At 61.0% G+C, this 57173-nt stretch carries 49 protein-coding genes, 1 tRNA gene, 1 other RNA gene and 3 pseudogenes (1 of these 54 running past the window's edge); 22 read left to right on the plus strand and 32 right to left on the minus strand.

Annotated features, from left to right (window positions below):
* A pseudogene (locus Q8K08_RS18190) lies at positions 1–116 on the plus strand (IS3 family transposase); the annotation flags it as partial.
* Between the two features lie 236 nt (positions 117–352).
* Here the strand turns inward: Q8K08_RS18190 and Q8K08_RS18195 are convergent.
* The gene (locus Q8K08_RS18195) at positions 353–1405 is read right to left on the minus strand and encodes an IS110 family transposase (protein ID WP_305251102.1); all 1053 of its coding nucleotides are present in this window, start codon (positions 1403–1405) and stop codon (positions 353–355) included.
* A 68-nt stretch (positions 1406–1473) separates the two neighbouring features.
* On the opposite strand from Q8K08_RS18195, the pseudogene Q8K08_RS18200 reads away from it, so the two are divergent.
* A pseudogene (locus Q8K08_RS18200) lies at positions 1474–2446 on the plus strand (IS3 family transposase); the annotation flags it as partial.
* A gap of 132 nt (positions 2447–2578) precedes the next feature.
* On the opposite strand, the gene Q8K08_RS18205 reads toward Q8K08_RS18200, so the two are convergent.
* The 3 genes from Q8K08_RS18205 to Q8K08_RS18215 all read right to left on the minus strand — a co-directional run bounded on the left by Q8K08_RS18205 (position 2579) and on the right by Q8K08_RS18215 (position 4349).
* Entirely contained in the window at positions 2579–3790 is a 1212-nt protein-coding gene (locus tag Q8K08_RS18205; protein WP_305251104.1) for a site-specific integrase, read from the minus strand.
* A gap of 149 nt (positions 3791–3939) precedes the next feature.
* Positions 3940–4029, minus strand: a tRNA-Ser gene (locus tag Q8K08_RS18210).
* Between the two features lie 11 nt (positions 4030–4040).
* On the minus strand, positions 4041–4349 hold the full coding sequence (locus Q8K08_RS18215; RefSeq protein WP_304798236.1) for a hypothetical protein: 309 nt from the start codon (positions 4347–4349) through the stop codon (positions 4041–4043).
* 304 nt (positions 4350–4653) lie between these two features.
* On the opposite strand from Q8K08_RS18215, the pseudogene Q8K08_RS22010 reads away from it, so the two are divergent.
* Positions 4654–4704, plus strand: a pseudogene (locus Q8K08_RS22010) (hypothetical protein); the annotation flags it as partial.
* Between the two features lie 54 nt (positions 4705–4758).
* Positions 4759–5355 (plus strand): hypothetical protein, encoded by a 597-nt coding sequence (locus Q8K08_RS18220; protein WP_305251106.1) that lies wholly within the window; start codon positions 4759–4761, stop codon positions 5353–5355.
* A gap of 9 nt (positions 5356–5364) precedes the next feature.
* Here the strand turns inward: Q8K08_RS18220 and Q8K08_RS18225 are convergent, their stop codons facing one another.
* The 13 genes from Q8K08_RS18225 to Q8K08_RS18285 all read right to left on the minus strand — a co-directional run bounded on the left by Q8K08_RS18225 (position 5365) and on the right by Q8K08_RS18285 (position 22401).
* The gene (locus tag Q8K08_RS18225; RefSeq protein ID WP_304798231.1) at positions 5365–6084 is read right to left on the minus strand and encodes an alanyl-tRNA editing protein; all 720 of its coding nucleotides are present in this window, start codon (positions 6082–6084) and stop codon (positions 5365–5367) included.
* Between the two features lie 3 nt (positions 6085–6087).
* The gene (locus Q8K08_RS18230) at positions 6088–8664 is read right to left on the minus strand and encodes a DUF3772 domain-containing protein (protein WP_304798229.1); all 2577 of its coding nucleotides are present in this window, start codon (positions 8662–8664) and stop codon (positions 6088–6090) included.
* Complete coding sequence (locus Q8K08_RS18235; protein ID WP_305251108.1) at positions 8661–9695, minus strand: cysteine synthase A; 1035 nt, start codon at positions 9693–9695, stop codon at positions 8661–8663. The genes Q8K08_RS18230 and Q8K08_RS18235 overlap by 4 nt, the downstream gene beginning before the upstream one ends.
* Before the next feature lie 191 nt (positions 9696–9886).
* Complete coding sequence (locus Q8K08_RS18240; protein WP_305251110.1) at positions 9887–11281, minus strand: aspartate aminotransferase family protein; 1395 nt, start codon at positions 11279–11281, stop codon at positions 9887–9889.
* Positions 11282–11466: 185 nt separating this feature from the next.
* Entirely contained in the window at positions 11467–12126 is a 660-nt protein-coding gene (locus tag Q8K08_RS18245; protein ID WP_304802213.1) for a GntR family transcriptional regulator, read from the minus strand.
* 58 nt (positions 12127–12184) lie between these two features.
* Positions 12185–13753 (minus strand): glycoside hydrolase family 43 protein, encoded by a 1569-nt coding sequence (locus Q8K08_RS18250; RefSeq protein WP_305251112.1) that lies wholly within the window; start codon positions 13751–13753, stop codon positions 12185–12187.
* A 175-nt stretch (positions 13754–13928) separates the two neighbouring features.
* The gene (locus Q8K08_RS18255; protein ID WP_305251114.1) at positions 13929–15062 is read right to left on the minus strand and encodes a Gfo/Idh/MocA family protein; all 1134 of its coding nucleotides are present in this window, start codon (positions 15060–15062) and stop codon (positions 13929–13931) included.
* Between the two features lie 2 nt (positions 15063–15064).
* Positions 15065–15814, minus strand: a complete 750-nt coding sequence (locus Q8K08_RS18260) for a sugar phosphate isomerase/epimerase (RefSeq protein ID WP_305251116.1) — start codon at positions 15812–15814, stop codon at positions 15065–15067.
* A gap of 13 nt (positions 15815–15827) precedes the next feature.
* Positions 15828–18200 (minus strand): glycoside hydrolase family 2 protein, encoded by a 2373-nt coding sequence (locus Q8K08_RS18265; RefSeq protein WP_305251118.1) that lies wholly within the window; start codon positions 18198–18200, stop codon positions 15828–15830.
* 5 nt (positions 18201–18205) lie between these two features.
* Complete coding sequence (locus tag Q8K08_RS18270) at positions 18206–19285, minus strand: ABC transporter ATP-binding protein (RefSeq protein WP_305251120.1); 1080 nt, start codon at positions 19283–19285, stop codon at positions 18206–18208.
* Between the two features lie 6 nt (positions 19286–19291).
* A complete protein-coding gene (locus tag Q8K08_RS18275) occupies positions 19292–20206 on the minus strand; it encodes a carbohydrate ABC transporter permease (RefSeq protein WP_304802062.1) in 915 nt (304 codons plus the stop codon).
* Complete coding sequence (locus tag Q8K08_RS18280; RefSeq protein WP_304802060.1) at positions 20199–21092, minus strand: carbohydrate ABC transporter permease; 894 nt, start codon at positions 21090–21092, stop codon at positions 20199–20201. Before Q8K08_RS18280 ends, Q8K08_RS18275 begins: the two co-directional genes overlap by 8 nt.
* 79 nt (positions 21093–21171) lie before the next feature.
* Complete coding sequence (locus Q8K08_RS18285) at positions 21172–22401, minus strand: ABC transporter substrate-binding protein (protein ID WP_304802058.1); 1230 nt, start codon at positions 22399–22401, stop codon at positions 21172–21174.
* Between the two features lie 309 nt (positions 22402–22710).
* On the opposite strand from Q8K08_RS18285, the gene Q8K08_RS18290 reads away from it, so the two are divergent.
* The 3 genes from Q8K08_RS18290 to Q8K08_RS18300 all read left to right on the plus strand — a co-directional run bounded on the left by Q8K08_RS18290 (position 22711) and on the right by Q8K08_RS18300 (position 26084).
* Complete coding sequence (locus Q8K08_RS18290) at positions 22711–23784, plus strand: LacI family transcriptional regulator (protein ID WP_305251123.1); 1074 nt, start codon at positions 22711–22713, stop codon at positions 23782–23784.
* Complete coding sequence (locus tag Q8K08_RS18295) at positions 23781–24836, plus strand: sugar phosphate isomerase/epimerase (RefSeq protein WP_305251125.1); 1056 nt, start codon at positions 23781–23783, stop codon at positions 24834–24836. Before Q8K08_RS18290 ends, Q8K08_RS18295 begins: the two co-directional genes overlap by 4 nt.
* A gap of 78 nt (positions 24837–24914) precedes the next feature.
* The gene (locus tag Q8K08_RS18300) at positions 24915–26084 is read left to right on the plus strand and encodes a Gfo/Idh/MocA family protein (RefSeq protein WP_305251126.1); all 1170 of its coding nucleotides are present in this window, start codon (positions 24915–24917) and stop codon (positions 26082–26084) included.
* A 62-nt stretch (positions 26085–26146) separates the two neighbouring features.
* Here Q8K08_RS18300 and Q8K08_RS18305 read toward each other — a convergent pair whose 3' ends face one another.
* From Q8K08_RS18305 to Q8K08_RS18330, 6 genes are all read right to left on the minus strand, one after another.
* Positions 26147–27253 carry an NUDIX domain-containing protein gene (locus Q8K08_RS18305; protein ID WP_305251128.1) on the minus strand — a complete coding sequence of 369 codons (1107 nt, stop codon included), beginning with the start codon at positions 27251–27253 and terminating at the stop codon, positions 26147–26149.
* A gap of 22 nt (positions 27254–27275) precedes the next feature.
* A complete protein-coding gene (locus tag Q8K08_RS18310; RefSeq protein ID WP_305251130.1) occupies positions 27276–27722 on the minus strand; it encodes a TrgA family protein in 447 nt (148 codons plus the stop codon).
* Between the two features lie 30 nt (positions 27723–27752).
* Positions 27753–28967: a cyclopropane-fatty-acyl-phospholipid synthase family protein gene (locus Q8K08_RS18315; protein WP_304802044.1), complete on the minus strand. Its 1215-nt coding sequence runs from the start codon at positions 28965–28967 to the stop codon at positions 27753–27755.
* Positions 28968–29025: 58 nt separating this feature from the next.
* Positions 29026–30438: a deoxyribodipyrimidine photo-lyase gene (locus tag Q8K08_RS18320; protein ID WP_305251132.1), complete on the minus strand. Its 1413-nt coding sequence runs from the start codon at positions 30436–30438 to the stop codon at positions 29026–29028.
* A gap of 130 nt (positions 30439–30568) precedes the next feature.
* Positions 30569–31795 (minus strand): aminotransferase class V-fold PLP-dependent enzyme, encoded by a 1227-nt coding sequence (locus tag Q8K08_RS18325; protein ID WP_305251134.1) that lies wholly within the window; start codon positions 31793–31795, stop codon positions 30569–30571.
* A 243-nt stretch (positions 31796–32038) separates the two neighbouring features.
* Positions 32039–33013 (minus strand): oxidoreductase, encoded by a 975-nt coding sequence (locus Q8K08_RS18330; protein WP_370654084.1) that lies wholly within the window; start codon positions 33011–33013, stop codon positions 32039–32041.
* A 262-nt stretch (positions 33014–33275) separates the two neighbouring features.
* Here Q8K08_RS18330 and Q8K08_RS18335 point away from each other — a divergent pair, with 262 nt between their 5' ends.
* The 4 genes from Q8K08_RS18335 (at position 33276) to Q8K08_RS18350 (ending at position 35936) form a co-directional block, all read left to right on the plus strand.
* Positions 33276–34328 (plus strand): extracellular solute-binding protein, encoded by a 1053-nt coding sequence (locus Q8K08_RS18335; protein ID WP_370654085.1) that lies wholly within the window; start codon positions 33276–33278, stop codon positions 34326–34328.
* Between the two features lie 109 nt (positions 34329–34437).
* On the plus strand, positions 34438–34887 hold the full coding sequence (locus Q8K08_RS18340) for a GNAT family N-acetyltransferase (protein WP_305251138.1): 450 nt from the start codon (positions 34438–34440) through the stop codon (positions 34885–34887).
* Positions 34878–35232: a transfer-messenger RNA gene (gene ssrA, locus Q8K08_RS18345) on the plus strand. The genes Q8K08_RS18340 and ssrA overlap by 10 nt, the downstream gene beginning before the upstream one ends.
* 50 nt (positions 35233–35282) lie before the next feature.
* Entirely contained in the window at positions 35283–35936 is a 654-nt protein-coding gene (locus tag Q8K08_RS18350) for a DUF1194 domain-containing protein (RefSeq protein WP_305251140.1), read from the plus strand.
* Positions 35937–35988: 52 nt separating this feature from the next.
* Here Q8K08_RS18350 and Q8K08_RS18355 read toward each other — a convergent pair whose 3' ends face one another.
* Complete coding sequence (locus tag Q8K08_RS18355) at positions 35989–36300, minus strand: ETC complex I subunit (protein ID WP_304796347.1); 312 nt, start codon at positions 36298–36300, stop codon at positions 35989–35991.
* A gap of 350 nt (positions 36301–36650) precedes the next feature.
* Here Q8K08_RS18355 and uvrB point away from each other — a divergent pair, with 350 nt between their 5' ends.
* Entirely contained in the window at positions 36651–38831 is a 2181-nt protein-coding gene (gene uvrB / locus Q8K08_RS18360) for an excinuclease ABC subunit UvrB (RefSeq protein ID WP_305251143.1), read from the plus strand.
* Here uvrB and Q8K08_RS18365 read toward each other — a convergent pair.
* On the minus strand, positions 38828–39412 hold the full coding sequence (locus Q8K08_RS18365) for a hypothetical protein (protein ID WP_305251145.1): 585 nt from the start codon (positions 39410–39412) through the stop codon (positions 38828–38830). The two genes, uvrB and Q8K08_RS18365, sit on opposite strands and share 4 nt — an antisense overlap.
* A gap of 122 nt (positions 39413–39534) precedes the next feature.
* Between Q8K08_RS18365 and Q8K08_RS18370 the strand changes: the two genes are divergently transcribed.
* Positions 39535–39756 (plus strand): hypothetical protein, encoded by a 222-nt coding sequence (locus tag Q8K08_RS18370; RefSeq protein WP_304799464.1) that lies wholly within the window; start codon positions 39535–39537, stop codon positions 39754–39756.
* Here Q8K08_RS18370 and parA read toward each other — a convergent pair.
* The gene (parA, locus tag Q8K08_RS18375) at positions 39747–40373 is read right to left on the minus strand and encodes a ParA family partition ATPase (RefSeq protein WP_304799462.1); all 627 of its coding nucleotides are present in this window, start codon (positions 40371–40373) and stop codon (positions 39747–39749) included. The genes Q8K08_RS18370 and parA overlap by 10 nt on opposite strands.
* A gap of 432 nt (positions 40374–40805) precedes the next feature.
* On the opposite strand from parA, the gene Q8K08_RS18380 reads away from it, so the two are divergent.
* From Q8K08_RS18380 to Q8K08_RS18390, 3 genes are all read left to right on the plus strand, one after another.
* Positions 40806–41843 (plus strand): hypothetical protein, encoded by a 1038-nt coding sequence (locus tag Q8K08_RS18380; protein WP_305251148.1) that lies wholly within the window; start codon positions 40806–40808, stop codon positions 41841–41843.
* Positions 41844–41856: 13 nt separating this feature from the next.
* Complete coding sequence (locus tag Q8K08_RS18385) at positions 41857–43221, plus strand: surface lipoprotein assembly modifier (RefSeq protein ID WP_305251150.1); 1365 nt, start codon at positions 41857–41859, stop codon at positions 43219–43221.
* Between the two features lie 63 nt (positions 43222–43284).
* Entirely contained in the window at positions 43285–43713 is a 429-nt protein-coding gene (locus Q8K08_RS18390; RefSeq protein ID WP_305251152.1) for a VOC family protein, read from the plus strand.
* Between the two features lie 140 nt (positions 43714–43853).
* On the opposite strand, the gene Q8K08_RS18395 is transcribed toward Q8K08_RS18390, so the two are convergent.
* The 5 genes from Q8K08_RS18395 to Q8K08_RS18415 form a co-directional block, all read right to left on the minus strand.
* Entirely contained in the window at positions 43854–44381 is a 528-nt protein-coding gene (locus Q8K08_RS18395) for a sarcosine oxidase subunit gamma (protein WP_305251154.1), read from the minus strand.
* On the minus strand, positions 44374–47292 hold the full coding sequence (locus tag Q8K08_RS18400; RefSeq protein ID WP_305251156.1) for a sarcosine oxidase subunit alpha family protein: 2919 nt from the start codon (positions 47290–47292) through the stop codon (positions 44374–44376). The genes Q8K08_RS18395 and Q8K08_RS18400 overlap by 8 nt, the downstream gene beginning before the upstream one ends.
* Positions 47289–47564, minus strand: coding sequence for a sarcosine oxidase subunit delta (locus tag Q8K08_RS18405; protein ID WP_305251158.1), 276 nt, complete (start codon positions 47562–47564; stop codon positions 47289–47291). The genes Q8K08_RS18400 and Q8K08_RS18405 overlap by 4 nt, the downstream gene beginning before the upstream one ends.
* A 190-nt stretch (positions 47565–47754) precedes the next feature.
* The gene (locus Q8K08_RS18410) at positions 47755–49005 is read right to left on the minus strand and encodes a sarcosine oxidase subunit beta family protein (RefSeq protein WP_304804821.1); all 1251 of its coding nucleotides are present in this window, start codon (positions 49003–49005) and stop codon (positions 47755–47757) included.
* A gap of 113 nt (positions 49006–49118) precedes the next feature.
* Positions 49119–50546 (minus strand): Glu/Leu/Phe/Val dehydrogenase, encoded by a 1428-nt coding sequence (locus tag Q8K08_RS18415; protein ID WP_305251160.1) that lies wholly within the window; start codon positions 50544–50546, stop codon positions 49119–49121.
* Between the two features lie 407 nt (positions 50547–50953).
* Here Q8K08_RS18415 and Q8K08_RS18420 point away from each other — a divergent pair, with 407 nt between their 5' ends.
* From Q8K08_RS18420 to Q8K08_RS18430, 3 genes are read left to right on the plus strand one after another with little or no spacing between them, the layout of a single operon-like run.
* Positions 50954–52528, plus strand: coding sequence for a pilus assembly protein TadG-related protein (locus tag Q8K08_RS18420; protein ID WP_305251162.1), 1575 nt, complete (start codon positions 50954–50956; stop codon positions 52526–52528).
* Positions 52525–53061, plus strand: coding sequence for a TadE/TadG family type IV pilus assembly protein (locus tag Q8K08_RS18425; protein ID WP_304804815.1), 537 nt, complete (start codon positions 52525–52527; stop codon positions 53059–53061). Before Q8K08_RS18420 ends, Q8K08_RS18425 begins: the two co-directional genes overlap by 4 nt.
* Before the next feature lie 19 nt (positions 53062–53080).
* Positions 53081–53671: a TadE/TadG family type IV pilus assembly protein gene (locus tag Q8K08_RS18430; RefSeq protein WP_304804813.1), complete on the plus strand. Its 591-nt coding sequence runs from the start codon at positions 53081–53083 to the stop codon at positions 53669–53671.
* Between the two features lie 22 nt (positions 53672–53693).
* Here the strand turns inward: Q8K08_RS18430 and Q8K08_RS18435 are convergent, their stop codons facing one another.
* Positions 53694–54185 carry a hypothetical protein gene (locus Q8K08_RS18435; protein ID WP_305251165.1) on the minus strand — a complete coding sequence of 164 codons (492 nt, stop codon included), beginning with the start codon at positions 54183–54185 and terminating at the stop codon, positions 53694–53696.
* Between the two features lie 172 nt (positions 54186–54357).
* On the opposite strand from Q8K08_RS18435, the gene Q8K08_RS18440 reads away from it, so the two are divergent.
* The 3 genes from Q8K08_RS18440 to glpX form a co-directional block, all read left to right on the plus strand.
* Positions 54358–54618 carry a hypothetical protein gene (locus Q8K08_RS18440; RefSeq protein ID WP_304804809.1) on the plus strand — a complete coding sequence of 87 codons (261 nt, stop codon included), beginning with the start codon at positions 54358–54360 and terminating at the stop codon, positions 54616–54618.
* 72 nt (positions 54619–54690) lie between these two features.
* The gene (locus Q8K08_RS18445; protein ID WP_304804807.1) at positions 54691–55986 is read left to right on the plus strand and encodes a homoserine dehydrogenase; all 1296 of its coding nucleotides are present in this window, start codon (positions 54691–54693) and stop codon (positions 55984–55986) included.
* A gap of 223 nt (positions 55987–56209) precedes the next feature.
* Positions 56210–57173 carry the 5' portion of a class II fructose-bisphosphatase gene (gene glpX / locus Q8K08_RS18450; protein WP_305251168.1) on the plus strand. 17 nt of this gene lie beyond the right edge of the window, so only the first 964 of its 981 coding nucleotides appear in the window; it begins with the start codon at positions 56210–56212; its stop codon lies beyond the right edge, outside the window.

Consider the following 57173-nt stretch of genomic DNA (forward strand, 5'->3'; position numbering starts at 1 on the left):
ACGGCGTCAGCGAGGCGAAACAACTTAAAGGCCTTTAGGACGAGAACGCCCGTCTGAAACGGCTTCTTGCTGATGCCATGCTCGATAATGCCGCGCTGAAAGACCTCTTAGGAAAAATGTATGGTCCGCCCCGCTATTGCAAGGTTTTCGTGGATGACGCACCGGCTTGCGTAAATGTATCCGGCCTCTGATCAGTCAGCCGCTTTTGGCGACAAGGCCTTGATGAGATCCGCCCCTCGGGTTCCAGATTAGTGGCGCGGGATCGTGTCCCGTTTTTTTGCGCGTGGCTTACCCGTGGTCGATCAACCGTTTGGTCATCACGTCCCCTGCAATCGGTTTTGCGGTGAAGGGGTCAGCTTGTCGCTGTGCCTTTCGACTGCAAATAGACAGTGCCGGGCCTGGTCAGGATGGCCCAGACGATCCGGGTCAGCTTGTTGGCCAAGGCGACCACGGCCTTGTTGCGGTGCGTTCGCGCCTCAAGCGCCGAGAGCCAGCCGCCGAGGGCATGGTTAGCCCGGTTTAGATGCAAAAGGCATGATCTCGCGCCGTGAATGATGAGCCGCCGCACATAACGATTGCCGCGTTTGCTGATGCCCAGAAGGGTCTGCTTGCCCCCGGTCGAATGCTCTGCAGGCACCAGCCCCAACCACGCGGCCAGATCACGAGCCTTGCGGAACTGTTGTCCGTCGCCCGCTGCGGCAACAAGCGCGGTAGCGCCGAGCGCCCCGATGCCCGGAATTGTGACGAGGCGGCTGACGGTATCGTTCTCGCGGGCATAGGCTTCGACCTTGCCATTCACGACCTTGATACGGCCCTCAATGTAGCCGAGGTCATCCAGCAACTCACCGAGCAGCACCCGCATGCTGGATGTCAGATCGTTCTCCTTGTTGACCAGATGCTTCTGGATATCGGCGTGGAAGCCGCCTGCACCGACCCGCATCGCCAACCCGTATTCAAGGCAGAACGCGCGCGCCTGGTTCATCAGCGCTGTTCTTTGCCCGACAAGCTGGTCGCGAATACGGTGCAGCGCCTGCAGATCGACCTGTTCGGGCGTCCGCACCTCCACAAATCGCATGGTTGGCCGCGTCACGGCTTCGGCGATGGCTGCTGCATCGACGGTATCGGTCTTGTTGGATTTGACATAGGGCTTCACAAAGCGTGCGGGGATGATCCGGGCGTCATGGCCCATCGCCGCCAGCCTGCGCGCTAACCATTGTGAGCCCGGACAGGCCTCCATTCCGACCACCGCGCTTGGTGCTATCTCGAAGAAGCCAATCAGCGTGTCACGTGAGAACTTGGCGCGCTGGATAATGGCCCCAGCGGCATTCAAGGCCACAACGTGGAAGACCTTCTTGCCGATATCAATGCCGAAGGCGACAGTCTCAGGGATTGGTTTGGTTCGCATCCTTTCTCTCCTTCTGCTTTGCGATGCCGCAATACTGACGCTTGGGTGCGGGGCGGACCATCCCATTAGTGGTGACGCCCGCTGCGAAGCGACAAGCGGTCGCCCATCTGGTGGCAAGTCACGAGATGAGTGAACGGCGGGCGTGCCGAGTTATCGGCTGTTGCCAGATGACCGTGCGATATGAGGTCGTCCGCTAAGAGGATCCTGTGTTGAGGGAACGGCTGAAAGAACTGGTCAAAGCCCGACGGCGTTTCGGCTATCGGCGGCTGCATGTGTTTCTTCGGCGTGAAGGCCATGAGGTCAATCATAAGCGCCTGTTCCGCGTTTATCGCGAGGAACGGTTGCACGTGCGCCGCCGCGGTGGACGCAAGCGGGCAATGGGCACACGGGCACCGATGGTGCTGCCGCTGATGCCGAACCAACGATGGTCGCTGGACTTCGTGTCCGACCAGCTGACGGATGGTCGCCGCTTCCGGATCTTGACGGTGGTCGAAGACTGCACTCGGGAATGCCTCGCCTTGATCGCCGACACCTCGCTATCGGGTGCACGGGTGGCGCGGGAACTAGCCGCGCTGTTCGACGCCCGCGGCAAGCCTCAGACGATTGTCAGTGATCGACGAAGATCAGAAAACGATCCAGGGGATCGTTTTCCTGAGGAGGGGGACCGAGTTCACCTCGAACGCGATCCTGAAGTTCGTGGATGATCGCAAGTTTGACTGGCACTATATCGCGCCCGGAAAGCCGACCCAGAATGCCTTTATCGAGAGCTTCAATGGCCGTCTGCGGGACGAACTCTTGAACGAGACCCTGTTCCCGTCCCTGCATCATGCCCGCGCCACGCTCGCCGCCTGGCGCACGGACTACAACACCGAACGGCCCCACTCCCGCCTCGGCTGGCAGACCCCAGCCGAGTTTGCCCGAACCTTCGCCCCGCAACGGGGCCTGACGCTGCGCAATCCGAAAGGCTCCGCGCCAGCCCCCGTTGCCCAACCCGCCCAATTGGGCAAAACTCAAACCCGGAGTCTCGCTCACGCTGGATAAAAGTTGGGGGCAACGTCAATAAGGGCAGGTTACAATGCACCTTTCAGCATTTCAAGCCCGACGGACATGGCTCAGTCTAAGCCGGGCGCCATCAAAAGGCTCAGACGCTCGCCACTTTCAGCATTTACTTTTTCAGCTCGGAACCGCACCAAACGCAACTTTCACAACCTGCGCAGCTGCACCGGCTACATACCCCGACCATCGCGCCATCAGAACCCGCCGCTTTTCCAGCAAATCCGAGCGTGCATAGGCCCGCTCGACATCGTTGCCGACCTTGTGCGCCAAGCTCATTTCCGCAACCTCGCGCGGTGGGTTCGCCGCCTCGGAAGCCCAATCACGGAAAGCCGATCGGAAACCATGCACCGTGATGCCCTCTACTTGCATCCGGCGCAACAGCATCAACATGGCCATGTTCGACAATGGCCGATGCCGCTTTTGGCCTTCAAACACATAGTCGGACTGCAACGCGCGCAGGGGTTCGATGATCGCCAGCATTTCATCGGTCAGCGGAACGCGATGTAAAATCCCGCCCTTCATCCGTTCCGCCGGGCAAGTCCACAACCGAGCGACAAAATCAAACTCCCCCCATTGTGCGTTCAACACCTCACTCGTGCGTGATCCCGTCAGGCAGGTGAACATCAGCGCTTTTGCCGCCATGGCATCGCGTGTCTGCAAGTCGGCATAGAAGGCTGGCACCGCTTGCCACGCCATCGCATTATGATGCTTGGGTTTGGCCTTCACCTTTGGCAAAACTTGCCCATCATGGATCGCGGTCACGGGATTTTCACCCGACCGAAAGCCTTTTGACTTGGCCACGTCCAGAACGATTTTGATCCGCTGCGCCAATCGCCGTGCCGTTTCGTGCTTATCGGTCCAAATCGGGGCCAGACACATCATCACCTCTGGCTGGCCAATGCTGTCAATCGGCATCCGCCCGATTTTGGGAAAGGCATAGTCACGCAAGGTGTTGATCCACTGCGCGCCGTGCTTGGCGTTCTTCCACGTTGGCATCCGGTCAATATGGACCTGACCTGCGATTTCCTCAAAGCTGGGGATTTCGCGGCGGGCGTTAAAGCGGGGGTTCAGACCCGCTTTTGCCATACGCCGATACTCCAGCGCCCGCTCCCGCGCCGTGTTCAAGGTAATAACATCAGCCCCGCCCAAACCGAAGTCCGTCCGAAGGGGCGCACCTTTGAGATTGCGCTGACCTTTGACCACCACCCGCACGATCCAGCGGCGAGCGCCAGAGGGATCAACCACCAGGTAAAGCCCGCCACCATCGCCATGCCGCCCAGCACCCAAGCTCTCCACTAGCTTCTTGGTCAGCTTACCGGTCAGGGCCATCGGTCATACCACAATTCATACCACTCAAGAAAACGATATGGGCATAATCGAAAGAAATCCAGAAGAAACAGAAGCGGCAGAAAATACCAATGAAATAAAGAAATAAAGCCACTTAAAGCGACCCGTTCAAACTGGTGGAAATGGTGTGTTGGCGGACAGTGAGGGATTCGAACCCTCGAGACGGTTCCCCGCCTACACACTTTCCAGGCGTGCGCCTTCGACCACTCGGCCAACTGTCCGTGGACGCCTCTTAATCGCGACTGGAGCAAAGATGCAAGAGGGGAATTCTGGAAACCGGCGGGGTCTGTGCTTTCGCCAACACGGTTGCTGGCAGGCTTGGCGCGACCTGGGTTTCGACGACGTGCAGATCACGGCACAGGCGATCACTGCCACGCATTTCTGCGCGAAAGCCGACGATATCACCGACCTCGACAGCCACCATCGGATTGCGCCAAGCAGTCGGGCCGCTGGCGATACCAAGTTCTTTGGAGTCTTCGCACCATACAATGGCGCGAAAGTCCTGTCTGGAGTACCAGATCACCACTCCATGCATGCTCATAAAACCAACTCCTTCGATCAGGGCGCGCCCCCAAAGCGCGTACTGTCAAATTTTAGGCGGCAGGACCAGTTTCAAACAGCCTGTGTTATGTGTCAGGCGTGACGTTGATAAGCGTCAGCTTGGTCGGCGCTTGACGCTGTTTAGCATCAGGTGATAGGGCCTGCCATACGAGTACGCAGGCAAGAGAAGCGCGATTCTGGGCAACACGATGACAAGACGCACTTCGCCGAATCCGGCAGATCTTAGGATGATCCTTGGCGATAACCTGCGCCAACTGTGTCGCGATACGCAGTCAATCAGCGAGATGTGCCGCACGATCGGGGTCAATCGGACACAATTCAACCGCTACCTTAGCGGCACTGCGTTTCCACGCCCTGATGTTCTGTTCCGCATTTGTCGCCATTTCGAAGTGGATGCGAATATCCTGCTGCACCCGCTTGCCGATCCGGTAGCCTCGCAGCCCATCCTGCCCCCGTCGACGGGTAGGCTGGTGATTGATACCCAACGACCATTTGATCACTATCTCTTGCCAGACGGCGTCTATTGCTATTGGCGCAAGTCTTTTCGGCAGCCCGAGCGCGCCTATTTAGGCATGTCGCTGATCTATAGTAAAGGCGGCGAAAAACTGTGGAAAGGTTATGATATTCATGATGTTGCTATCCGTACAGGAACCAAACGGCATGCAAGGTCTACCTGCTATGATGGAAAGCTGATCCAGCAATTTGACGGGTTCGCACTGATGTCGCGCACCCCCCACAACGATCAGATGAATGTCACTTATTTCGAGTACGGTCTGGATGCTATGCCCGACTATTACAGCGGTATTTCTTTTGTTACCCGCCGCCGCCTGTCCGAAGCAAACCGCCTGACCGCCATTGTGATGCAAAGGCTGCCTGATAAATGCAGTGCATGGCTGGCCGCGGCGCGGACATCTGGAACTCTTGCGATGGAGACTTTGCCCACCCATATCCACGCGGCACTTGACCGGGTGCCAGACCGGCTTTGACGGCCCGCGTTACGCGCTGAATGACAAGCTGACACGCCGGTTCTGACGGCCCTTGTTTTCGATCTTGATGATCTCAACCCGGCCGACCTCGCCGGTGCGGGCCACATGGGTACCCCCACAGGGCTGCAAGTCGATCGGGGCTTCCCCCTGTCCGATCCGCACCAGCCGCACCCTACCCTGCCCCATCGGTGGCATCACCGACATGGTTTTGACCAGCCCCGGATTGGCCAGCAGCGCCTCATCCGTGATCCACTCATCCCACACCGGCACATCACGATCAACAAGCGCATGAAGCGCCGCATTCAGCCGTTCTACATCGGCGGGCGGCTCTGGCATTGCAAAATCCAACCTGCCCCGCTCTGCCCCGATCTGACCGCCGGTAACGGGCAAGGGAATGACAACGGACAGCAGGTGCAGCGCGGTGTGCATCCGCATATGCCGGTGCCTTCGCGTCCAGTCCAGCCGCTGCGCAAGCACAGCACCCACGGGTGGCAGGGCCAGAGGTTCTGACGGAACAAGCGCAACCTGCCCGCCCTCAACCTTGACCGCAGTTGCGATGGTCAGGCGGCCACCCGCCCATTCCACCCAGCCACAATCACCCGGCTGACCGCCTCCGGTGGGGTAAAACACCGTCTGGTCAATCAAAATCCCGCCTTCTGGTGTATGGCCGGTCACGCGCGAGTCGACCTGCTGAAGATAGGCATCTTCGCGAAACAATAGCTGGGTCATTGGTCAGTCCCCTCCCCTTTCCGGGCCAGGCTCTATGCCAGTCAGCCCTTCACCGGGGAACTGGTCCTTTGGCAGGGTGCCGGGCGGCTTTTCTTCGGGCGGGGGTGTGTTGGCCTTGGTCGCGGCCGCTGCCATCGCGCCCGGGATAGAGCGCAATATCTCGGCAATCTCGGCCGCATTGCGCAGTGTAACATCTGACTGCGCAAAGGGAATTTCGATCCCTTCTTCGGCGAAGCGTTTGGCGATCTGGTGGTTGATTTCGCTGCGCACTGAAAGTGAAAAGTTCACATCGCGCAAAATCACCCTGATTTCGAAATCCATAGAATCCGCACCAAACGCCATGAACGCGACCATGGGCGGTGGGTTCAGAATGGCCAGAGGCTGCGCCTCGGCAATTTCCTGCAATATCCGTGTCACCTTGCGGGTGTCTGACCCGTAGGCCACCCCCACCGGCACAATCAACCGCCCCGACAGGTTGAACCGGGTCCAGTTTGTCACCCGCCCCGCCACCAGATCGGTGTTGGGCACGATGACATCGGTCCGGTCAAAAGTCTCGATCCGGGTGGAGCGCACCGAGATCGACTTGACCTTGCCCTGCACGCCGCCCACCTCGATCCAGTCGCCTTCACTCACCGGGCGTTCGATCAGCAGGATGATGCCCGACACAAAGTTCGACACGATGTTTTGCAAACCAAAACCGATACCGACCGACAAGGCCCCAGCGACGATGGCCAGACCCGACAGGTCAATCCCGGCAGAGTTGATGGCGATCAACCCTGCCAGAAAAATCCCGACATAGCCCACACCCGACACCAGCGCGTTGCGCGCGCCCTGATCCAGACTGGTGCGCGGCAGGATAGACCCGCGCAACGCGCCCTGAAACAGCCGGGTGACCATGATGCCGACGCCGAACAACACCGCAAAAAACAGGAAATCCGTGGGTGAAATCCGCGTCTCGCCCAGTGTGAAGCCTTCGCGCATCCGCGTCCAAAGCTCGGTGATATCCGCCAGCCGCGCGCCCCAGATCAGCGCGAACACCGGCAGGGCCGCCAACACCAGACCAAAGCCCACCAAAACCGGCACCAGCGCATTGCGCGCGCCATCTTCATTGCGCGTGATCACCGCATAGATGTCAGTGACCACGACCTGAAGAATGTACAGCAGCCCCATCAGCCCCAGCGACGTCGCGGCCGGAAACACCATTGCACTTGCGGCGGGAACATAGCCGATCGCTGCCAGAATGGGGGCCACAATGCCGATCAGCCCAGCCCCACGCCCCAACAGCGACACGATGCGGTTGCGAAAGCCAACCTCGTCATCGGCTGCACTGTCGGCGGCCACAGTCAGTCGGATCAGACGACCGACCCGCACCAGCAAAAACGCCGCAACAATGATCGTCGGAAAGGCCAGAACGCCGCGTGTGGCCTCGGACAGGGCCTGATGATCCATCACCGCCAGCCGCAACGCATCAACAGCCAGCAAAGCACCGTAGAGTGCGGTCAGGAAGCGACCCTCGGCCCTGAGTTCATTGCTCAGGCGCACCGGCAGAAAGTCGTGAGTCCTTGGAAAAAGCTGCATCCCAAGCCAGATCGCCGAAAACAGCAAAAAGCCGGCAACAGGGAGTGTTTCCAGCAACAAATTGCCGACAATACCAAAGACGCCTGACAAACGCAGCGCATGTGACAGGGCCATCACCCCAAGAGTTGGCACCGCGATCTGGCCCAAAGACAGCACAAGTGTTGCCACCCGCACCCCGCGCGCCGACCAACGTGTGTTGATCCGAACCACCAAACCCTCAATCAACGAGCGGCCGCGCCAGATCAGGCCAAGGCTGATCAACAGAAAAAACAAGACAGCCGGCAGGTTGTCAGCCAGCATCCCACGGGCAGCATCAGTCACCCAACGCTGCCGGACCTCGGCCCAGATGCCCGCCACAACCACCGACACGTCGCGAATGGCTCCGGGCCAGTTGGTCGGGTTCAGGGGAGACGGATAGAGTTTGAGCAGCTCATCCGCCTGCCGCTCGCGCAGGGTCCGGTCAATCTCGGCGATCAGACCGTCCGCTCTGCGATAGGCTTCCTCTGCCGCAATACCCGGCGCCTGAAGCCGGACCAATTGGTCGGTCAGTGCCGCGCGCCGCGCTGCGATTTCATCCGCTTCGGTCTGCCCGTCCGTAGGGGCTGCCCCCAAGGCGGCAATCTGCTGGCGCAAGGTCGCGATGCGCGAAGAATTGGTGCTTTGGGCAACCAGAAGCGCCTCGCGCCAATCCACCAGTTGGGCCCGCTGAACATCCAAGGTCAACGCTGTTGAATTTGAATTCTCCAAGGCATCTTCAGCCCGCTCGGCCACGGTTTCCCATGCGGCATAGTCCAGATCAGTCGCAGGTACCGCGATCTGAGCCACCGGCGCGCCCACGCCATTGGCCACCACATCGCCACCGGCAGATTGCTCCGGCGCAAGCATCGGCTGAACGCCCTGCACTGCGCCACCTTGCTGCGCCAATGCCACAGCGGGCAACAGGCCCAGAACAAGTGCTGCAACAAGCGCCCGAAGGAAAACCAGACCGCGACAGGGGATCATGCGTCCTCGAACACGCTTGGCAAGGCCTTGGGTGCAGAATCCAGCCACGCAGGCACCGGCAATCCCTTTTCCTTCAGGAAGGCGGGATTATACAGCTTGGACTGATAGCGGTTGCCGTAGTCGCACAGGATGGTGACGATGGTATGCCCCGGCCCCATGTCTTGCGCCATGCGGATAGCCCCGGCAATATTGATGCCCGACGAGCCGCCAAGACAGATGCCCTCATCTTCCAGCATGTCAAACACTAACGGCAGCGCCTCTGCATCCGGGATGCGGTAGCTGAAATCCGGAGTGAAGCCTTCAAGGTTGGCGGTGATCCGACCCTGACCGATGCCTTCGGTGATGCTGGAGCCGGGGCTTTCCAGTTTTCCGGTCGTGTAGAACGCATGCAGCGCCGCACCCTCCGGGTCTGCCAGCCCGATTTTCACGCCTTTCGGCTGCAAGGCGATGCCGACGCCCGCAAGCGTGCCGCCCGAGCCGACCGCACAGATAAAGCCATCAACATTGCCGCCGGTCTGGTCCCAGATTTCCGGCCCGGTGGTTTCAACATGAGCCAGACGGTTGGCCACGTTGTCAAACTGGTTGGCCCAGATCGCACCATTTGGTTCGGTGCGTGCCAAAGCTTCGGCCAGACGCCCGGAATAGCGCACATAATTGTTGGGGTTGCGGTAAGGCGCGGCTGGCACTTGCACCAACTCGGCACCTGCAAGCCGCAACATGTCTTTCTTTTCCTGGCTTTGGGTTTCAGGAATGACGATCACGGTCTTGAACCCCATCGACGCCCCCACCAGCGCAAGGCCGATACCGGTGTTGCCCGCCGTGCCCTCGACAATGGTGCCACCCGGTTTCAGATCACCGCGCGCCACCGCATCGCGGATGATATACAGCGCCGCGCGGTCTTTGACCGACTGGCCGGGATTGAGAAACTCGCATTTGCCAAGAATGGTGCAGCCCGTCATCTCGGACGCGCGCTTGAGCTTGAGAAGCGGGGTGTTGCCAATGGTATCGGCAAGATCGGAATGAATGCGCATGATCGACCCTCTTGTCCTTTGCCTTATCTGTAGGCAAGTCAGACGCCAACCTCAAGCAGTGCCCGCATCTGTAAGTGCGAAAGAGAACAGCGCGCAACCTGCAAAGGCTGCGCGCTGACCGTGCCGGGGTTGCGCTCCGCGCGGGAGTATTTCAAAAGCAGCAATGCCAAAGGCGCCGCGCTTTGGGAAGGTCAGGCAGAAACCAACAGACCGTCAGCCTTCAGGCCCGCGTAGCATTCATCCAGACTGGTCTTTGCGCGGTCCATCAGAATGTCGATTTCAGTGGTCGTGATGACCAGAGGTGGCGAGATGATCATCCGGTCACCGACATGGCGCATGATCAGATTGTTGGCAAAGCAACGCTCGCGGCAGCGCAAGCCCACGGTGCCCTGCTCTCCGGCAAATTTGGCGCGCTTGGCCTTGTCCGGTGTCAGCGCGATGGACCCCATCAGGCCGACCAGTTTCGCCTCACCCACCAGCGGGTGATCGGCCAGCGCGTCCCAGCGTGCCTTGAGATAAGGATGCGCCACGTTGCGGACGTGATCGACGACATGTTCCTCTTGCAGGATGCGCAGGTTCTCCAACGCCACCGCCGCCGCGACCGGGTGGCCGCTATAGGTGTAGCCGTGGAAAAACTCGCCACCCTCGGCAATAGTGGCCGCCACTTCGTCGCAGACAACGGACCCGCCGATCGGCTGGTATCCCGAGGACAGACCCTTGGCGATGGTCATGATATGCGGCTTGATCCCATAGGTCTGCGACCCGAACCAGTTGCCGGTGCGGCCAAAGCCGGTGATGACCTCATCAGCGATCAGCAAAATGCCGTATTTGTCGCAGATGCGCTGGATTTCCGGCCAATAGGTGGCGGGCGGAATGATGACACCACCCGCACCCTGCACCGGCTCGCCGATGAAAGCTGCGACCTTGTCAGCGCCAAGCTCCAGTATCTTGTCCTCAAGCTGACGCGCACGCTCCAGCCCGAAGTCACCCTCATTCATATCGCCGCCATCGCCCCACCAATAGGGTTGGTCGATGTGCACGATGCCGTCAATCATCCCGCCATGGGCATGAATCGGGGCCATACCGCCCAAAGACCCGCCACCCATAGTCGAACCGTGATAGCCATTCTTGCGACTGATGATGATGCGCCGCTCCGGCTGGCCCTTCACATCCCAATAGCGCCGCACAAGGCGGATGTTGGTGTCATTCGCCTCGGACCCCGAGCCTGCAAAGAACACATGGTTCAGATCGCCGGGCGCCAGTTCCGCAATTTTGGCGGCCAAAGCGATGGCGGGGACATGGGTGGTCTGGAAAAACGTGTTGTAATAGGCCAGCTCTTCCATCTGCCGTGCGGCCACCTCGGCCATGGACTTGCGCCCGTAGCCGATGTTCACGCACCACAGCCCCGCCATCCCGTCGATAATCTGATTGCCCTCGGAATCGGTCAGCCACACGCCTTTGCCACGCGTGATAATCCGCGCGCCTTTGGCCGCCAGACCATTGGCATCGGTAAATGGATGCATGTGATGCGCCGCATCCAAGGCTTGAAGCTCGGCGGTCGGCAGGTGGTTTGTGATCATATTCATGGCCATGCCCTTTCGGTTGAGGCAGGGCATCTGGCCCCGGCTTGGCCGCAGGATAGAACCAAATTCAGCCCGGTTCAAGAAATTTGATCAAATTATTTAAGCCTGCCTTGCCAGCTTCATCTTGGCTCGAATTCCCACGGCGCAACGGCCCCGCCAGCGCAACAGCGGCAAGGCCGGCGCAGCCGTCAGATCCCACCTTGGGCGAGAGCCAGTCTGACCTGTTCGACGCCCTGCGCGATGTCGCGCTCGATGGCCTCGCGCAGGCCAATGGCATCACCCGCCCGCATCGCAGCCAGCGCTTCGGAATGTCGGTCTGGCAATGCGGTGCTGCCAAAGCGGGCGCAGACCACCCGCAATGAGGGGCCAAAGCGCAGCCACATCGACCGCGCCATATCCACAAGAATTGGCGCCCCCGAGGCTTCATACAAGCAAAAATGGAACGCATGGTTTGATTGCAGATAGCCCGGAATATCGCCCGCACGGATCGCTCGGTCCACGGTGTTATCGATGGCCTGCAACTGTCCAATCAGCGCCGGGGTCAGGTGGGCTGCGGCCATCTCGGCCAGTTTCGGCTCTAGTGTCGTCCTAGCAAAGGCCACCTGATCCAGCATCGCCTCAGTCATGCCGGGCACGGCCACCCGCCGGTTGCCCTGCGGCTCCAGCGCGCCTTCGGCAGTCAGACGGCGGATCGCCTCACGCACCGGGGTCATGCCTGCTCCCAGATCGGCGATAAGACCCTGAATGGTCACCGCCGCCCCCGGCTCCAGATGCCCGAACAGGATCATGTCGCGCAACTGAGCATATGTCAGCTCATGGGTCGGAATCTTCCGGCTGTCCGCGTCCATAAGGCCTCCCCGCTTTTATAACTGTTATGACGGGTTCGGCGCAGCAATCAAGATGTGATCAAATCCGGTCGTCATATTCAAAGCGCAGGACATCAGCTTGCCAGCCCTGCCCGGTCAGGTCATGCGCCACCACCCCGACAAAAGCGCCAGTAAAGCTGGCATGCTCTCCCTTGCCACCCTCGTCCGAGATCAGGGACGCGTCCAGTTCAGGCCCGATGGGGGTGCCGTTCAGGCTAAACCGCTGCGTCGCGCCCGCCACTTTCACCCCAAGCGTGATGTCACCCTCCGGGCAGGGATGCACCCCATGAAAGGTCAGCGCCTCGCCCTGCCAGTCCCCCAGACAGGAGACCAAGCTGATAACCCGCGCCCCGCCGTCTCGTGTGATCAGGGCGGCGTGGAATTTGTGCCGATTGTAATAGGTTGTCAGCCCGACAGCCTGCTGCCATGTCGGCGGGTCGGCGTGAAAAATGGCGCTCGCGGTATAGCTGGCCTCTTCCTGCCGCCGCGCGATCAGGCTTTGCTCAAACCACGACCCAAGGCTTTCGCGCGCGGTCAACCGCAGGCAGGTGCCGGTCATGGTGAACAGACGCGCACCATCGGGTGTGCGCAGCCATTGAAATTCTGGCGGAAGGTCTGGTCCGCTGAAATCATGGCAGATCGCCGCGCGCGGGGCTTGCGACAGCTCCAGCGGCAGATGGGTCGGGGCAACCTGACCGTCGCCCTTCAGCCAAAGCCAACCATCCCGCCATTCCACCTCTGCCAGCCCGGTCTCACGGCCCGTGGCGCAAAACGGGCCACGCGGCCCCTGCACCGGACGCCCGCATAGAAAGCTGTGCCAGTGCCGACCATCATGGCCTTCCACATATTGCCCGTGCCCCATGCGCTGCATCGGGTTGCCCGGCGCAAAACGCGCCGTGATCACATGCTTTTCAGGGTGCGTCTCATATGGTCCCTCGATGGCGCGCGACCGCGCCAGCGTCACCGCATGATCGTATCCGGTGCCGCCCTCGGCGGTGGTCAGATAATACCAGCCGTCGCGCCGGAACAGATGCGGCGCTTCGGTCAGGCCCAGATCAGTGCCGGCATAAATGTCATGCTTTGGCCCGAACAGCCCGCGCTCTGGCGACCATTCCTGCAATTCGATCCCGTCAAAACGGTCGTTCGCCGGGTTCGCGCCGGTGCCCTGCCACCGATGGTTCCAGCGCATGTTCACGAACCATTTGCGCCCATCATCATGAAACAACGATGGATCAAAGCCGGACGCACTGACATACCATGGGTCGGACCAATCCCCGTCAATCGTCTCACAAGTGGTGATGTAGTTGTGCGCGTCCTTGAAATTTCCGTCCAGCCGTTTGACATCGGTATAGACCAGCCAGAACCGCCCGTCGGCATGGCTCAGACACGGTGCCCAGACCCCGCAACTGTCAGGGTTACCCCGCATATCCAGCAAGACCGCCCGGTTCAAAGGGCGCGCCACAAGCCGCCAGTTCACCAGATCGCGGCTGCGGTGGATCTGCACCCCCGGATACCATTCAAAGGTTGAGGTCGCGATATAGTAGTCCTCTCCCACTCGGCAAAAACTTGGGTCGGGATTGAAGCCGCGAAGAATGGGGTTCTGGGGCATGGGTCTCACAGTGACAAAAGGTTGGCTATGCGAATTTCAGCAAGTTTCAGGTCTGACCTGCCGCTTTTACGAACTTTGAATTGCCGACTTCATTTTCTGTTCACAAATATCCCGCGGGGGGAAAGGCCGCCGCAAAGCGGTGGACTTGGGGGGCGCGAAGCCCCCCTTGCCAACCCTAACGCAAAAGCGCCCGTGCCTCGGTAATGCCCAAAGCCTCGGGCCGGGTGCAGGTGGTGGTCAATGTCACGAACTCCCCGCTTTCTCCCGATGCCAGACAGGCCGTCATCACCTCCACCCCATGCAACGTGCGGTCAAGCGAGCAGCGCGCGTCGCGACCGGCCATCAGCGCCTGCACCATATCAGCCAGACCGGCGGTGCGGTAATTGGCCAGGGGCCCGTGCTTTGGGTGATCCTGGTTCGGAACGCCAAAGGGGTGATCCCATGGCGCCAACGTCTCCAGGCTGCCGTCTTTGTGGCCAATCTCGACCTCGCCACCAAAGAAATTCGGGTCGGGCACATAGAGCGTGCCTTCAGAGCCATAGAGTTCAAAATGGTTGCGTTTGTGGTGCCAAACATCCCAACTTGTGGACAGATTGACGGTCGCACCGTTGTGAAAGTGCAAGAGTGCGTGGATGTTGGTCGGCGTCTTGACCGGCACGGTTTCGCCGTTGCGTGGCCCGTTTGAGATGGTGCGCGCAGACTGCGCCGAACTGGTCAACGCAGCGACCCGTTTGACCGGGCCAAGAAGGTTGATCAAGTTGGCCACGTAATAAGGGCCAAGGTCCAGCATTGGCCCCGCGCCGGGCAGGAAGAAGAAATCAGGATTGGGGTGCCAGTGCTCCATCCCGTGGTTTAACACCGCCGCGCAACCGGCTGTAATCTCGCCGATTTTGCCTTCATCCAAAATCGCCCGCGCCTGCTGATGTGCGCCACCAAGGAACGTATCGGGCGCACAACCCACGGCCAGCCCCTTGCTTGCCGCCAGCGCGCGCAGGGTCTCGCCCTCCTCCAGCGTCAGAACCAGCGGCTTTTCGGAATACGCGTGCTTACCCGCCTCCAGTATCCGCTTGGTGACCGCGAAATGCGCATCGGGAATGGTCAGGTTGATCACCACATCCACATCCGGGTTCGCCAGCAGGTCATCGACCGATTGGGCTTTCACGTTGAACTCTGCCGCGCGCGCCTGTGCGGTTTGCATGTTCATATCGGCCACCGCGCGCACTTCCAGCCCATTGAACAGGGGCGCAAGCCGCAGATAACTGGTCGAGATATTGCCGCAGCCGATGATGCCAAGTCCCATATTTGCCATTCTCAAAACTCCTTGGCAGCTGCGATGGCGCGGGTTGCGAACCGCGTGTGGTCAGAGGGGTTGTCATGCTCCATCACGAAATGCTTGACCCCAATGGCACGCAACGCAGCCATGATCGAGGGCCAGTCCACAGTGCCGTGCCCCACATCTGCCCAGCCGTCCTCATCCGCGTTCTCACCGGCCGGAGCGATATCTTTGACATGTGCTGCGGTGATCCGGTCTTTGTACCGCTCGATCCATGCCAGCGGATCAGCGCCGCCCCGGATCACCCAAGCCACGTCCATTTCCCATTCCAGATGCGGGCCGCCATCAAAGATTTCCTCTTGTGGGATCGCGCCATCAGCGGTGGGGCGGAATTCGAAATCGTGGTTGTGCCAGCCAAAACCATAGCCCTCGGCCCGGTAGACATGGGCCGTCTTTTCCAGCCGCGCACCAAAGTCATGCCAGCCCTTGCCATCGGTCGGGCGGTCGGCGGGCATGATATGAGGGCAGTAAAGTTTCTGCATCTTCAGCGACTTGGCAATCGAAAGCACCTTTGCCACCTCGGTTTCCAACATCGCAAGACTGAAATGCCCGGTTGGCATGGTCAGCCCCGTGGCGGCAAGACCCGCCGTTGTCGCCTCGACCGCCGCATCATCGGCGTAAAGCGCGCCGTAGCCTTCTACAGCGGTATAGCCCGCGTCAGCCAGCATCTGGAACGTGGCAGACATGGGGGGGAAGTTGCGCGATGAGTAGAGTTGATAGGAAAACATCGGATCGGTCCTTTCAGGTGCCATAAGTGGCGGCATGCAGGTGGCGCAGCGTGAAGCGTGGCGTGCCTTCGGTGGAGGGGGTAAAGCGGATCATCCGGTCCTGACCGGGGATCAGGGCAAAGGCGTTGTCGGAAAACCGGCCCGGCAAGTCAGCCTCCAGCGCGGTGAAGGGCGCAAGGGCGTGCGATTTCAGCGTGATCAGCCAGTCGTCGCCATCTCTTGCAACGCTTTGGCTGATCTTGGGATCAACCAGATCAAAGGTCTTCCACGCACGTGGGGAAAAGATGTCTGCGCCTGACGCTCTGGCCCCGTCTGACCAGTGCCAATGCAGCACCTCGTCCGGTTGCAGTTGCGCCCGGTCTATCACGGTGCAGGGCGTGGCGCCTTTGGTGCAAAGAGTGGTGTCCGTTTCCACCAGCGGGCGGATCTGGCCTGCCATATTGACCGCCTGCACATGAAGCGTGATATACGCCTCATCGGGCAAGTCGTTCACCGCCTTTAGCGTGATCGTGTCAGCCTGAGGAACGGCGATGACCGTGATCGGCGCAAAGAAGCGCCACGCCATGTGGTGCAGCAGCTTCCAGTTGCCGCCATGGTCAAGGCTGGACCAACTGCACACCGGCCATGTGTCGTTCAGCTGCCAGTATAGCGCGCCCATGCAATGCGGCTTGAGCGCCCGCCAAGCGGTAACAGCTGTGTGGATGGCCACGCCCTGCTGCACCTGCGACAAATAAACAAAGCTGGGGAAATCGACGGGGAAGCGAAAGGTGCGGAACATGGTCTCCGCAATCCGCGCGTTGCCACCGGCATTTTTCTGGTGGCTCTCCATCACCGGGGCGGCGATGTTCCAGTCGCTCCGGTCTGCGAATGTTGCGATTGCAGATAGCGAAGGGTAGGACTGAAAGCCAAATTCGCTGCAAAAACGGGGCTTTACGTCGCGGTAGTGATCGAAATCGCGTCCCTCGTGCCAGACGGACCAGAAATGCATGTCCCCTGACGAGTCATCGTGCCACGCGTCCCCAAACGCCAAAGGGCCGGGGCTGGGGCTGGAGGGCCACCAGTTGGCACCGGGCAGAGACTCGAACAAGGCGGACTCGATCGTGCGGTTCAGGCGGTCGTAGTTGACCAGATATCGGTCGCGGTCGCGACGCGACTCCTCGAACCAACCAAGCGCGCCGATCAATTCGTTGTCACCGCACCACAGCGCGATGCAGGCGTGGTGGTTCAGGCGACCCACCACATCACGGATTTCCTCGGCCACTTCGGTCAGGAAGTCGGGGGTTGACGGGTAAAGGTGGCAAGCGAACATGAAATCCTGCCAGACCATCAGGCCCAGTTCGTCGCACAGATCATAGAACCAGTCCGGCTCATACCGCCCGCCGCCCCAGACGCGGATCATGTTCATGTGGGCGTCGAGTGCCGATTGCAGCAGATCACGCACAGCGCCTTGGGTGATGCGGCCATGCAGCGCGTCGGCGGGAATCCAATTGGCCCCTTTGGCGAAAACCGGGCGACCATTTACGGCAAAGCCGAAGCTGCGGCCAGCGGCGTCCGGTTCCGACACAAGGCGGATATCACGCAAGCCGATGCGGCGCGTGGCAGTCGCCGTGCCAGCGGTGACCACCAGATCATGCAGCACCTGTGCGCCCTGCCCTGCTGGCCACCAAAGCTGCGGCTTGGGAATCCGCAAGGTCAGCGTGGCGGTGCCATTTACGGCGGGCGCGGTGGCGGTCACGCCGCACAGGGTGGCCGTGGCATCTGCGGCAGTGGTTTCCACCCGCAAACTGACTTCGGCCAGACCCGCATCATGGCGTTGGGCGACGATGATATCGCCGACGCGCTCGGCCACAGGGTCCAGCGCCACCTTGCCCCAAAGGCCAAAAGTGGGCAGCGCGATGTTCCAGTCCCAGCCAAAATCACATTGCGGCTTGCGCAGCATGTTGCCGTTTGGGATCGGGCAGTTCGGCTGGTGATAGGGAATGGGGAACGGTTGTGCCGCCTGCCTTGCGGCCCCTTCGCGCACCACCGAACGGAAGGTGATGTCGATGCGGTTGTCCCCTGCACGCAACAACCCCGCCACCGGCACCCGCCAGCGGCGGTGCGCGTTGGCAGCGCGCAGCACACACATGCCGTTCAGTCGCACCTCGGCCACGGTGTCCAGCCCGTCGATCACCAGTTCGCAATCACCGCCATCATGGTCAAAGTTGCGGCTGGCGGTCCAGTCGCGGTCGGCGATCCAGCGGAGCCCGTATTCATTCAGGCCCCAATACGGATCAGGGATCACGCCTGCCGCATGCAGCGCCGTGACCCCGTCGCCCGGCAAGGCAAAGGGCACGTCATACTCCCCCACCTCATCGCTAAGGCGCCATGAGCCGGCCAGATCCATCGCCGTCAGATCCTTACTTCGCTGCCTGCATCGAACAGGCTGGCCTTTGACATATCCACTTTCAAATGCACCTTGGTTCCCGGTGCCATGCGCCGTTCCACCGGCACGCGGACCGACATTTGCGTGCCCGCCGCCTGCAACCAGACAAGGCTATCAGCCCCCATAGGTTCATCCAGCTCTACCATCGCCGGGATCGTCACCCCCGGCTCTGCGCCATCCTGCACCACCAGATGTTCGGGGCGCAGGCCAAGGATAACCTTGTCGCGCGCGCCCACGATGCCACCCTCATATCCCGCCAATGCGAGCTTCAGATCGCCAAGCTGAAACGCCTGCCCACCATCGATCGTGGCCCCATGCAGGAAATTCATCGACGGGCTGCCGATGAAGCCTGCCACAAACAGATTGGCCGGACGGTTGTAGATTTCCTGCGGGGCGGCAAGCTGCTGGATGATGCCACCGCGCATCACGGCGATGCGGTCTGCCAGTGTCAGCGCCTCTATCTGGTCATGCGTCACATAGACCATGGTGTTCTTAAGTTGTGCGTGCAGGCGTTTGATTTCCACACGCAATTCGCTGCGCAGCTTGGCGTCAAGGTTCGACAACGGCTCGTCAAACAGGAAAACATCAACATCGCGCACCAACGCGCGGCCGATGGCTACCCGCTGGCGCTGTCCGCCTGACAGGGCGGCAGGCTTACGGTCCAGCAGCGGGCCGATCTGCAGGATTTCGGCCGCGCGGGCGACCTTTTTCTCAATCTCGTCGCGCGGCACCTTGGCATTTTTCAGCCCGAAGCTCAGGTTCCCGCGCACCGTCATCTGCGGATAAAGCGCATAGGACTGAAACACCATGCCGATGCCACGCTCATTCGGTTCGGCCCAGGTGACGTTCTTGCCCTTGATGAAAATCTGTCCGTCGGTGATCTCCAAAAGCCCCGCCAGACAGTTCAGCAAAGTGGATTTGCCACAGCCCGACGGCCCCAGCAGCACCACGAATTCCCCCTCGGCCACGTTCAGGTTCATGTTCTTCAGAACCGAAACGGAACCGAAGTTCAGCGTCAGGTCCTTGACTTCGATCGAATTGGTCATGCGTGGTCAGCCTTTCACAGCACCGGCGGCGATGCCGCGAACGAACAGTTTGCCGGAGACAAAGTAGATGAACAGCGGCACCAGCCCGGTCAGCAGGGTGGCAGCCATGTTGACGTTGTATTCCTTGACCCCCTGCACCGAGTTGACGATGTTGTTAAGCTGCACCGTCATCGGGTAGAGATCAGGCTTGGTGTAGACCACGCCGAACAGGAAATCGTTCCAGATACCAGTGACTTGCAGGATGATCGCTACCACGAAGATCGGCAGGCTCATCGGCATCAGGATCTTGGCATAGATCGACCAGAACCCGGCTCCATCAACACGGGCGGCCTTGAACAGTTCCTCGGGGATGGTGGAGAAATAGTTACGGAACAGCAGCGTCAGGATCGGCATGCCAAAGATGGTGTGCACCAGAACCAGACCCCAGAGCGAGCCATAGAGGCCCATTTCGCGCAAGAGGATGACGATGGGATACAACATCACCTGATAGGGGATAAATGCCCCGAAAATCAGAATGGTGAAGAAGATGTCTGACCCTTTGAACTTCCAGAAAGTCAGCGCATAACCGTTCACCGATGCCACCACGATAGACAGGATCACCGACGGGATCAGAATACGGACCGAATTCCAGAAGCCGCGCGACAGGCCATCGCAATTCAGCCCGGTGCAGGCTTGCGACCATGCCTTTACCCACGGCTCGAACGTGATCTCGACCGGGGGGGCAAAGATATTGCCCATGCGGATTTCGGGCATGCCTTTCAGGCTGGTCATCACCATGACCCACAGGGGCAAAAGATAATACAGGCTGAACACGAACAATGTGCCGTAAATCATGATGTTGCGGCCCGACAGCGCGCGTTTGGGTTTTGTGCCGCGCGGCTCGGCGTCGGTACGGGTCAGGACGGCGGTTGCGTCAACCATGTTTTTTGCCTCCGAATTCCAGATAGGCCCATGGGATCAGGACGATCAGCACGGTCAGCAGCATCATGGTCGATGCGGCAAAGCCCTGGCCAAGGTTTTGCGCCTGAAACATGTAGTCATAGACATACATCGCGGGCACCTGACTGGCCGTTCCCGGCCCGCCAGAGGTTTGCGCAACCACCAGATCATACAGCTTGATGATGCCCGCAGCGACGATGACCAGCGTGGTGATGAACACCGGGCGCATCATCGGCAGGATGATCAGCAGATAGGTTTTCCATGTCGGAATGCCGTCCACGCGGGCGGCTTTCCAGATATCTTCGTCAATCCCGCGCAGACCGGCCAGCATCAGGCACATCACAAACCCCGTGCCCTGCCACAGCCCGGCGATCAGCAGGCCGTACAGTACAAGCTTGGGGTCGTTCAGCGGGTTAAAGGTGAACGTCTCCCACCCCAGCGACCGAACAATGGACTGGATGCCGAATTCTGGGTTCAGGATCCATTGCCAGACAAGACCTGTTACAATGAAGGACAGCGCAAACGGATACAGCATGATGGTGCGGAATGTATCCTCATACCGGATCTTCTGATCCATCGCGACGGCAAGCAGAAAGCCGATACTGATGGTGAAAACCAGCGACAACACCCCGTAAATCATCAGATTTTCAATCGAGGTCAGCCAGCGCGAGTTGGACCAAAGCCGCTCATACTGATCAAAGCCGATAAAGCGTTCGCGCGGCAACAGCTTGGAGTCGGTGAAGGAATACAGCACCGTCCAGAACGTGCCGCCCACAAACACCACCAATGTTGTCAAAACCATCGGAATCGCCGCGATTTTCGCGTTCATATTCCGCCACATGCGGTTGACCCGCCGTGCTTCGGCCATTGGCCTGCCCTCCCCTTGCCGTGCGTTTTCAGATGGCAAGAGCCGCCCAATCCCGGGCGGCTCCGCCGTCAGTCCGGGATCAGAGACCCGATTTCAGGTTTGATACCCACTGCGCATGAGCCGCTTCCGGGGCCATGTCGGTTTTCCAGAACTCGACCAGCAGGTCTTCGTTCTGCTTTTGCACGTCCGGCGACCATGCCATGTCACCCGATGGCACAAGGTTGCCTTGCGCCAGCAGTTCGAGACCTTTTTTCATACAGTCGTTAGCAGCGGCCAGATCGACATCGCCCCGGATCGGCAAGGAGCCTTTCTTGAGGTTGAAGGCAACCTGCGCTTCAGGGCTGACCAGCAGTGCGGCAAGGCGTTTTTGCGCGGCCTCAATATCGGCACTCTTGTTTTTCGGGAAGTAGAAGGCATCCCCCCCCGTTGACAGGTAGGCATTCAGCCCCAGTCCCGGCAGGCAGGTGTAGTCGGTGCCGGCCACTTGCCCCGCAACCTGAAACTCACCCTGCGCCCAGTCACCCATGATCTGCCCGCCCGCTTCACCGGTGATCACAAGGTTGGTGGCCTGGTTCCAGTCTTGGACTGTGGATTTGGCAGCAAGGCTGCGTGCATCGGCCACTGCCTGAAACACGGCAGCGTATTCGGCGCCAGCGGCCATATCCATGTTCTTCTCGACATTGACCTCTTTCCAGACATCAAGCCCGGCCACGGCGATCGAGATTGCGCCAAACGCAAGGTTGGACTGCCAGGGCTGGTTGCCAAGCGCCAGCGGGATTTTCCCTGCAGCTTCCAGTTGTGGGGCGCTCTCGACAAATTCGTTCCAGTTAGCCGGAACAGGCAAGCCTGCATCGGCATAGGCCTTATTCGACAGCCACAGCCATTCGGGCGAGTGAATGTTTACTGGCGCACAATAGATGCGACCATCAACGGTGCAGCTATCAAGCAGCGACTGCGGGAAGACCTTTTCCTTCCAGCCCTCGGCCTCGGCCACATCGGTCAGGTCCAGCATAAGCCCGGCCTCGACCAGTTCCAGCGCCTGCTGGCCGTGGTTGAACTGAGTGGCGCCCATCGGGTCGCCACCGGTGATGCGCGAAATCATGATCGGGCGCGCAGTGCCCCCACCGCCCGCGATTGCACCATCAACCCATTTGTCGCCAGAAGCGTCAAATGCCTTTGCCAGTTCGGCCACAGCAGCGGCTTCCCCGCCGCTGGTCCACCAATGCGTGACCTCAAGATCGGTTGCGAATGCAACGGATGGCAAGGCCACGGACGCGACAAGCGCCGTCGCAAGTTTAAAGGTTTTCATGCAGTCCTCCCGGTTTCTAAAACGTTATAGTGATTTCTATAACGTTATAGTTTTGCCGATCAAGTAATCTTTTCGCTTGTGAAGCAGTTCTTACATGGCGTTGAATGGAGTGGAAATCTGGTCGTTTTCCAGTCCACACCCCCAATACGAGAGCTTGATGCCGCAGCGCCGCACACCGAACTTTTCCTCGCGCGACAAGGCATTTACGCCTTGCGCACGCGTCGGGCTTTTCGCAAGTGCAGCACAAGGCCCCCGACTGGGTTTGACCAAGCACAACCGCCAAACGATTCGCCATATGGGGGACAGCACATGACCTCTGGTGTCGACATTCCACTGCGACATCCGGCGCCTGATTCGGAACCTGAACGTCCAACGCTCAAAACTATTGCCGCCGAAACCGGGCTGGCCGTGGCAACGGTCAGTCGCGCGTTGAAAGATGCGCCCGACATCGGCGAGGCCACCAAGCGCCGGGTACGAGAAGCCGCCACCCGTCTGGGCTATCGCCCCAACCGCGCTGGTGTGCGCCTGCGCACCGGAAAAACCAATGTAATCGCATTGGTTCTGTCGACTGAATCCGATGTGATGAACCACACGTCACAGTTGATCTATTCCATCGCAAACGCCTTGCGCGGCACCGCCTATCACCTGATCGTAACCCCGTATTTTCCCGATCAGGATCCGATGGACCCGATCCGCTATCTGGTGGAAACCGAAAGTGCAGATGCCATCATCCTGAATCAGACCAAGCCTGAAGACCCGCGCGTGCGCTATATGACTGACCGGCACTTTCCCTTTGCCACTCATGGCCGCACCGATATGGGGATCGAGCACAGCTACTACGATTTCGACAACGAGGCCTTTGGCATTGCCGCGGTCGAAGCGCTGGCTGCCGCCGGCCGCAAGCGCCTGCTGCTGGTGCCACCGCCCCGCACCCACAGCTATGCCCGCCACATGACAACTGGCTTTGTGCAGGCAGCAGGCGCCCACGGTCTGGCGTTTGAGGTGCTTACCACGGCCACCTCTGACTCTGGTGGCACTGCAATCGAAGAGGCGGTGATAGAGCATCTGGCCAACAGCACCCCACGGCCCGATGGATTGCTGTGCGGATCGACCACTGCCGCTATGGCTGCGGTGAACGCGGCAGAACGGCTGGGGCTGGTGTTAGGCCAGGATTTTGATCTGGTTGCCAAAGAGGCGATCCGGTTTCTGCACCGCTTTCGCCCCGACATTCTGGTCGTGCATGAAGATGTGCGTGAAGCAGGTGACTTTCTGGCCCGCGCCGTGGTCGCCGCCGTCGAGCGCCGAGACACCCCAGCCAAGCAGGGATTGGAGCGGCCCGGTTCTGTGGACCGGGGCCGCGATAACAAGGGAGGATCATCATGAAGACGATCAAAGGACCGGCGCTGTTTCTGGCGCAATTTGCAGGGGAAACTGCCCCGTTCAACTCTTGGGACAGCATCACCAGATGGGCCGCAGATTGCGGCTATAAGGGCGTACAAGTGCCGTCTTGGGATGGGCGGTTGTTCGATCTGGAAAAGGCAGCCACGTCGAAGGCGTATTGCGACGAGATCACAGGGGTTGCAGCAGCCAACGGTATCGCAATCACCGAATTATCGACCCATCTGCAGGGCCAGCTTGTGGCCGTGCATCCGGCCTATGACACCGCTTTCGATGGGTTTGCAGCCGAGGCCGTGCGCGGCAACCCCAAGGCCCGGCAGGAATGGGCTGTGGATCAGGTGAAAAAGGCGCTGACCGCGTCGAGAAATCTGGGCCTGTCCGCACATGCCAGTTTTTCGGGGGCCTTGGCCTGGCCCTATATATACCCTTGGCCGCAACGCCCGGCAGGGTTGGTGGAGGAAGCGTTTGACGAACTGGCCCGCCGCTGGCGGCCCATTCTGGACCACGCCGAGGACTGCGGCGTCGATGTCTGCTATGAAATCCACCCCGGCGAAGACCTGCATGATGGGATAAGCTTTGAGATGTTTCTGGAGCGCGTTGGCAACCATCCGCGCGCAAACATGCTGTATGACCCCAGCCACTATGTGCTGCAACACCTTGATTATCTAGACCATATCGACATCTACCACGAGCGCATCCGCATGTTTCACGTCAAGGACGCCGAACTGAACCCCACTGGTCGTCAGGGCGTCTATGGTGGGTTTCAGTCATGGGTGAACCGCGCGGGCCGGTTCCGGTCCTTGGGCGATGGTCAGGTCGATTTTGGCGGGATATTCTCGAAACTGACGCAGTATGGTTTTGACGGCTGGGCGGTGGTGGAATGGGAATGCTGCCTGAAACACCCCGAAGACGGCGCGCGTGAAGGCGCAGATTTCGTGAGGGCGCATATGATCCGGGTGACCGAGAAAGCGTTTGACGATTTCGCAGGTGCCGGGACCGACCGGGCCGCGAACCGGCGGATGCTGGGGCTGGACTGACAGTTGCGCGGCAGGGGTTTCAAACCCCCGCACCCCCGTGGAGTATTTTTGCCAACATGAAATCAGGAGGGCTTAGACATGGCCATTACAGCGGCACATGTGGCGCGGGCACCGCGCATTCGGTTGGGAATGGTGGGCGGCGGCCGTGATGCGTTCATAGGGGCTGTACACCGGATCGCGGCACGGATTGATGATCAGTATGAATTGGTTGCGGGCTGTTTTTCATCTGACGCCGAAAAATCCCTCGCCTCGGCCGCTGATCTGGGGGTCGCGCGCGCTTATGCCAGCTTTGCCGAAATGGCGGCCAAGGAGGCGCGGCGCAAAGACGGGATAGAGGCGGTGGCGATTGTTACCCCGAACCACATGCACGCGCCCGTGGCAATGCAGTTCCTTAAGCGCGGCATCCATGTGATCTGTGACAAGCCTTTGACCCATACGCTGAGCGAGGCGAAAAAGCTGGCGCGCGCAGCCGAGGCTTCGGGCGTGGTCTTTGCGCTGACGCACAACTACACTGGCTATCCGATGATCCGGCAGGCCGCCGCCATGGTCGCGGCGGGAGACTTGGGCGAGATCCGGCTGGTGCAGGTGGAATACGCGCAGGACTGGCTGGCGGAACCGGTGGAGGAGACCGGCCAGAAGCAGGCGGGTTGGCGCACAGACCCTGCGCGATCCGGCGCAGGCGGCAGCACCGGGGATATCGGCACCCATGCCTTTAACCTCGCCAATTTTGTAAGCGGGCTGACGGTAGAGGAGTTGGCCGCTGACTTACAGGCCTTTGTGCCAGGCCGCCGGGTCGACGACAACGGCCATGTGCTGATGCGCTATCAGGGCGGCGCGCGGGGCATGCTTTGGTGCTCTCAGGTGGCGGCGGGGCAGGAAAACGGTTTGCGGCTGCGGATCTTTGGCACCAAGGCCGGGATCGAATGGGAACAAGAGAACCCCAATTACCTCTGGGTCGGCCCCTTGGGTCAGCCAAAGCACCGGCTCACACGCGGCGGTGCGGGGTCCGGGGCCGAGGCGGGGCGCGTCACCCGCATCCCGTCCGGCCATCCTGAGGGCTATCTGGAAGGCTTTGCCAACATCTATGCCGAGGCCGCCCGCGCCATCATCGCCCGGCGTGACGGCAGCGCGCCTGACGCCGCAGTGACCTTCCCCGGTCTGAAAGAGGGGCTGGAGGGCGTGGCCTTTGTCGATGCCTGCGTGCGCTCGTCTGCCCGCAACGCCGCTTGGGTCAAGTTGAACCTCTGACGCATTGCTGCTTGCAAAATACTCCCGCCGGAGGCGTCCGACAGCGCCCCCGACGGGACGCGTCAGGATCGCAGGCGCGTACGCTCGCGTTGCAACCAAAGCAGCGTCAGCAACAAAGGCGCGTTCTGAACCTCACCCGAACCGACCAGCGCCATCGCCTGATCAAAGCCCAGAAGATGACCGCGGATGTCTTCGGCCTCTCCCTCGACGCCGAACACGCCCGCCACGCCATCAGGCAGATCAGTCAGAGCAGCATAGGAGTAGATGAACTCGGTCTTGGCCCCCGGAGAGGGGTAATAGGCGGCCACAGGCAAAAGCGCGCCCAGTGACAGGCCCGCTTCTTCCACGGCCTCACGGCGGGCGCAGTCTTCGGGTGTCTCACCGGGGTCAATCCGGCCAGCGATGGCCTCCAGTTGCCATGGATTTGCATCCCCCCGGGAAAAGGGTCCGGCGCGCATCTGTTCCACCAACAGCACCCGGTCGCGCTGCGGATCATAGGGAAGCACCGTCACAGCATCAGCCGACACAAAGGCGGCGCGGGTGATGACCGGGCTCATCGCGCCGTCAAACCGGCGAAAGGACAGGTCATATTCTTCGACGGCAAAGAAGTTTGCATAAGGCTGGCGGCGCGATTGCACTGTCACCTGCCCCGGTCCGCGGCGCACCGCAGCGGGGGCCTGATCTGCCTGCGCGCGCAACCGGCTGGCCGCACGCACCATCATCGGTCCGATCCTCGCGCTCAGGCATGCAGGGGGTGTCTGGCCATAAAGCGCCATCACCTCGACAGCCGTTTCAACAGCCAAAGCCGCATGATCCGCCAGCCAGACCGCTTCATCCCACACCTGCCCCTTAGCAAAAGGCGGACGCAAGGCAAACGTCTCGGCCTGACCGCCGCCCGCTGCATCAATCAGGCTCAGCTTGTACCGCCCAAGGCCGATAGCCTTGGCATAGAACGCCAGCCGGGCCATATCCTCGGGCGTGGCATCCCGCAGGGCACTGCCTTCCACCCGACAACTGGCCTTGCGCAAAAGGCCAAAATGTCCGGGCGCGTCCACAAGCTGCCCGGATCGGCCAGCCGCGGTGGCGGGGGAAAGAGTTGCCGCTTTGCCCAGGATCACGGCAAGCAGCGGAGCATGGCGCAACGGCCCCGCCAGAAACAGGGCTGCCATCACGAAACGCCTTTCGGGTCTGTCAGGGCCACCGCCGCCCCGCCCAATAGGTCACGGCCCCGCCTGCCAGCCCACCCAGCAACAGAACGCCCAGAATTTCGGGCTGCGCAATCGGCGTGGCAAGCCGCAGGGAATGTTCAAAAATCGCAAGGATTGCATCCAGTGGCGTTTTAAACCGACCCTTCATCGCCCGGTCCAGCATTTCAACCGTGGCAAAGATCAACACCACACCAATCAGAATGGTCAGGGATGTGCGCACCCCTGCCCCCATCGCATCGACAGGGCGACGGCTGCGCATGACGAATGGGCCCATTACAAACCAGCCGCACAGCACACCTACCACGGCGCTGACCTCGCGCAGCACGCCAGACTGGCGCGGGTCTGGCAATGAAAGTGCGTATAAATGGGCGGCAAGAAAGGCGACAAAACCAAAGATGATCGCTGCGACGAGTTTGGCGGCCGTTGGCATAGCGCTCCCTTTTTCAACCGCCCGGCAAGATTACGAAGGGCGTGTCACCGTGATCTGCGTTACATCACAGTTTCCGCCGCGGAAGGCTCCAGCGCAAGAGGCAAGGTAAAAGTTCCACATCCGGCGAAAACGCTCGTCAAATCCCTGGCGGGCAACATCATCCCAGCGATCATTGAACACCTCATACCAGCGGCGCAACGTCTGGCTGTAGCTTTCACCAAATTCGATTGAGGTTTTAAGCCGCAAACCGGCACGTTCCACTTCTTCCTTCAGCCGGAACGGGGCGGGCAGCATACCGCCTGGAAAGATATATTTCTGAATATAATCAACGCCCCGCTTATAGACCGGCCAGCGATGATCAGGCACGGTGATGATTTGCAGGGTGGCATGGCGACCCGGCTTCAGACGCTCGCGCAGGGTGTTGAAATAGGTCGGCCAATAGCGCTCGCCCACCGCCTCGAACATCTCGATAGAGGCGATTCCGTCATAATGGCCGCGCTCGTCACGATAATCCAAAAGCTTGATTTCCACCCGGTCTGACAGTCCCGCGCGGGCCATCCGGTCCACCGCAAAGTCAAATTGCGCCTGTGAGATGGTCAGGGCGGTAACGCGCAACCCGCGCTCGCGGGCGGCATATTCGGCAAAACCACCCCAACCGCAGCCGATTTCCAGCACATGATCCCCCGGCGCGGCGCCCATCTGATCGACCATCGAGGCGTATTTCTGCTCTTGCGCCATTTCCAGACTTTCCTGCCCGGACTGAAACATCCCGCTGGAATAGGTCATGCTGTCATCCAGCCAAAGTCGGTAAAAATCGTTGCCCAGATCGTAATGCGCGTGAATGTTTTTCTTTGCCTGCCGTTTGGAGTTGGAGTGCAGCCAGAACCGGAAGCGTTCAAAGCTGCGCAACAGACCCATGCCGGGAAAGCCATCGTTGACCACGTTGTTGGCGGGCAGTTGCACCAGATCCAGAAACGCCTGCAAATCAGGGCTGGACCACCAGCCATCCAGATAGGCATCACAAAAGCCCAGATCGCCTTCGCGGATCATGCGGGCAAACAGATCATTGTTGTGGATCACAATTTCTGCAACCGGGCCGGCTTTGGGCCCTTCCAGCCGAAACCGCCGCCCGTCGGGCATCACGAAATCCAGCCGGCCTTCGCCAAGGCTGCTGGCCACGGCAAATGCCTGGGTGAAATAGCGCGGCAGGCCGCCTTGGCCCTTGGTCGTTGTCAGAAATTCCATCTTCCCTCCCCGGGGAATTGTCGTCTTTGGTTTACAGTTTCAGATACGACGGGGCGGCTCAAGAGTTTCGCCCCGCATATGCCGCAAGGGCAAGTTTTCGCCCTTCGGCCAGATCGACCAGAGGTTTCGGGTAGGGTCGGCTTGGATCAAGTGCCCAGGATTTGGGCACGGCGTCGAAGTAAGACATCGCATCGGGGCCAGGAGTGCGGCTGAGTTCGGCAATGAACCGGTGACGATATTCGGCCTTCGGGTCGAATTTCTCGACCTGGATCGCCGGGTTGAAGATACGAAAGAACGGTGCGGAATCGGGGCCAGAACCCGACGCCCATTGCCAGCCCATCGCATTCGCCGCCGGATCCCAGTCCACCAGACACTCGGCAAACCAGTCCTGCCCTACCCTCCAATGTGTCATCAGATGCTTGGTCAGATAGCTTGCCACGATCATCCGGGCGCGGTTGTGCATCCGGCCTGTCACATACATCTCACGCATGGCGGCATCGACGAACGGCTCGCCCGTCAGCCCGCGCCGCCAGTATTCGGCATTCTTGTTGTCGCCCTGCCAGGGAAAATCATCCCATTCGGGCTTCCAGTTGGCATGGGTGATATGGGGCGTGTGATGCATCAGGTGATAGGCAAATTCACGCCAGACCAGTTCTTTCAGGAAGGTCTCGGCCCCTTGCGCGCCCGCCTGCATCGCCCGCCAGCCCGCCGCCCAGATCGTGCGCGGCCCTATCTCACCATAGGCAAGGTTTTCCGACAGGCCGGATGTGCCATCCACGGCAGGCAGATCGCGATCGGTGGCATAGGCGTCAACGCTGGTGCCAATGAAATGGTCCAGCCGGGCCAGCGCCTTGGATTCCCCGACATGAACATGCGCCGCCACCACATCGCCACCCCGGCGCATCGCAGCCCCCATCTGCCACCCGTCAAGATCATCGCTTTTGGGCCAGCTGGCAGGCGCGGTCAAAGACATGGGCGCAGCAAGCGGCGCCGACACCGGCCGATCGCGCACCGATTTCCAGAACGGGGTATACACGCGGTAAAACCCGCCAGTGCCGGTTTCCACCTCCCAGGGTTCAAACAGCAAATGGCCCGCAAAGCTGCGCGCCTCTACGCCCTGCTCTTTGAGTGCGGATTTCACAGGCGTATCACGCGCGACCGATCCCGGATCATACAGACGGTGCCACCAGACCGCATTGGCCCCGGTCTCTGCCAGCACGTCGCGCAGCACATCCAGCGCGCCACCCCGCCGCAAGATCAGCTGGGAACCGACGGTCGCCAACGTCTTGGCAAATTCCGCGATCCCCAAGCCAAGCCGCCATTTCGGAGCGGCCCCCAATGCTTCGGTCTCGGGGTCCAGAATGAACAAAGGGATCAGCGGGCGGCCCGTGCGTGCGGCTTCTGCCAGCATCGGCGAATCCATCAAGCGCAAGTCCCGGCGCAGCCAGAGGATCAGGGGGGCATCGGTCATACGTCTGGCGCGCTTTCTGGTTCTTCACAGCAATACGGCCGACTGCACCTTTCGGATCACCCGGCCGCTCTGAATTCGTTACGACTTAGCGGTCAAGTCTGATCCGGCAATGGTCAAAATGACCCCGCCGCTACAAGGCCCGGTCAAGCGCCGCGATCAGCCGGGCCACGTCGTCTTGACTGGTGTAATGCGCCGCACTCATCCGCAGCACACCCTTGGCCGCATCGACCCCCATGGCCGCCAGCGGGCGCACGGCATAAAAATCGCCGCCCCCACAGGCGATACCCTCGCGGCCCAGCGCCTCGGCCACCGGCAGCGCAGCACGGTCCAGTGCCACCGCAACGGTGGGCGCACGATCTTCTGCCCGGCGCGGCCCAATCAGGCGCAGGTCATTGCGCCCTGCCAGATAGTCAAGCAAGGGCGCGATCACCGCCACCTCTGCCGCGCGCATCAGGTCATGCACCACACGGCCCCGCGCCGCAGCGTCACCGCTCACCCCATGATGTGCGGCAATGGCATCGACATAGTCCGCCATGCCCGCACAGGCCGCGACCTGCGCATGATCGGGGCCCGCTGGCGTATGGCACTTATACAGCACCGACTGGTTGAAAAAATGCGCCTGCCCCGGCAGTTCCATCCCGAACCCCTCGCGCAAGACCATGATGCCCTGATGCGGACCATAGGTTTTATAGGCCGAAAACAAATAGGCATCACACCCCAGCGCCGCCACATCGGGAAACCCATGCGGCGCATAGCTCACACCATCGACCACCGTGCGTGCGCCTGCCGCCTGCGCCATGGCGCTGATCTCGGCCACATCATTGATCTCGGCCACCACATTCGAGCAATGCGGAAACGCCATCAACCGCACCCGGCCATCCGCCAAAAGGCGTTGTAGATCCGCCGGATCAAGACTGCCGGTCTGCGGGTCGATCTGCCACTCGCGCACCTCCACCCCCTCATCAGCCAGACGCCGCCATACGCCAGAATTCGCCTCATGATCCTGATTTGTTACCACAATCGCGGCGCCCTGATCCTGAAGCCAGCCCCGCACCGCCTGCGCAAGCACATAGGTATTTGTACTGGTTGACGGACCAAAAGACACCTCGTCGCGCGCCACGCCCAGCATGGCCCCCAACCGCGTACGCGCCTCGTCCATCTCGGCCCCCGCCAGTTCCGAACCGGGATAGGGCGCATAGGGCTGCACCTTGCGGTGGTGATAGAACCGCGTCAGCCGGTCGATGACCTGACGGCACGGATAACTTCCCCCTGCATTCTCAAAAAATGCATGGGTCGACAACACCGGGCTGTCAAAGGCGGGAAACTGCGCACGCACAAAAGTCAGATCAAGCACCATTGTGCCTCCCCAAAGTGGCAAGGCAATGCTTGCCGGGTCAAAATTGGCAAGGCAATGCTTGCCGGGTCAAAAGTGGCAAGGCAATGCTTGCCGGGGGCCGACGCAAAACGCAAGGCACGCAATCTTGGTGGCCCCACCCACCGTACCCTCGCATTTTCTGTTCAAAAATATCCCGAGGGGAGGAGCAAAGCGACGGGGGGCTGGCCCCCCAGCCCCCCTGCCCCACGCGCCACGGCCCATTTGTCAGGTCGTCACATCCACAACCACCCGGCCCTGCACCTCGCCGCGCAGGATCGCCTCACCAAGCGCAGGCACATCAGCCAATGTGGCGGGTTGGATCATCGCCTCCAGCTTGTCCATCGGCAGATCGGTCACGATCCGCCCCCAAGCCGCGACCCGCCGCGCATAGGGAACCGTCACCGAGTTGATCCCCAAAAGGTTGATCCCCCGCAACAGGAACGGAATGATATTGGCAGGCACCGCCAGCCCCCCGGCATTGCCCACAGCCGCCACACTGGCGTTTGATTTCAACTGCCCCAGCACCCGCGCCAGCATCTGTCCGCCGACAGCGTCCACGCAGCCCGCCCAGGTTTCCGACTCCATCGGACGCTTGATCGCCTCGGCCAGATCGGCGCGCGGCACAATGCGCGTGGCCCCAAGGTCGCGCAAATAGCCTTCTGTCTCGGGCCGCCCGGTGACTGCCGCAACCTGATACCCCAGCTGCGCCAGAATGGCGACGGCAATAGACCCCACGCCACCCGCAGCGCCGGTCACCAGCACTTCACCATCCGCAGGGGTAAGTCCGTGATCTTCCAGCGCCATCACGGCCAGCATCGCGGTAAATCCTGCCGTGCCAACTGCCATCGCCTGGCGCGTGGTCAACCCGTCGGGCAGCGGCACCAGCCAGTCTGCCTTGACCCGCGCCTTGGTGGCATAGCCGCCCCAATGCGCCTCTCCAACCCGCCATCCGGTCAGCACCACAGGGGCTCCGGGCGCATAGCGCGGATCGTCCGAAGACTCGACCACACCAGCAAAATCGATGCCCGGCACATGGGGGTAATTGCGCACCAGACCGCCCCCCGTCGCAGATAGACACAACCCGTCCTTGTAGTTCAGCGTCGAGAACGCGACCTGCACCGTCACATCACCCGCAGGCAAGGCATCGTCAGACATTTCCGCCAGCCGTGCGACCGCTTGCCCATCTTCGCCCTTTTCCATCAGCACTGCCCGCATTGTATTCTCCCTTGCTTCATCCTGCCCAAGACCGCGCCAAAACGCAGGCCGTCTGCCCCCAAACAGGCATCAGCCATTCCCAGAGGTCAAGCCCGCTTTGCTTGGCTTGCACTGTCCAGAACAGACGCCACATTGCAATAAGTGCATGTTCCGCGCTTGTGACTGCACAAAACCTTTACTACTTCCCCATCAAGGGCTGATCGTAAGTGGGGATGCTCCGGCCCGGGTCCAACACAGAGGAACAATGATGAATCACACTAAATTCCTGCTTGCCTGCGCGGCGTCCGTCCTGGCTCTGTCCTCCGCCGCCCGTGCCTCTGACCCACAATTACTGGTGTTTGACTGGGCTGGCTGGGAGATTGACGGCGTGCTGACTGATTATGTGGCCAAGCACGGCGCCAAACCCACCTACAGCTTTTTCGGAGATGATGATGAGGCGTTTCAGAAAGTCTCTTCGGGCTTCCGGGCCGATGTGGCGCATCCGTGCGTCGCCTCGCTGCCGCGCTACCGCGATGCTGGTCTGATCGAGCCGTGGGATGTTTCAAAGATCCCCGAATTCGCAAACATCGCGCCGCAACTGCTTGATTCCGAACTGATCAAGGATGATCAGGGCGTCTGGTTCATCCCGACCGATTACGCCTATACCGCGACCGCCTATAACACCACCGAAGTGCCCGCCGAAGATGTGGCCACACTGAACGTATTCACCGACCCGAAGTACGCAGGCCGCACCTCTTTGCCCGACAGTGCCGATGATATTTGGTCGCTGGCATTTCTGGCCACCGGTGTTACCGACTGGGACAACGTGACCGACGAGCAGTTCACCGCAGCCGCGGACTGGCTGCGCGAGGCGCATAAAAATGTGCGCGCCTATTGGTCTGATCCATCCGAGATGTCGCAGCTGATGGCAACAGGTGAGGTGCTGGTGTCGTGGTCGTGGAATGATGGCGTGGCGTTGCTGGCCGCCGAAGGCTTCCCGATCGGGTTTGAACGCAGCCCGGCCGAGGGAGCCTCGACGTGGTTCTGCGGCTATGTCAACATGGCGAACCAGCCGGGGTCGGAAGACAAGGCCTATGACTTCATCAACTCCGTGCTGGCACATGGCTCGGCTCAGGCCCTGCTGGACGAATTGGGCTATGCCCATGCCAATACCGAAGCGATGAAAACCATCTCGGAAGACGCGATGAAAGCCGCTTTTGTCGATCCGGTCAGCACAACACTTCTGGCACAAACCCCGGTATCCGCGGATTTCCGCGAAAAGATGATCAACGAATTCGAACTGATCAAATCCGGCTTCTGATCCTGCGTTAGGACAAACGCGCCCGGCCGGGTTCTCTGGCCGGGCATTTTGTTGCCCCCCCCTGCCGCGTCACACGGACGTCACGCCCGGCGCGCAGTCTGACCCCATGATGCACCTGCGCCCCGCCACTCTTGCCGATGTGCCCTTTGTGCGCGATCTGGAATCGCGCGTCATGCACGACCATGCCTTGAAGCTGTGGGGCCGCCTGATCCCGCCACCGCATCCATCGGCCTTTGATCTGGCCAATACCCGGATCATCACCCTTTCGGACGAAACGGCAGGCTTTGTGATGGTCGAAGCCACCCCCGACCACCTTCGGCTGCGCAAGCTGTATCTGGACCCCCTCTGGCAAGGACAGGGCCACGGCGCGGCGGTGCTGGCGCTTGTTCAGGCCGAAGCCACCACCCGCGCCCTGCCCTTGCGGCTCAGCGTGCTGCGTCCCAACCGCCGGGCCCTTGCGTTTTACCTGCGCGAAGGGCTGGCGGTGACCGAAGAAACCGACGAGCGTATTTTCCTGACCAACCCACCCCCGGAATACCGCGCCGATACGGTCTTGTGAGCCGGGCAAGGCCCGCCTATATTGGCCTTGTGCGGGGCAACCCGGACTATGGTGATAAACGCACCTGTAATAGACGGCTCGGACCCGGGGGCGGTACCCGGCGACTCCACCATTCCACCCGTTCGTTTCGGGGGTTCGGGGTCGAAATAGGATCGACGAACGTTCAAAGAGGCCAGCTTTTACTCGGTGAGGTACCACCGTTATCGGTCCAAATGTACAGTTGCAAACGACAACCGTGCTCCGATGGCTCTTGCTGCGTAAGCAGTTCGAACATCGAAACTTAAGTCCTTGCGCTTAGCCGCGTAAGGCGGGGTTCGCAGGTACCTGGCAACAGAAACCTGCACCTTCCCCCATTCCTGACTTGCCCTTCCGCGCGCGCCGCGCCACATTTGCATATGCGCACGCTGGCCCTTTGCCTCGCACTTTCCCTGCCCACAGCGGCCCGGCCATGCGACGTGGCGCTGGTGCTGGCCATCGACGTGTCCGGCTCCATCGACGCGGGCGAATACCGCACTCAGGCCAACGGCACCGCCAACGCCCTGCTGGACCCGGCCGTCACCGACGTCTTGTTGGAGGGTCAGGTGGCCGTGACGGTGCTGCACTGGTCAGGTCAAGGGCAACAGGCGGTTGTCCTGCCTTGGGTGCAGATGCGCGCGCCCGCCGATATCGTGCATGCCGCAAACCTGATCCGTAGTGCGCCGCGCGCCTTTTCCGGCTCAGATACCGCCGTGGGCGAGGCGATCGACGCGGCCCTGTCGCTCTTTGCCAATGCCCCCCGATGCGCACGCAACATCATCGACATTTCTGGAGACGGTCCGGAAAACAGCGGCAACACCGTCCGCGCCGCCCGCAGCCGCGCCAGTGCGGCAGGCGTCGCCATCAACGCGATTGCCATCGAAGATTTGGGCCAATCCACCGCAATCACGCGCTTTTATGAAAACTGGGTCATCACCCGCGGTGGTTTTGTCATCACCTCACGCGGGGTCAGTGCCTATCCGCAAGCGATACGGGCAAAGCTGCTACGCGAGTTGGAAAAGCCCGCCTCCTGAGCATTGCTGCTTTGCAAATACTCATCTTGCACCGCTTTGACCAACAGGCCGGTCAGTGGGTCCACACACCCCGGCGGTTGGTGGCGAAATTCTCACCATAGCCGCCTGCGCGGATCAAAGGCTTGCGGTTTTTGGGCAGCTGCACATCGTATTCGATGCCTTTGGCCTTTGCATAAGTCTCTGCCGCTTCCAGCGTATCAAACTGCAGCCGCACCTGCGCCTGTGTGTCGTCTGATGAGGTCCAGCCCATAAGCGGATCAACTTCGCGCGCCGAGGCGTGGGCAAAGTCCAGCACCCAACCACGGGCTTTGGCCGTGCCAGATTGCATCGCGGTTTTGCTGGGCTGGTAGATGCGGGCGCGCATTGGAAACCTCCGGGTCAGACAGGCGCTATATGGCGGAAAACCGGGGCGCAGTGCAAGCGTCAACGCATGTTGGCCGCGTGCAAGTTGCTGTCGGTTGATCACGGGGTGTGGGTGGGGTGTGGTGCGACCAACCGACAGCGGCAGTTTGCTGCTTGCCTTTGCACTGTGCCAAAGCCGGGCCATGCGATCAACCAAAAGCTGCAGAATTTCGACGTGTTTTCCTTAAAATTGAATCACTTTGCTTAACCTTGCTGCAATGAGGGTTAATCTTCCGCGAACGCCCCCCTTTTATGGGAACAAAAACGGAATACATTGGACGGGCCGCGACTCGACGGGACCGAAAGGACGCCATGCCCCACAACAACGCCAACGCTCTGACGGATCGCCCCGACGTGCTGACCCGGCCAAAGCTGGAAGGCGGTCGGCGCTTTGTGCTGTCCACCCCGTTCCAGCCCGCAGGCGACCAGCCGACAGCAATTGCCGAGTTGTCGGCAGGCGTGATGGCGGGTGAACAAAATCAGGTGCTTCTGGGGGCCACCGGCACCGGCAAGACCTTCACCATGGCCAAGATCATCGAACAAACCCAGCGCCCAGCGATCATTCTGGCCCCCAACAAAACACTGGCTGCGCAATTATACGGCGAATTCAAGGGCTTCTTCCCCGAAAACGCCGTCGAATATTTTGTAAGCTACTATGATTACTACCAGCCCGAAGCCTATGTCGCGCGCTCTGACACCTATATCGAGAAGGAATCCCAGATCAACGAACAGATCGACCGCATGCGCCACTCTGCCACGCGGGCGCTGCTGGAGCGTGACGATGTGATCATCGTGGCCTCGGTGTCGTGCATCTACGGCATCGGCTCGGTCGAGACCTATTCCGCGATGACGCAAGATCTGTTGGTCGGCGAAACCTACGACCAACGCAAGGTGATGGCCGAACTGGTGGCCCAGCAGTACCGCCGCAATGATCAGGCGTTCCAGCGCGGCAGCTTCCGGGTGCGCGGCGACAGCCTGGAGGTCTGGCCCGCCCACCTTGACGACCGCGCATGGCGGTTTTCGTTCTTTGGCGAGGAACTGGAAGCCATCGTCGAATTCGACCCGCTGTCAGGGGCCAAGACCGACACGTTCAAGCAAATCCGCATCTACGCCAACAGCCACTACGTCACCCCGCGCCCGACGATGCAGCAGGCGGTCATCGGCATCAAGAAAGAGCTGCGCCAGCGCTTGGATCAGTTGGTGAATGAGGGCAAGCTGTTGGAAGCGCAACGTCTGGAACAGCGCTGCAATTTCGATCTGGAGATGCTGGAAGCCACCGGCGTCTGCAACGGGATCGAGAACTATTCGCGCTATCTGACGGGGCGCGCCCCCGGCGAGCCGCCGCCAACCCTGTTTGAATTCATCCCCGACAATGCCATTGTTTTTGCTGACGAATCCCACGTTTCTGTCCCGCAGATCGGCGGCATGTACAAGGGCGACTTCCGGCGCAAGATGACTCTTGCCGAACACGGCTTCCGCCTGCCGTCATGCATGGACAACCGCCCCCTCAAGTTTGAGGAGTGGGATGCGATGCGTCCGCAATCGGTGTTTGTATCCGCCACCCCCGCCGCGTGGGAAATGGATCAGGCGGGCGGCGTTTTCACCGAACAGGTGATCCGCCCCACAGGTCTTGTGGACCCTATGGTAGAAATCCGCCCCGTCGAGATGCAGGTCGATGATCTGCTGGACGAGATCCGCAAAGTCGCAGCACAAGATCTGCGCGTTCTGGTCACCACCCTGACCAAGCGTATGGCCGAAGACCTGACCGAATATTTCCACGAACAGGGCATCCGCATCCGCTATATGCACTCTGACATCGACACCATCGAACGCATTGAAATCCTGCGCGATTTGCGGCTTGGGGCGTTTGATGTGTTGGTCGGCATCAACCTGTTGCGCGAAGGTCTGGACATTCCCGAATGCGGGCTGGTGGCGATTCTGGATGCCGACAAAGAGGGCTTCCTGCGGTCAGAAACCTCACTCATTCAGACCATTGGTCGCGCCGCGCGCAACGCCGATGGCCGCGTGATCATGTATGCCGACCGCATCACCGGCAGTATGGAACGCGCGCTTCGCGAAACCAACCGCCGCCGCGACAAGCAGATCGCCTATAACCTTGAGCATGGCATCACACCGATGACGGTCAAGAAAAACGTCGAGGATGTGCTGCAAGGCCTGTGGCAGGGCGATACCGACATGGCCCGCGTCACCGCCAAGGTCGGCAAACCCATGGTCGGCCAGAACCTTGCCGCCCATCTGGATGCGCTGCGCCTGCAAATGCGCAAAGCCGCCGAGAACCTTGAGTTTGAGGAAGCCGCCCGCCTGCGTGATGAGGTCAAACGGCTGGAGGCGGTGGAACTGGCCGTCGCCGATGACCCACTTGCGCGCCAATCGGTGATCGATGACGCGGTAGAGGATGCGCAGAAAATGGCGGGCCGCTCTACCGCTGGCCGCCCCGGTCAGCGCGGCGGCGTGAAACGGCGCAAGCGTTAGGACGAAATCTCCATCCACAGCACCCCGTCGCGGTAGCCGCCGCGCCGCAAATGGCCCTGTTGGGCTACTTCGGGAAACTCTGCCGCCCAATCGCGAAAGCGGTCATTGCTGAGAACCAACGCACCCAGATCCCGCGCCACTTTCAGGATCACCGGGTCGGCGGGTTCGCCCTTTGGGACCACAAGCACCCGGTCGGCGGGCAGGCCCAACGCATAGGCCAGCGGGCCGTCATCCATATAGCGCCCCGTCAGCTTATACCCGGCATTGGCGTCAAAAACCACGCCGGGCTGATACCCGTGATCAATCAGCGACCGGACCACCTCTTGTAGCGTCGAAAGCTGCGCTGTCTCGCCTTTCCAATGCATGATGTTTGATCCGTCGACCACAATGCTGCGCAGCGGGGCCGAGGCAGCCTTTTGCGGCGCGCGCCCCCCTAAGCCCGCGCGCACCAACAAGAAAAGTGCCGCACAGGCCGACACCAACGCCAGCAGCACCGGGTCGCTGATTGCCAAACCAGACAGCACATAGCTGACCAAAGCCACGCCGACCGATATCAGCAAAAGAATGGATGGAACCAACATCCGCTTTGTCTACCTGCAGTCAGGGCGCTGCACAAATCCGAAAATGGCAAAAGTTTCGGTGCAAACCCCTTGGATTACCCGCCGCGGTTCGCTACCTGCATAGGGCACACCAGGAAAAGCCCATGAACAAATTCATCGACCCCAACCACCCGTTCTTTGCCAATCCACTGGTGCGCTGGGTATCGTCCTTGGCCCCTGTCGCCTGGGCGTTTGTGGAATTTGTGAATGGCAGCCCGGGTTGGGGCATGATCTTTGCCGCCCTTGGCGCGCTGGCATTCTGGGTGCTGATCGTGCGCGGCCCGGATGAACCCGTCGCGACCGACAAAGACAAACCTCAGGACTGAAGCCGCGCCATCAACTCATCGGCCAGAGCCGCAATTTCGGCCGCTGCAGGCGATTTGCCAACCTCGGCCACGGCAAGCCCGTTGCCCATCGTCTCGGCATAGGCCACCCGTTGACCCAACCGCGCGGCTGCCACCTCGGCCAGATCGCCCGCCGCATTCGCCACTTCCTCACCCAGCCGCGTGCCCGCCTTGCAGCGGTTCAGCACGATCAGCGTGGTGCGGTTTTCGCGCGCCGCAAGGTCCAGCACCCCATCGGTGGCCCACAGGTCCACATGGCTTGCCGCCACCGGGATCAGCACCAGAGACGCTTCGCGCAGCGCCGGCCGCAGATCGGCGTCGATTTTGGGCGGCGTGTCGATGATCACAATATCATGGGTCTTGCGCAGCTTTTCACATTCATAGCCAACACCCCAGGCGCTGGCGGTCGACAGATCCATCCCCGGATCGCCCAACCGGTCCCGCCGCGCCATGAACCAGCGGCCCAGAGACCCCTGCGGATCGGTGTCGAGCAGCGCCACGCTCACCCCCCGCCGCACCAGCTCCACCGCCAGATTGACCGAAAGCGTGGTCTTTCCCGACCCGCCCTTCTGCTGCGCAACCGTGATGACCTGACCCATGGAGCCTCCGTTTCTGCGGTGCAGCATAAGGCGATTCGGGGTGGGGGGATAGGGGGAGGATTCTGGTCAAGGCATCGCGCGGGGTTAAGCCTTGCTCTTGTCGTCAGCCTGACCTGCTGGCCATGATACAACAAGGCAGTCCACCGAAAATCGGCCAGAAAGGCAGGCAGCGCACCATGCCGTTCATTGCAATGGCATGGCGCCTTTGCCCAAAGTCGTCTTGGCAGAGCGGCATGAGCCATTCTCTAAATCCGCCCATTCACTGGATGTAGGGGCTGCAGCGTGACCGGATACGAGAGGTGGGGGAACCCTCACCAGGGTGCGCGGCAATTCTGCATCAGACGCGCATGCACAGGCATGGATTCATTGACACAATGTCGCGAGGCAGGCAGCTTTATCCACAAAAGAACACTAATAATCGAGCAGGTAATCATGAATTGGCGTGTGATCGCGGCCCTTGCGGCCGGTCTTGCCGTTGCAAGCTGTGGCGGAAATCCATTTGACAATGCGCCGGAAGGTGGCGAGAGCCCCTCCACGCCCGAAGATCCGCGGCCCGTTCCTGCGCTGCCCGGCACCACGTCCCCCAGTGCCGCGACACCGATCTCGCGATATGAGGCGCGCGATCCCTCCACCGGTGCGGGCTATGCCGAGAGCATCACCTATAACGCGGCCACCAACACCTTCAGCGTCGACAACCTCGGGTTTGATGGCAACAACGCCTATACCCAAATCAACTATGCCAGCACCCCGCTGGGAACGCGGCTGGGCCAATACCGGGTCTATGAGGCGGCACCGATCGTCAATGACTCGTTGACCGGCCTGCCGATCCAGCAGTTCCAGCATCGACTGTTGGCCGGGGTCAGCCGGACCGGAAACACCGAATTCGCGCTGGTGCGGACGGGGGCCTATACCGGCTATGGCTTTGGCGGGTTTATCCTCAAGCGCAATGTTGCGGTGTCCTTGCCGACCACCGGTCAGGCTGGCTATAGCGGCGGCTATGTGGGTCTGCGCGATTTTCAGGGGCGCGGCGGGCTGGAATACACCACCGGCGACATGACAATGGCCATCGACTTTGAGGATTTCAACGACGGCGATGCGGTGCAGGGCCAGATCAGCAACCGCCGCATCTATGACATGGCGGGCAATGACGTCACTCAGCAGGTGCTGGACGCCTGGGACAATTCCACCAGCACGGAGTTTGCCCAAGGCAGTGCGCTGCCCACCTTGCAATTCGCTGTCGGACCGGGGGCGATTGACGCAAATGGCGAAATACGCGGCGAACTGGCAAGTCAGGTGCAGCTTGCCGACGGGTCGCTGCGCCCCTATGAGGCTGGTTCCTATTACGCGATTGTCGCCGGGCCGAACGCGGACGAGGTGGTGGGGATCATCGTTGTCACCTCGACCGATCCGCGCTCGCCAAATGTGACGGCACGCGAAACCGGCGGCTTTATCCTGTATCGTCAGCCCTGAGCGCGGGATGAGTGTGCGGGGAATAATCGGGGCTGCGGCCGTCGCGCTGGCGGCCCTGACCGTCCCAATAAGCGGCGGCCTGTTCGCGCAGAGCGTGACCCTGACGCCCGCGAACATGGAGCGTGCGGCCTTTGTCCTGTTGCGGCAAGGGCGGGGGCAACAGGCTCTGGCGCTGGCAGAGGCGCTCTTGACGCAGTTTCCCACCAGTTCCACCGCCCTGTTGCTGAAATCACAGGCCGAGCGCGACCTTGGGCGCTATGCCGAGGCGACCCGCAGCGCGCGCCTGTCGTGGAAGCACAGTGCGACGGATCAGGAACGCTATGGCTCAGCGCTGGCCGCGGCCCAGGGCTTGGCATCGGGCGGCAAGCCGTTGCCGGCGCAGTTGTGGCTGCGGCGCGCGATGGACGTGGCCCCGAACCCGGTAGCGCGTCAGATCGCCGAGCAGGATTTCCTTTATGTGCGGTCGCGCAGCCGTCTGTCGATGCATCTGGACCTGTCGGTGCAACCGTCGTCCAATGTCAACAATGGGACCAGCAGCGACACTTTGTGGTTCCTTGGCCTGCCCTTTACGCTGTCGGGCGATGCCCGCGCCTTGTCCGGGGTGCAAAGCAGTCTGGCCGGGCAATTCCGCTGGCGCCTGACCGAAAGTGAGACCGCCAAAACCGACCTGCGGTTTGGGCTGCAACAGCAGCTTGTCACCCTGTCAAAATCAGCCAAGGTTCAGGCCCCGGAGGCAAAAGGGTCGGATTATGCGCTTTCGGGCGTCGAGATCGGGGTGGAACGCAGTTGGCGCCCGACGCCGCAAGGCGAAGCCGTTGCGGGGCTGAGCTATGGCCGAAACTGGTTTGGCGGCGATCCGATGTCGCGTTACCTGCGCGCCGATCTGGCCTATCGGCACGATCTGTCGGCAGATTGGCGGGTGTTCGGAGCTCTGGCATGGGAAGATCAGTCGCGCGACGATGCCGCCCTGCGGTCGGCCAAGGTCGGCACCCTGAGCCTTGGCCTGACCCATCGGCTGGACAATTCGGATTCGCTGCGCTTTGCCATCCAGCTGCGCGACAGCCAGTCCGCATCCAGCGACATCGACCATGATGCCGTCGAAGCGCGGCTGGACTGGTCGCGGAACAAGCCATTTTTGACGGCGCAGTGGTCGATTGGCCTGACGGCAGAGAAACGCGATTACGACCGGTCGCGCTATCGCGCCGGGGGACGCGAGGACCAGAGTTTTGGCGCAGAACTGTCGGTGCGTCTGAATGAGATGGATTACATGGGCTTTGTTCCCGTGCTGACCCTTGGCGCCAGAAAGACACGGTCGGATGTCAGCCTGTATGACAGCACGCGCAAGGGTGTCGGCCTGTCAATCCGGTCAAAGTTCTGAGCGGCCCCTCGCCTTTCCTGACAAGCGCGTTACTATCGCGGCACACAGACAGGGAGAGCTGCGATGGGTTTGAAATATCTGCACACGATGGTCCGGGTGCTGGACCTTGAGGCATCGATGGCGTTTTACCGGCTGCTCGGGTTGGAGGAAACCCGACGGCATGAAAGCGAGGGCGGGCGATTTTCGCTGATCTTCATGGCCCCGCCCGGACAGCCGGAGTGCCCGGTGGAATTAACCTATAACTGGGACGGCGATGACGGTCTGCCGTCAGATGGCCGCCATTTCGGTCATCTGGCCTATGAGGTAGATGACATCTACGCCACTTGCGCGCATCTGCAGGCCAATGGTGTATTGATCAACCGCCCACCGCGCGACGGACGGATGGCTTTTGTGCGCAGCCCTGACAATATCTCGATCGAACTGCTGCAAAAGGGCGCGGCTCTTTCCCCGGCAGAGCCTTGGGCCAGCATGGGCAACACCGGTCACTGGTAGCGCCAAACGGCCAGCGCCGGGGGCTGTCTGCCCCCGGACCCCCGAGGATATTTTCAAACAGAAAATGAGTAAGGGCGTGCCTTGTCATTTCAGTTTGGCAAAAATACTCACGCAGGAGGCTCCTGTCCTGCGGCGCGGCGTCAGCCAGTCGCAGCCCGCGCCCCGACTTTCACCATCGCCTCTGTGATCTCGTGCCATGCGGTTTTGGCCATAGACCGATAGGTCAGCAGCGTGAAGCTGCGTTCTATGCCAACCAATACGATCAGTGGCAGATGATTGAGCGCCGTCCGAAACACTTGCCCGGACTGTGCCGCGCGCAGATCGAGTGGCACAAGGCGGGCCAGAACGTCCACTGTGCAGGCCCCGGTCAGGGCCAGTGACACCCAGCCATCAGACTGATCGGTAACAGCGGCAGGCAAGCCATCTGGCGGCACAGGGCCAATCAGAAATGCAATGTCCCGCCCGGCCCAGACCAGCCGGGCATCCCCCGACTGCGTCACTGCCCCCGGCGCCGGAAAAGCCATACCAAGGGCGCGGCTCAAGGCCTCTGACTGGCCCGGAAAGGGCGCGATTGCGGTGATCTGACCCATGTCAACCTCGGCCAGCGTTGTGCCGGCCAGAGTAAAGGGGGCAAACCCCAGCGCGGATTTTGCGATCAGATCAGGCACGCAGCTTTTCTCCCTTCGGATCGTGGAACACCGGGTCGACCACTGCGCACAGCACATCCACCCCACGCAACCGGTCTATCAGACGCAAGGTTTCGCCATGCCGCGCGCGGCCATCTTTCAGAAAACCCAGCGCAAGGTGGCTTTGAATCGTGGGAGAATAGCCAACAGAGGTGATATAGCCCGCACTGTTTTCACGCGTCAGGGCCACCCCTTGCGCAAACAAATACGCCCCTGCGGTGACCGGGCTGTCGGTCAGTGGGGTCAGGCCCACCAGCTGCTCACGCTCTGGGCCGGTCATGCCAGGGCGGGCTGCGGCGGCTTTGCCGATGCAGTCCTTTTTGGCGCTGACCATCCGCTCCATGCCGATGTCAAAGGCAGTGGTTCGGCCGTGGATCTCGGCATGGGTGATAAACCCCTTCTCGATCCGCAGCACGTTGAGCGCTTCCATCCCATACAGACCGCCGCCCATGGTTTCGGCCCGTGCAGTCAGATCGCGGAACAGCGCTTCGCCATAGCGGGTCGGAACAGCAATTTCATACCCCTCCTCTCCCGAGAACGAGATGCGAAACAGCCGCCCCTGAACGCCCTGCACCGTCACGGTTGTGCAGCCCATGAACGGCAGCCCCGGCGCGCGGCCCAGCTCGCTTGTGATCAGATCGCGCGCCAGTGGCCCTGCCACCGCAAACTGCGCCCAGGTTTCGGTGACCGAGGCAAAGCGCACCCGCCACCTGGCACAAAACGCCTGCTGCACAAAATCGAGGTGCCGCATCACCAGCCCGGCCGCCGCCGTCGTGGTGGTCATCAGCCAGTGATCCTCGCCCAGCCGGGCACAGGTGCCGTCATCCAGCACATGCCCGTCCTCGCGCAGCATCAAGCCATAGCGCACCCGGCCCAGCGGCAAAGTGGAGACCGTATTGCTGTAAACGAAGTCCAGAAAGCGCCCCGCATCCGGCCCCTGAATGTCGATCTTGCCAAGGGTCGATACATCGGTAACCCCAACCGAAGACCGCACCATCGACACCTCGCGGTCGCACGCCTCACGCCAGGTTGTCTCGCCCGGCTTGGGGAAATAGCTGGGCCTATACCAAAGCCCCGTCTCGATCATCGGCGCGCCACGGTCGCGGCTGGCCTGATCGCTTGTAAGGAACCGCTGCGGCGCAAAACCATCCCCCCGGCCCCCGGCCCCCATCGCGGCAATTGACACCGGCGTGTAGGGTGGGCGGAACGTGGTGGTGCCGGTCTGCACAATGCCGCGCCCGGTGGCATCGGCCAGCACTGCCAACGCAGCCACGTTGGAGTTCTTGCCCTGATCGGGGGCCATGCCTTGGGTGGTGTAGCGTTTCATATGCTCAACGCTGCGAAAGCCTTCCTGCGCCGACAGGGCCACATCCTTGACCGTCACATCATTGGCAAAATCCAGCCAGGCGCGGCCCTTGCCCGGCACCTGCCACAGCGGCGCAATGTTGTAAGGCGCATCCGTCGTCTGCGGCAAATCTACCGCGCCCGAGCCAAGCCCGAGGGCCTCAAGGCTCGCCCGCGCGGCCTCAGCCCCCGCCGCCAGACAGCCATGGGTCGAAAACGTGCCATTGGCCGCCCCTGCGACCATCATGCCGGGAATGGCGCCCTCATTGGGCACAAACGCAGCAAGCTCATCAGACCAGCGCGGCCGGCCATTCATATGGCAGGTCAGATGCAGCGTCGGGTTCCAGCCACCCGAGACGCCCAGACAATCGACCTCCAGCCGGGTTTGCGTCCCGCCCTTGGCAATCGTGATTTCCCGTAGCCCCATCCGCCCCCGCGCCCGCACAACCTGCGCACCCTTGTGGACAACCATGCCCGGCTCGTCGGGTGCATCGGTGCGGCTGTCGATGATTGCCGCAACCTCTACCCCGGCCGCCATCAGGCTGCGGGCGGTGGCACGCGCCGAGTCATTGTTGGTGAAAAGGGCAATTCGCTTGCCCGGTACCACACCATACCGGTTCAAATAGGTCGGTAGGCTGGACGCCATCATCACGCCGGGTCGGTCGTTATCCTCAAAGGCCACCGACCGCTCCAACGCACCCGCCGCCAGAACCGAGCGCTTTGCGACGATCCGCCAAAAACACTCACGCGGCAGGTTCGGGCGCGGGCGGCGGTGCAAGCCCACCCGCTCCAACGCACCAAACGTACCATCGTCATAGGCCCCGGTCACCGAGGTCCGCGTCATCAGCCGCACATTGGGCATGCTGGTCAGCTCGGCCACCACCCCCGCCACCCACTCCACGGCAGGCGCGCCGTCAATTTCCGCTTCATCCGACAGCAGACGCCCCCCCAGCTCAGAGGATTCGTCGGCTAGAATGACATCAGCCCCGGCGCGTGCTGCAGTCAGCGCCGTCATCAGCCCCGCAGGCCCGGCCCCGATGACCAGCATGTCACAATGCGCCCAGGCCTTTTCGTAGACGCCCTCATCATGCCGCCCCGACAGACTGCCCAAGCCCGCCGCGCGACGGATCAGCGGCTCATACAGCCCCTCCCAGAACCGGCGCGGCCACATGAAGGTCTTGTAGTAAAACCCCGCCGACAGAAACGGCGCGACCAGATCGTTGACCTCCAGCAGATCAAACCCCAGCGAAGGCCAACGGTTCTGGCTGCGTACCTCCAATCCCTCGAACAACTCCTGCACTGTGGCGCGGGTGTTGGGGGTCTGGTTTGACGGCCCGATGATCTCTACCAGCGCATTGGGCTCTTCTGACCCGGCGGTCAGGATCCCGCGCGGACGGTGATATTTGAAGCTCCGACCGACAACCCGCACGTCGTTTGCAATCAGGGCCGAGGCCAAAGTATCGCCCTTGTAGCCGGCATAGGTGCAGCCATCAAACCGGAACGTGACCGGCCGCGTGCGGTCGATCCGACCCTTGCCGTCGATCCTCATGCCGCCCCCCCCGCATCCGCAACCGCAACCGCTTCGACGGCGACGATCTCATGAGTCACCGTGTTGCGCGTGACCTTCAGCCAGGCACAGCATCCCTGCTCGTGATACCAAAGATCCTGCGTCAACCCCGCTGGATTGTCGCGATTGTGCAGATAGTCATTCCAGTCGTCCGGCGACGCCCCCTCTGCCGGGCGGCGCAGATAATCCGCCGCACCGTAATAGTAAAACTCGCGCCGGTCGCGCGGGCCACAAAGCGGGCAGGTCAGGCGCATCTTGAAAAGCCTTTCTGATTGACGACTGTTGCAAGGGGCGCCGCCCCTCGGCCTGCGGCCTCACCCCGGAGTGTTTTGGCAAGCAGCAAATCAAACAACGCGCGCCTTACATTGCTGCTTGATAAAATACTCCCGCCGGAGGCATCCGACGCAAAGGCAGGGAACGAGGGGGTCAAGACCACAGCGCGCCTCAATGCAGGTTGTGCTGGCTACCGGTGCCTTCTTCGTCAAGAAGATGGCCGGTGGCAAAGCGGTTGAGTTTGAAACGCGCAGCCACGGCATGCGATTGCCCGGTCGCCATCAGATGCGCCATGCAAAAGCCCGAGGCCGGCACCGCCTTGAACCCGCCGTAGTTCCAGCCCGCATCAATGAACAGCCCGTCCACGGGCGTGCGGTCGATGATGGGAGAGCCGTCTGGCGTCATGTCCATGATCCCGCCCCAGGACCGCAGGACGCGGGCGCGGCCGATCATCGGCATCAGGGTCATGCCCGCCTCCATCACATGTTCCACCATCGGGAGATTCCCGCGTGAGGCGTAGCTGGCATAGAAATCAAGATCGCCGCCAAACACCAACCCGCCCTTGTCGGACTGGCTGATGTAGAAATGGCCCATGCCAAAGCTTATCACATGGTCAATCACCGGCTTCAGCCCTTCGGTAACGAAAGCCTGCAACACATGGCTTTCGATCGGCAGCCGCAGCCCCGCCATTGCCGCCACCTGGCCAGAGCGCCCGGCGACCACTAAGCCTACCTTTTTCGCCCGTATCCTGCCGCGGCTGGTCTGCACGCCGGTCACGCGGCCACCCTCGATGTCAATGCCGGTCACTTCGCAATTCTGAATCAGATCCACCCCACGCTGGTCGGCGGCGCGGGCATAGCCCCAGGCCACCGCATCATGGCGGGCGGTGCCGCCGCGCGGGTGCAAAAGACCGCCGTAGATCGGGAACCGGGTGTTGTCGAAATCCAGATAGGGCAGCAGCTCGCGCACGCCGTCGCGGTCCAGAAGCGCTGCATCATCGCCTTGGTTGATCATCGCATTGCCGCGCCGGGCAAAAGCATCGCGCTGGCCGTCAGAATGGAACAGGTTTATCAGCCCGCGTTGGCTGTGCATCACGTTGTAATTCAGATCCGATTCCAAGCCTTCCCACAGTTTCAGCGAGTGGCTGTAGAATTCGGAATTGCCCGGCAGGAAGTAGTTGGCCCGCACGATGGTCGTGTTCCGCCCGATGTTGCCCGACCCAAGATAGCCCTTTTCCAGAACTGCAATATTGGTCAGCCCATGATTTTTCGCCAGATAATAAGCGGTGGCCAGCCCGTGGCCGCCGCCGCCGATGATCACGGCATCGTATTCCGCCTTGGGGGCCGGATCACGCCACGCGGGTTTCCATCCGGTGTTGCCGAACAAACCCTGAGCAATGACCTTGAAGCCTGAATAGCGCATCGCAGACCTTTCCATGACCGGCGCATTGAACCGGGTCCGTGGCAGATAAGCAAGGATCGACAGCCGCGCCTTGGCCATCCGCGACAATGAATGTCGCGGATGGCCATAACCGCTTACAACGCTTTGGACCGATACGCTTGCGCCACCCGGCTGATCGACACGATATAGGCCGCCGTGCGCAGGTCATCGACATCATCGCGCTCGTGCCACACCTTTCGCATCGCCTGATAAGCGGTGCGCATGGTGTCATCCAGACCCGAGCGCACCAGTGCCAACTCGTCCGATCCGGTCAGGAACTTATCCTTGAAATCGGGCGACAGGGTCCAGCCAAGGCCCTGATCCGACGACAACCGCTCCAATTCCTCGACCAGAAGCCGCGAGCGCGCTTCTTCGGCGCGGCGCTGCATCCGGCCAAAGCGGATGTGGGACAGGTTCTTGACCCATTCGAAATAGGACACCGTTACACCACCGGCGTTGGCATACATGTCGGGGATGATGACCACTCCCTTTTCGCGCAGGATCTCATCGGCGCCAAAGGTGACCGGGCCATTCGCTGCCTCAATGATCAGCGGCGCCTGAATTCGGGCGGCGTTGTCTTTGTGGATCACGCCTTCCAGCGCGGCGGGGATCAAAATGTCGCACTCTGCCTCCAGCAGCGCGGTGCCGTCTTCGACAAATGCCGCTGACGGATAGCCCTGAATCGTGCCGTGCTTGACCATCCATTGCCGGATGTCTTCGATGTTCAGCCCGGACTCATCCTGCAACGCGCCATCACGTTCGATGATCGCAGTGATCTTGCAGCCGTCTTCTTCCGACAGGAACTTGGCGGCGTGATAGCCCACGTTGCCAAGGCCCTGAACGATGACCCGCTTGCCGTCCAGATCACCGGAAAGACCGGCCTTTGCCTTGTCTTCGGGGTGGCGGAAAAACTCTTGCAGCGCATATTGCACGCCGCGGCCGGTCGCCTCGACCCGGCCCTGAATCCCGCCCGCATGTGGCGGTTTGCCGGTGACACAGGCGTTGCCGTTGATGTCAGTGGTGTTCATCCGCTTATACTGGTCGGCGATCCACGCCATTTCACGCTCGCCCGTGCCCATGTCGGGGGCGGGCACGTTCTGCGCGGGGTGGATAAGGTCGCGCTTGATCAGTTCGTAGGCGAAGCGGCGGGTGATCAGTTCCAGCTCGTGTTCATCCCAGGCGCGCGGGTCAATGCACAAGCCGCCCTTGGACCCGCCAAACGGCGTTTCGACCAGCGCGCATTTGTAGGTCATCAGCGCAGCCAGCGCCTCAACCTCATTCTGGTTTACCGACAGCGCATAGCGGATACCGCCCTTGACCGGTTCCATGTGTTCGGAATGGACCGAGCGATAACCTGTAAAGGTCTCAATCTTGCCGCGCAGGCGCACGCCGAACCGCACGGTGTAGGTGGAATTGCAGACGCGGATTTTCTGCTCCAGCCCGGGGCTCAGATCCATCAGCCGCACGGCGCGGTTGAACATCAGATCGACCGAGTCCCGAAAGCTCAGTTCGCCATCTCTCATTATGCCATCCCTCCTGTCAGGCTGGGTGCGACATTTTGCACCCGTGGCCAGACTAGCGTCAGTTTGTGAACAGTTCACCGCAAAATGTGCAGCGCAGATGACGAAAAATCGAATCGATTCGGAGCGAGTTGTCGTTGGACAGCCAGATCCTTGCTATGGCATTGCTGTAAAAAGCCAAATTCTGGTGCCCGATCAGGAACAATCCCAATTCTGCGCGCATATCGTTTCCTGCCGCTGGCGGTTACGCATGCATTTTGACCTTCGCCACATTTTTGCCGCTCTAAACCGCTTTGGTCCAGCAACGTAAGTGTGGCCAAAGAACCGTGGGGGCGGGTCTTGCGGCGTTTGGGGATATCGAGATGGATCGCAGAATGATGAGTGCTGCCAAAATGTTGACGCGTAAAAGCGTGAAGCGTTTTGCAAGGGATGAGGATGGGCACATCGTCATCTTTACCGTCGTGATGATGACCTTGATGCTGATGCTTGCCGGTGTCGGTGTAGACGTCATCCGCTTTGATACAGTGCGGACCAAGCAACAACAGACGCTGGACCGTGCGACGCTGGCGGCTGCCTCCCTGACGCAAGAGCTTAACGCTGAAAACGTGGTGCGCGATTATTTTGCCAAAGCAAACATGACCGACCATCTGAAGCTTGTTCAGTTTGAGCGCAGCTTAAACGCATCGTCCGTCCGGGCAGAGGCCGAAATGGTCATCACCCCGATCTTCATGAACCTTTATGACCTGACTGACAGCACAAAGCTGGTTGCGCGCGGCGCATCTCAGGCCGAGCAGAGCATCAACAACATTGAAATCATGCTGGTGCTGGACGTCTCCGGCTCGATGGCTGGCACCAAGCTGTCAAACCTCAAGGACGCCGCCAGCGAGTTTATTGACACCGTGCTGGAACAGGACACGCAAAACCGCGTCTCGATCGGGATCGTGCCCTATAACGGTCAGGTCAACCTGCCGGAATACCTGCAACAGTCTTTTACCCTTGTCGACGATCACGGCGTCACCAACGTGAACTGCTTTGATCTGCCCTCCTCGACCTACAGCTCCCTGTCCTTGTCGCGCACTACCGGACTTCCGGTGACGGCGCATGCTGATACGTTCTCGACCCAGTCCACAACGTCATATCTTGCACCCACTAATTCAGGGGCAATTCCAAACCCGGCGAACCGCTGGTGCCCCCCCACTACCGCCAATATGCTGCGCGCACCGACTAACAACGCCACGGCCCTTAAAAACCACATCAACGGCCTGACAGCCGTTGGCGCGACTTCGATCAACGCCGGGATGAAATGGGGCATGGTCATGTTGGACCCATCGTCGCGGCCGCTTTACACCGCCATGGTCGGGGCCGGGCAAACCCCTTCATATTTCGGAAACCGTCCGTTCAGCTACACCGACCGCGATGCCATGAAGATTGTTGTGCTGATGACAGATGGGGAACACTTCGCCGAGGAACGGGTGAACCCTGGCTATCGTGCCGGATTGGCCCCGATCTGGTTCAACGCATCAGATAGCCGGTATTCCGTATATCAGGACCGTGCGAACACATCTCTGGACTATTACTATCCACACGCCAATGCCTGGTACAGCACGCCCTATGGCGGGAGCAATGCGGTGCGCCAGACCTGGCCCCAAATCTGGGCTAACCTGCGCGTCAGCTATGTTGCCCGTCAGTTCATTGCCCGGCCGAATGGCAATACGACAACTGCTTACAACAACGCGATGAACGCAATCCGGAGCCTGACCCCGACTTCGACCATGGACAGTCAGTTGCAGCAGGTGTGTAATCTGGCCCGCAATCGCAACGTTCTGGTCTACGGCATCTCTTTTGAAGCCCCCGATCTTGGACGCCAACAAGTTGAACAATGCGCCAGCTCTCCGTCCCATCATTTCACTGCAGCCGGGCTTGAGATCCGCACCGCGTTCCGCTCGATTGCAACCAACATCACCCAGCTGAAGTTGACACAATGATGCTCGGCCTTCGCAACCCGTTCCGACGCTTTCGCAAGGATGAGCGCGGGCTCGCCTCGATCGAATTCGCGATGTTCTTCCCGATCTACACCGGCCTGTTCTTCTGGGCGGCAGAGTTGGGCATCATCACGATAAAATCGGTGATGCTGGAGCATTCGCTTGATGTGGCCATGCGCGACCTGCGCCTTGGTCTGGTTGCTGACCCAACGCCCGAGGGGCTGAAGCAAGCAATCTGCTCGCGGGCGCGGATCATTGGCCAGTGTGAAGATCAGCTGATGATCGAATTGCAGCCGATCTCGACCCAGACATGGGCCATGCCGAATACGCCTGTGACATGCGTTGACAACGATGAGGAAATTCAGCCGGTGGTAGAGTTCAATCCGGGGCGACAGCAGGAACTGATGCTGGTGCGTGCCTGTGTCATCATCCCGGTCTTGTTCCCGAACCTGATGCTTGGCCGCCAGCTGGCCATGGACAGCACCGGTGGCATCGGGATTTCCGCGATTTCATCCTTTGTGAACGAACCGTCCTGAGGATTTTGGAAAAATGACCATGGGCAATCTCATCCAAAAACTGAAAACCTCGCTGCGTCGCTTTTCGCGAAATGAGGACGGTCTTGCATCGGCCGAAATGATCATGATGCTGCCGTTCTATATGTTTTGCATTCTGGGCACCTTTACCTTTTGGGATGCCTATGACGTGGTCAACCGGTCGCAAAAGGCAGCCTACTCGGTGTCTGACCTTGTGACCCGCAAGCAAGACACGGTGACCGAGGCCTATGTGGAAGGCATGTTCAACACCATGCAATACATGATGGGGCCGACCCTGCCGGTCAGAACCCGCATCACCAGCGTGTTCTACAGCCAGACCCGCAACCGGTATGAAGTGTTGTGGTCCCGCTCCAGCGTGCCGACTGTGCCTCCCCTGACCACTGATACGATACCGTCCATCCAAAGCCATTTGCCACAGATGTATGATGGCGATGCCTTGATCGTGGTTGAAGCGAACGTCGATTTTGTTCCGATATTCGGTGCCGAGATCATCGCCATGACAAGGGTTGACGCTGGCACAATGCGTCATGTCATCGTGACCCGCCCGCGTTTCCTGCCCAAGATTTGCATGCAGGGTGTGGCCTGCGGCTAACGCAGGCCACATCAGTGCCGCATCAGGTCCGCGTCTTGATCAGTTGGTCCAGCACTTCGGCCATATAGCGCGCCTCGTGGCGGTGGGTCACGCCGCCCACGCCCACAGAGCGCCCCAGCCGCCACCATAAACCCGGCGCCCAGCCGCGCGGCCCCGCTTGCGACAGGGCCAGCGTAAAGCCCCCCGCCGGTTTGAACGCAAACACGCCCCGATTGACCGCACGGATCTGGTCAACCCGCGCCAGAACCGCGCCGTCATGGTCGCGCAAGATATCGCGGGTCAGCACCAACCCCTGCCCGGTCACTTGCCACATCCGCACCGCCAGCCACAAACAGGCCGCCCCAAAACCCAACAGAAACACGGTCCAGCCAAAGGCTGCCGGCGGATAGGCCAGTGCCAGCCAGATCAACACGGCGCCCAGCACCGCCAAAATCACCACGCCGACCACGCGCCTTGGCGGCGATGGCCGCAATTCGGCAAGAATGGTCTGGGTCTCTGGCTGCGGGTCTGTCATCGGCGGCTCCGGGGGTTGCAGGTGGAGTTGCAGCCATAGCCCAGCCGCCTGTGCAGGGATAGGGTATTGCGTGGTCCGGCGCCACAGCCAAGGGCGCCCCTTGCCCGACGGCCCAAACCTGCCTAGGGTCGGCGCTGCGCAGCCCCTTTGTGCTCTGATGGATCACCCGCCAATGCCTTTTGCCCGCCACCTGTCCCGTTCGCTGCCTGCGGTCTGCGTGGTCTTTGCCTGCCTTGCACAGACCGGCTGTTCCCCCCTGCCCGATATCGCAGCCCAAAGTCAGACAATGCCCGGTCCACCGCCGGTTCTGGTTCCGCTTGACGGAATTCTGGCTCAGGCTGATGCCGTCGGCACTGGCGCTGCGGCGATTGGCCCGGTCAATGCGCGAGCCGAACGCCTTCGCGCCCGCGCTGACAGATTACGCCGCCAATAGGCGTTGCGCCGCGTTGCCTTGGCCGGGCAGGCAGGCTAAGACCTCTGCCAAAGTTCAGGACGGAGTCGCCCCATGCCAGCCCCCTTGCGAATTGGTCTTGCCGGTCTGGGCACAGTCGGCATCGGCGTCGTCAAGATCGTGCAGCGCCACGCAGACCTGATCGCCGCCCGCGCAGGCCGCCCGGTGGTGATCACCGCAGTATCGGCGCGCGACCCGCAGAAAAACCGCGACGCCGATCTGTCCGATTACCCATGGGAAACCGACCCGGTGGCACTTGCACAGCGCGACGATGTCGACGTGTTTGTCGAGGTGATGGGCGGTCATGAAGGCCCCGCACGTCTTGCAACCGAAGCCGCCATCGCGGCGGGCAAGGATGTGGTCACCGCCAACAAGGCGCTGCTGGCCCATTACGGCCATGAACTCGCTGTCGCCGCCGAAGCACAGGGCCGCGTGATCCGGTTTGAGGCCGCCGTCGCAGGCGGCATCCCGGTCATCAAGACCCTGACCGAAGGCTTGGCGGGCAACCAGATGCGCCGCGTCATGGGTGTGATGAATGGCACCTGCAACTATATCCTGACCCGGATGCAGGCCGCTGGCTTGCCCTATGAGACTGTGTTCGAGGAAGCCCGCCAGCTTGGCTATCTGGAGGCAGACCCGAACCTTGACGTCGGTGGCATCGACGCGGGGCATAAACTCAGCCTGCTGGCCGCCATCGCCTTTGGCACCCGCGTCAGCTTTGACAAGGTAGAGCTTGAGGGCATCGGCAATGTCTCGATTGAAGACATCAATCTGGCCGATGACATGGGCTATCACATCAAGCTTCTGGGTGTCGCGCAGATGACCGGGCGCGGGCTGGAACAACGCATGACGCCCTGTCTTGTCCCCGCCGACAGCCCGCTGGGCCAACTGCAGGGCGGCACCAACATGGTTGTGCTCGAAGGCGATAGTGTGGGCCAGATCGTGATGCGCGGTGCCGGTGCGGGCGAAGGCCCCACCGCCAGCGCCGTGATGGCCGATGTGATCGACATTGCGCGCGGCACCCGGCTGTCGACCTTTGGCCGCCCCGCCGCCTCGCTGATGGAACCCGTTGCCGCAAGATCGGCAACGCCTGCGCCTTATTACCTGCGCATGACACTGCTGGACAAACCCGGCGCGCTGGCCAAGATCGCCACAGCACTGGGCGAGGCAGGTATCTCGATTGACCAGATGCGTCAGCTGAACCAGCCGAATGAAGCCGACAACAAGGCCACCGTGCTGATTGTCACGCACAAAGCCTCACCCGCCGATGTGGCCTATGCGCTGGCACAGTTCGACACCACTGGCGTTTTGATCGGCGCACCCGTGGCGATCCGCATAGAAGAAGTCTGACACAGCGGTGCCGCAGGGCCACAAAAACCGGCGCGTTGGCGGCCAAGATACCACGCACGGTTCCATGACCTTGATTTGCATTGCAATTTAATCACCGCGCAGCCTTTGCCTGCGCGCCCCTGCCGCCGCCCAGTTTTCCACCCCGGTTAGCGCCATCACGCTTGCCCCTAGGGGACAGGGCAGGATAAACGGGCGGGAACGCATTTCCCATAAAGGACAGATCATGGACGTTGCCCCCCTTCAAGTCGCCGAGTTTCAGGACCGACTGCTGTCCCTTGGCCTTGCCCGCGTCTCTGAGGCCGCCGCTTTGGCCAGTGCCGGCCTGATCGGTCGTGGCGATGAAAAGGCTGCGGATCAGGCGGCGGTGAATGCCATGCGCGATCAGCTGAACCTGCTGGACATCAAAGGGGTGGTGGTGATCGGTGAAGGCGAACGCGACGAGGCCCCGATGCTCTACATCGGTGAAGAAGTCGGCACCGGCAATGGCCCGGCGGTAGACATCGCCCTCGACCCGCTGGAAGGCACCACGCTGACCGCCAAGGATATGCCCAACGCCCTGACGGTGATTGCCATGGCCCCGCGCGGCACCTTGTTGCACGCGCCGGATGTTTACATGGAAAAACTCGCGATCGGCCCCGGCCACCGGCCCGGCACTGTTACCCTTGCCATGTCCCCGTCCGAGCGGGTCTCGGCGCTGGCCGCGGCCAAGGGCTGCTCGACCAATGACATCACTGTCTGCGTGCTGGAACGTCCCCGACATGAGGAAATGATCGCCGAAATCCGCTCCACTGGTGCTGCAATCCGGCTGATCACCGATGGCGACGTGGCGGGCGTCATGCATTGCGCGGAACCCGACCTGACCGGCATTGACATGTACATGGGATCGGGCGGCGCGCCCGAAGGTGTGCTGGCCGCCGCCGCGCTGAAATGCATGGGTGGACAGTTTTTCGGCAAGCTGCTGTTTCGCAACGACGATGAGCGCGCCCGCGCCCGCAAGGCAGGAATCAACAACTTTGACCGCGTCTATACCCGCGACGACCTCGTGCGCGGCGATGTGATCTTTGCCGCCACCGGCGTGACCGATGGCAGCCTGCTGGCTGGGATCAAGCGTGAACCCTCGCACCTAACCACCGAAACCATTCTGATGCGCTCCAAAACCGGATCGGTCCGCCGCATGACCTATCGCA

The sequence above is a fragment of the Pseudotabrizicola sp. genome, from assembly GCF_030684215.1.
Classification (GTDB): Bacteria; Pseudomonadota; Alphaproteobacteria; order Rhodobacterales; family Rhodobacteraceae; genus Pseudotabrizicola.

What these genes read in the sequence shown, in the direction of transcription:
- Q8K08_RS18195 (WP_305251102.1), bottom strand. Translation starts at nt 1,405, where the DNA reads ATGCGAACCAAACCAATCCCTGAGACTGTCGCCTTCGGCATTGATATC.
- Q8K08_RS18205 (WP_305251104.1), bottom strand. Translation starts at nt 3,790, where the DNA reads ATGGCCCTGACCGGTAAGCTGACCAAGAAGCTAGTGGAGAGCTTGGGT.
- Q8K08_RS18215 (WP_304798236.1), bottom strand. Translation starts at nt 4,349, where the DNA reads ATGAGCATGCATGGAGTGGTGATCTGGTACTCCAGACAGGACTTTCGC.
- Q8K08_RS18225 (WP_304798231.1), bottom strand. Translation starts at nt 6,084, where the DNA reads ATGACCCAGCTATTGTTTCGCGAAGATGCCTATCTTCAGCAGGTCGAC.
- Q8K08_RS18230 (WP_304798229.1), bottom strand. Translation starts at nt 8,664, where the DNA reads ATGATCCCCTGTCGCGGTCTGGTTTTCCTTCGGGCGCTTGTTGCAGCA.
- Q8K08_RS18235 (WP_305251108.1), bottom strand. Translation starts at nt 9,695, where the DNA reads ATGCGCATTCATTCCGATCTTGCCGATACCATTGGCAACACCCCGCTT.
- Q8K08_RS18240 (WP_305251110.1), bottom strand. Translation starts at nt 11,281, where the DNA reads ATGAATATGATCACAAACCACCTGCCGACCGCCGAGCTTCAAGCCTTG.
- Q8K08_RS18245 (WP_304802213.1), bottom strand. Translation starts at nt 12,126, where the DNA reads ATGGACGCGGACAGCCGGAAGATTCCGACCCATGAGCTGACATATGCT.
- Q8K08_RS18250 (WP_305251112.1), bottom strand. Translation starts at nt 13,753, where the DNA reads ATGCCCCAGAACCCCATTCTTCGCGGCTTCAATCCCGACCCAAGTTTT.
- Q8K08_RS18255 (WP_305251114.1), bottom strand. Translation starts at nt 15,062, where the DNA reads ATGGCAAATATGGGACTTGGCATCATCGGCTGCGGCAATATCTCGACC.
- Q8K08_RS18260 (WP_305251116.1), bottom strand. Translation starts at nt 15,814, where the DNA reads ATGTTTTCCTATCAACTCTACTCATCGCGCAACTTCCCCCCCATGTCT.
- Q8K08_RS18265 (WP_305251118.1), bottom strand. Translation starts at nt 18,200, where the DNA reads ATGGATCTGGCCGGCTCATGGCGCCTTAGCGATGAGGTGGGGGAGTAT.
- Q8K08_RS18270 (WP_305251120.1), bottom strand. Translation starts at nt 19,285, where the DNA reads ATGACCAATTCGATCGAAGTCAAGGACCTGACGCTGAACTTCGGTTCC.
- Q8K08_RS18275 (WP_304802062.1), bottom strand. Translation starts at nt 20,206, where the DNA reads ATGGTTGACGCAACCGCCGTCCTGACCCGTACCGACGCCGAGCCGCGC.
- Q8K08_RS18280 (WP_304802060.1), bottom strand. Translation starts at nt 21,092, where the DNA reads ATGGCCGAAGCACGGCGGGTCAACCGCATGTGGCGGAATATGAACGCG.
- Q8K08_RS18285 (WP_304802058.1), bottom strand. Translation starts at nt 22,401, where the DNA reads ATGAAAACCTTTAAACTTGCGACGGCGCTTGTCGCGTCCGTGGCCTTG.
- Q8K08_RS18290 (WP_305251123.1), top strand. Translation starts at nt 22,711, where the DNA reads ATGACCTCTGGTGTCGACATTCCACTGCGACATCCGGCGCCTGATTCG.
- Q8K08_RS18295 (WP_305251125.1), top strand. Translation starts at nt 23,781, where the DNA reads ATGAAGACGATCAAAGGACCGGCGCTGTTTCTGGCGCAATTTGCAGGG.
- Q8K08_RS18300 (WP_305251126.1), top strand. Translation starts at nt 24,915, where the DNA reads ATGGCCATTACAGCGGCACATGTGGCGCGGGCACCGCGCATTCGGTTG.
- Q8K08_RS18305 (WP_305251128.1), bottom strand. Translation starts at nt 27,253, where the DNA reads ATGGCAGCCCTGTTTCTGGCGGGGCCGTTGCGCCATGCTCCGCTGCTT.
- Q8K08_RS18310 (WP_305251130.1), bottom strand. Translation starts at nt 27,722, where the DNA reads ATGCCAACGGCCGCCAAACTCGTCGCAGCGATCATCTTTGGTTTTGTC.
- Q8K08_RS18315 (WP_304802044.1), bottom strand. Translation starts at nt 28,967, where the DNA reads ATGGAATTTCTGACAACGACCAAGGGCCAAGGCGGCCTGCCGCGCTAT.
- Q8K08_RS18320 (WP_305251132.1), bottom strand. Translation starts at nt 30,438, where the DNA reads ATGACCGATGCCCCCCTGATCCTCTGGCTGCGCCGGGACTTGCGCTTG.
- Q8K08_RS18325 (WP_305251134.1), bottom strand. Translation starts at nt 31,795, where the DNA reads ATGGTGCTTGATCTGACTTTTGTGCGTGCGCAGTTTCCCGCCTTTGAC.
- Q8K08_RS18330 (WP_370654084.1), bottom strand. Translation starts at nt 33,013, where the DNA reads ATGGAAAAGGGCGAAGATGGGCAAGCGGTCGCACGGCTGGCGGAAATG.
- Q8K08_RS18335 (WP_370654085.1), top strand. Translation starts at nt 33,276, where the DNA reads ATGAATCACACTAAATTCCTGCTTGCCTGCGCGGCGTCCGTCCTGGCT.
- Q8K08_RS18340 (WP_305251138.1), top strand. Translation starts at nt 34,438, where the DNA reads ATGCACCTGCGCCCCGCCACTCTTGCCGATGTGCCCTTTGTGCGCGAT.
- Q8K08_RS18350 (WP_305251140.1), top strand. Translation starts at nt 35,283, where the DNA reads ATGCGCACGCTGGCCCTTTGCCTCGCACTTTCCCTGCCCACAGCGGCC.
- Q8K08_RS18355 (WP_304796347.1), bottom strand. Translation starts at nt 36,300, where the DNA reads ATGCGCGCCCGCATCTACCAGCCCAGCAAAACCGCGATGCAATCTGGC.
- uvrB (WP_305251143.1), top strand. Translation starts at nt 36,651, where the DNA reads ATGCCCCACAACAACGCCAACGCTCTGACGGATCGCCCCGACGTGCTG.
- Q8K08_RS18365 (WP_305251145.1), bottom strand. Translation starts at nt 39,412, where the DNA reads ATGTTGGTTCCATCCATTCTTTTGCTGATATCGGTCGGCGTGGCTTTG.
- Q8K08_RS18370 (WP_304799464.1), top strand. Translation starts at nt 39,535, where the DNA reads ATGAACAAATTCATCGACCCCAACCACCCGTTCTTTGCCAATCCACTG.
- parA (WP_304799462.1), bottom strand. Translation starts at nt 40,373, where the DNA reads ATGGGTCAGGTCATCACGGTTGCGCAGCAGAAGGGCGGGTCGGGAAAG.
- Q8K08_RS18380 (WP_305251148.1), top strand. Translation starts at nt 40,806, where the DNA reads ATGAATTGGCGTGTGATCGCGGCCCTTGCGGCCGGTCTTGCCGTTGCA.
- Q8K08_RS18390 (WP_305251152.1), top strand. Translation starts at nt 43,285, where the DNA reads ATGGGTTTGAAATATCTGCACACGATGGTCCGGGTGCTGGACCTTGAG.
- Q8K08_RS18400 (WP_305251156.1), bottom strand. Translation starts at nt 47,292, where the DNA reads ATGAGGATCGACGGCAAGGGTCGGATCGACCGCACGCGGCCGGTCACG.
- Q8K08_RS18405 (WP_305251158.1), bottom strand. Translation starts at nt 47,564, where the DNA reads ATGCGCCTGACCTGCCCGCTTTGTGGCCCGCGCGACCGGCGCGAGTTT.
- Q8K08_RS18410 (WP_304804821.1), bottom strand. Translation starts at nt 49,005, where the DNA reads ATGCGCTATTCAGGCTTCAAGGTCATTGCTCAGGGTTTGTTCGGCAAC.
- Q8K08_RS18415 (WP_305251160.1), bottom strand. Translation starts at nt 50,546, where the DNA reads ATGAGAGATGGCGAACTGAGCTTTCGGGACTCGGTCGATCTGATGTTC.
- Q8K08_RS18425 (WP_304804815.1), top strand. Translation starts at nt 52,525, where the DNA reads ATGATGCTCGGCCTTCGCAACCCGTTCCGACGCTTTCGCAAGGATGAG.
- Q8K08_RS18430 (WP_304804813.1), top strand. Translation starts at nt 53,081, where the DNA reads ATGGGCAATCTCATCCAAAAACTGAAAACCTCGCTGCGTCGCTTTTCG.
- Q8K08_RS18435 (WP_305251165.1), bottom strand. Translation starts at nt 54,185, where the DNA reads ATGACAGACCCGCAGCCAGAGACCCAGACCATTCTTGCCGAATTGCGG.
- Q8K08_RS18440 (WP_304804809.1), top strand. Translation starts at nt 54,358, where the DNA reads ATGCCTTTTGCCCGCCACCTGTCCCGTTCGCTGCCTGCGGTCTGCGTG.
- Q8K08_RS18445 (WP_304804807.1), top strand. Translation starts at nt 54,691, where the DNA reads ATGCCAGCCCCCTTGCGAATTGGTCTTGCCGGTCTGGGCACAGTCGGC.